Raw genomic sequence first — 56,417 nt, 5'->3', positions numbered from 1 at the left:
CGGCACCACCGTCCCAGAGACCTTCGTGCTCGCCGCCGTGGATCCCGCCAACCCCTACGGCGCGGCGCTGCCCTGGCCGCAGCGCGATGATGCGGGTGGCAAAGCCACCGGCGGGCCGGCCCGCTCTGCCGGGGCACTAGTCGTGTTGTGCGATGGCCTCCCCATAGCCCACCTCACCCGCGGCGGCAAGACCTTGACCACGTTCATCGACGCCCTGCCCGATGGAATTGAGACCACCGACGTCTACGCCCGCCTCCTGTCCGCGCTCGTAGAGCTCATCGCCGCCGGGCACATGTCGCCGCTGGTGATTGAGAAGTGCAATGGCAACCCCATCCACCACACCTCAGCGGCTAATATCCTGCGCTCGCTCGGGGCAGGAATTACCCCAAAGGGCATACGCATTGCCGGGCAGGCTGCGCCGCCGCGCGTTCCGCGCCGCGGGGCGCGGGACGGCTCACCGGACGACTCGCGGGGTAACTCACGTGATGGCTCGAGCGGTGGCCTGCGCGGCGGCGGCCTGCGCGGCGGCAGGCGCGCCTCCGAGGCCATCGAGGAGCTCAGCTTCGACGATCCGCCCCCGCCCCCGCCACCTCGCAATTCCGGTGGCTTCCGCCCGCGCGGCGGGTACCGTCGCTAGCACCAAACGCCCGTAGGTGTATTTTGGTGGAGCCATAGTGTCTGAGGCCCACGGAAGGAGGCCAGCCCCCATGCCCGAAGGCGATTCCGTCCTACAACTTTCGCGCCGCCTGCAGTTTATGACCGGGCGCGAGGTCACCGGCTGTTCCGTGCGCGTGCCGCAGCACGCCACCGTTGACCTCACCGGCACCATCTGTGAGCGCGTGTGGCCGTATGGCAAGCACCTCTTTATGCAATTCGACCAGACCATCGTGCACACCCACCTAAAGATGGAGGGCACCTGGGCCATCCACTACGCCGGCGACCGCTGGCGCAAGCCCGGACATAGCGCGCGCATCGTACTGCAACTGGCCCATTCACCGCGCGATATTGAACTCGTAGGACACTGGTTGGGCTTTGTCGATATCTTCGACGCGGATCAGTATCACAGCCGCATCGCGCACCTTGGCCCGGATATCTTGGACCCCGACTGGGACCGCGAGGAGGCGGTGCGCCGTTTACGCGCGCGACCCGAGCGCAGCATCGGCACGGCGTTATTAGACCAGAAGGTCGTGGCGGGCATTGGTAATGAATACCGCGCCGAAATCTGCTTCCTCGCCGGCGTTCACCCGGCCACCCTGGTGGCAGAGGTGGATGTGGAACAGGTATTGGACATCGGCAAGCGCATCATGTGGGCCAACCGGAACTCGCCCATCCGCGTGACCACCGGCGTGCGCCGGGCCGGGGAGACCACCTATGTCTTTGGGCGCAACCGCAAGCGTTGTCGGCGCTGCGGCACCATCATCCAGAAGGATTCCCTGGGCGGCGTTGACCGCGGTGGGGACGAGGGTGAATTAGAGCGCATCATCTGGTTCTGCCCGCACTGCCAGCCGCTCTAAGACTCCTTTACACTTTTCGCGCTAAGCTGGCGGGCATGCGATCACTACTAAATCTTGTATTTAATATCATCTGGTTACTCTCCGGCGGCATCGTTCTTGCGCTGGGTTACTTCCTCTTCGGCATCATCGCCTGCATCTTCATCGTGACGATTCCAGCGGGCGTGGCCTCGTTCCGCATGGGTCAGTTCGCCCTGTGGCCGTTCGGCCGCTCCGTGGTTGAGCCCCGCAAGGGCACCGGCGGAATGTCTTCCATCTCCAATGTCATCTGGTTCGTCATTGCAGGCCTGTGGCTATCCATTGGCCACGTCGTTACCGCGGTCATCCAGGCGATTACCATCATCGGTATCCCCGTTGCCTGGGCCAACCTCAAGATGATTCCAGTGACCTGCTTCCCCTTTGGCCGCAAGGTTGTTAGCTCGAAGAACATCCCGGCCGGCTGGCAGCCCATGGTGAAGCTGTAAATTCACCTCGCCTGAACGCGCCCGGCCCGAAGCGAAATGTTGCTTCGCGGCTGGGCGCTTTAGTGATCTGTGGTGCTTAGGCACGAACATGTCCAAAACAACCGCATTTGTCTCTTTTTGAGGGCAAATTTTTCAAGAACGCGGTTGTTTTGGACACTTTTACGTGCCCGGGGCGCCTGGGCACGGGCACGGCGCGGGCCGAAACTAACGGTTGGCGCGGTACCAGCCGATGAGCTTATCGGTGGACTGGTCGCCGGAATCTACCTCTTGGCTGCCGGAGACAGCAGGTGCTAAGTCATTGGCCTGCTGCTTGCCCAGCTCCACGCCCCATTGGTCGAAGGAGTTGATATCCCAGATGATGCCCTGGGTAAAGACGATGTGCTCGTAGAGCGCAATGAGCGCGCCCAGGGTGGAGGGGGTAAGCTCCTCGGCCATAATCGTGGTGGTGGGGCGGTTGCCCGGCATCACCTTGTGCGGCACGAGGTCTTCGTCAACGCCCTCGGCGGCGATTTCTTCAGCCGTCTTGCCAAAGGCCAGCACCTTGGTTTGGGCGAAGAAATTGCCCATGAGCAAGTCATGCATCGAGCCGGTGCCGTCCGCGGTGGGGAAATCCTCCTTGGGGCGGGCAAAGCCGATGAAGTCCGCCGGGATGAGGCGGGTGCCCTGGTGCATGAGTTCGTAAAAGGCGTGCTGGCCATTGGTACCCGGCTCGCCCCAGTAAATCTCGCCGGTATTTCCAGTGGTGACCGCGGTGCCATCGCGGCGCACGGACTTGCCGTTAGATTCCATGGTCAGCTGTTGCAGATAGGCCGGGAAGCGGCCGAGATCCTGCGCGTACGGCAGGACGGCGTGGGTTTGGGCGCCAAAGAAATTGGTGTACCAGATGCCCAGCAGGCCCATAAGAACGGGCACATTGCGCTCTAGCGGGGTGGTGCGGAAGTGCTCATCCATGGCGTGGAAGCCTTCCAAAAAGCGCATGAAGTCCATCGGGCCAATGGTGCACATCAAGGACAGGCCGATGGCGGAATCGAGGGAGTAGCGACCGCCCACCCAATCCCAGAACGGGAACATGTTGTCCGTATCGATGCCGAATTTCTCCACCTGCTCCGCATTGGTGGATACGGCCACGAAGTGCTTGGCTACGGCGGATTCATCGCCATCGAATTGATCGATGAGCCAGCGGCGGGCCGCGTGCGCATTGGTCAGGGTTTCTTGCGTAGTAAAGGACTTGGAGGAAACGATAAAAAGGGTGGAGCCGGCATCGAGCCCGTCCAAGGTGGCGGCCATATCGGCAGGGTCCACGTTGGAGACGAACTCCGCGGAAATGCCGGCCACCTCATAGGAGCGCAGAGCTTCTGCGGCCATGGCCGGACCCAGGTCAGAACCGCCGATGCCGATATTGACCACCTTTTTGATGGTGTGGCCGGTATGCCCCAACCAAGAGCCGGAGCGCAGGGCGGTGGCGAAATCACGCATGCGTCCCAGGACTTCGTGGACATCAGCGGCGACATCTTGGCCATCGACGTGCAGATCATCTTCTACCGGCAGGCGCAGGGCGGTGTGCAGCACGGCGCGATCCTCGGTGTTATTGAGATGCTCGCCTGCAAACATGGCATCGCGGCGGCCTTCCACATCGGCGGCGCGGGCTACCTCGACCAAGTGCTGGAGGACGTCTTCATCGATGAGGTTTTTGGATAAATCCACGTGCAGGCCGGCGGCGTCGAAGGTGTAGTTCTCCGCGCGGTTTGCGTCTGCGGCGAAGAGTTCGCGAAGGCGCATGTCCTGCTTTTCTTCATAAACCTTGACCAGGTCTTTCCACTGGGACGATGCGGTGATATCCATGGCAATTGGCCTTTCTGGCGACGAGCGCATTGGCAATGTGTACCCCTCCCACCGTAGTCGAGAATGAGTGCCAACGGCACCGTGAGAAGTGTGGCGTTTAGAGGATGAGGGCGCCCGCCCAGCCGGCGATGAGAAGTGGGATATTGAAGTGGATAAAGGTGGGGATGACGGAGTCACGGATGTGATCGTGTTGGCCATCGGCGCCGAGGCCGGCGGTGGGGCCGAGGGTGGAATCGGAAGCGGGGGAGCCGGCATCGCCAAGCGCGCCTGCCGTACCGATAAGCGCTACCGTGGCCGCGGGGCTAAAGCCGAGCGAGGCACACAGGGGAACGTAGATAACGGAGATGATGGGCAAGGTGGAAAAGGACGAGCCAATGCCCATGGTGACCACCAGGCCGACTAAAAGCATGGCGCCTGCGGAGAGAAACTTATTGGTGCCAAAGAGGTTGGCGGTGGCATCGACAAGCGGGCCGACTTCCTCCGTCGCCGTCATGACAGAGGCAAAGCCCTGCGCGGTGATCATGATAAAGCCGATAAGCGCCATCATTTTCATGCCGTTGGTAAAAACGTCATCGGCGTGCTTCCAATCCACCGCGCCGGAAATGAGCAAGATACCCAGGCCGGTCAGGGCGCCGACGAGCAGGCCATCGGATTCGAAATCGAGCGTCTGCATGATGATTTGCACGGCGAAGGTGGCAATAATCGCCAGGATGGAGACCCAGATTTTATACGTCGAGGGTGTTTCCTGGTGCTCTTCGGCGGCAATAGGCCGGTCCTCGTACTCGCGCGGGGCGCGGTAGCTGATAAAGATGGCGATGAGCAGGCCGGCGAGCATGCCCAGGGCGGGGATGGCCATGACCTGCATAATATTGATATCAGAGGTATCCAGACCCGCCTCTTCAATATTGAAGAGCAAAATATCGTTCAAATAGATGGACCCGAAGCCCACCGGAATGAACATGTAGGTGGTGATAAGGCCGAAGGTCAGGCACGTGGTGATAAGGCGTCGATCCAGCTTGAGCTTATTCATCACCGCCAATAGCGGTGGGACGAGCAGCGGGATGAAGGCAATGTGAACGGGGATGAGGTTCTGGCTCATCACGGCCATGGCGATAAGGCCAATAACGAGCATCCACTTGGTGGTGGCCGCGGCCTTGGGATCTAATTCGCCGGTGCCGCCGAGCTTGGCGATGAGAAAATTGGCCAGGATCTGCGGCAGCCCGGCGGAGGCAACGCCCATCGCGAAGGCGCCCAAGAGGGCATAACTTAAGGCAATCTTGGCGCCGCCGCCGAGCCCGTCCTGGAAAGCGAGCATGGTGGCATCCAAGCCCATGCCGGAGAGGAGGCCGCCGACGATCGCGCCGATGAAAAGCGCCACCACCACGTGCACGCGCAGGAGGGCGAGCGCGAGCATGACGATGACGGCGATGAATACTGCGTTCATGCCCCGAAAGCGTACTGCATAGTATGGGTTAGCCCGTAATTAATCCGAGGGTTGAGTGGTGGCTTTACCCCAGGCGGCCGCGCCCCATGCGCAGTAAGGCAGAGGCGATGGTGGGGCCTTCCTCACCGAGCTCCGCGCGGAACTCATTGAGGATGGCGATCTCGCGGGTGTGTACCAGGCGCGTTCCGCCGGAGCTCATGCGGGTGCGGCCCACCGCGCGGGAGACCTCGGTGCGGCGCTTGACTGCGTCCAAGATGATCTGGTCCAGGCGGTTGATTTCCTCGCGATACTGCTGGATTTCCGCATCAGATAGGGGATCATCCGTGCCGGTGGGCGTGCGGATATCCAAGCCATTGTTAACGATGGATTCATTATCTTCAGCGGTCATGGTCCCTTATTGTGCCACTTCGCCGTGCCAAGGTGCCACTCGGTTAGGTATTTAGAAAACGCTGTGTATGCCGCAAATACGGGCCATGTCCGGTGGGGCTAGTAGGTTGGTAGGCATTATGACGAATAACTCTCCATTTAGCCCTTCTTCCACCCCGCGCGAACCCGCATCTGGCCCTACCTCCCGTGGCGGCTTTGCCGCTAGCCAGAATCCCTTTGGTAGCACGCCCAGGCCCGCGGAATCCGATCCTTTAACCCAAGGTTTGAACCCGCAGCAATTAGAGGCGGTTACCCACACCGGCAGGCCCTTGCTGATTGTCGCCGGTGCGGGCTCCGGCAAGACGGCGGTGCTGACCCGCCGCATCGCGTACCTCATGCGCCATCGCGGGGTAAACCCGTGGGAAATCCTCGCCATTACCTTTACCAATAAGGCCGCCGCTGAAATGAAAGAGCGCGTGGGCTCTCTGGTGGGGCCGGTGGCCGAGCGCATGTGGGTATCTACCTTCCACTCCATCTGCGTGCGTATTTTGCGCCAGAACGCGCAGCTCGTACCGGGGCTTAATACCAACTTCACCATTTATGATGGCGATGATGCCCGCCGGCTTCTATCCATGATTGCCAAGGATATGCAGCTGGATCTGAAGAAATACACCCCGCGCGTGCTGGCGAACCAGATCTCCAACCACAAAAATGAGCTCGTGGGCCCGGCTGAAGCAGCAGAAAAGGCGCAGCAGACAAAGAACCCGTTTGAAACAACCGTGGCGGATGTCTACGCCGAGTACCAGCGCCGCCTGCGCGCGGCCAATGCGGTGGACTTTGATGACCTCATCGGGGAAGTAGTGCGCATTTTCACCGAGCACCGCCAGGTGGTGGAGTTTTATCGCCGGCGGTTTAAGCACGTGCTGATTGATGAGTACCAGGACACCAACCACGCCCAGTACGCGCTGGTAGCAGCGTTGGTGGGCAAGGGCGAGCTGGGCCCCGATGCCCCAGAGCTGTGCGTAGTGGGTGATTCCGATCAGTCCATTTATGCCTTCCGCGGCGCCACTATCCGCAATATCGAGGAATTCGAGCGCGATTACCCGCAGGCACACACCATCTTATTGGAGCAGAACTATCGCTCCACGCAGACCATTTTGAACGCGGCCAATGCCGTGATTGCGAAAAATGAGAACCGCCGGGAGAAAAACCTGTGGACCGCGCATGGTGATGGCGAATCCATCGTGGGGTATGTGGCGGATAATGAGCACGATGAAGCCCGCTTTATCGCCGCGGAGATTGATGCGCTGGCGGATAAGGGCCACAGCTACTCCGATATCGCCGTGATGTACCGGACTAATAATGCCTCCCGCGCGCTGGAGGATATCTTCATTCGCTCCGGCATCCCCTATAAGGTCGTTGGCGGAACACGCTTTTATGAGCGCCGCGAAATCCGCGATATGGTGGCCTACCTGCGCATTATGGATAACCCGGACGATACGGTGAGCCTGCGCCGCATCATCAACGTTCCCAAGCGCGCTATTGGTGATAAAGCCCAGGGCCAGATTGCCCTGCACGCGGAGAACCAGGGGATAAGCTTTGGCAAGGCGCTTGCCGATGTCCCCCGGGGCGACGTCCCCGGCCTCGGCACCCGCGCCGTTAATGCGGTTACCAAATTCAATGACATGATGGATGGCATCCGCGCACAAATCCCAGGCATGCGCGATGAGGTGACCGGCCAGCCCGATTTGGGCGAATTGCTCACCGCCATCCTGGATGCCACCGGCTACAAGGCGGAGCTAGAAAACTCCAATGATCCGCAGGACGGTGCGCGCCTTGATAACCTCAATGAGCTGGTGTCCGTAGCCCGCGAATTTACCTCGGAGGCTGCCAACCAGTTGGCCGCTGCTGGTGCGGATGCCGTCGATCCCAATGAGCTAATAGAAGAAGGCGAAGCCGCGCCGGGCTCGTTGCAAGCCTTTTTGGAGAAGGTCTCGCTGGTCGCGGATGCGGATCAGATTCCGGATTCTGAGACAGGGGTAGTAACGATGATGACCCTGCACACGGCGAAGGGCTTGGAGTTTCCCGTCGTCTTTGTCGCCGGCTGGGAGGACGGCCAATTCCCGCACATGCGCTCGCTGGGTAACCCGAAGGAATTAAGCGAAGAGCGCCGCCTGGCCTACGTGGGCATTACTCGCGCCCGCGAAAAGTTGTACCTCACGCGCGCCATCTTGCGCTCTGCGTGGGGCAATCCGGTAACCAATCCCGCCAGTCGCTTCCTCGCCGAGATCCCAGAGGATCTCATCGACTGGCGGCGAGAGGATTCCGATAGTGATCTCACCGGTTCCTGGGGAGCCGATGACTATCAATATGGCCGGAGCTATCGCCGCGGTTCTAGCGGCGGCTATTCCGGCGGTGGGGGTGCTGGGTTTGGCCAGCGCGCTACGTCTTCCCCTTCGCAACGCACTCGCCAGCCTGCAGCTAATTCCATGCCGAAGAATAAGAACCTCAACCTTGCGGTAGGAGACCGCGTCAATCACGCGAAGTACGGGCTTGGAACCGTGATTGAAACGGCCGGTTCCGGCGCCCGCGCCACGGTGACCGTGGACTTTGGTTCCTCCGGCAAGGTGCGGCTCATGCTCATCGGCGGTGTGCCGATGGAAAAGCTCTAGACCGAAATCCCGCGCTCGTCGAACCAGCCCACTGGGTCAACGGCTGCTCCGCCGCCTGGGTGGATTTCGAAGTGCAGGTGCGGGCCGGTGGAGCGGCCCTCATTGCCGATGTCCGCGATGTGGTCGCCGGCAGAAACGTGGTCTCCCACATTGACGCGCAGCGAGTTGGCGGGCATGTGGCCGTAGACAGAGATGCTGCCATCGACGTGCTGGATGCGAATCCAGTTGCCAAAACCTTGTGCTGGACCGGAGTTAATGACTGTGCCGTCCATGACGGAGTAGATCGGGGTGCCGACTGGGTTAGCGACGTCGATGCCGTTGTGCATCGCGCCCCAGCGCATACCGAAGCCCGAGGTCAAGGTGCCGGAGGTAGGAAAGACCACCGTGTTGCCAGCGGCGTCCTTGCCACGCTCAGGGGTCAGCCCGGAGCGGTCTCCCTCGGGAGCGAAGGCTTCCCGCAGGCCTGGAACGGAAGAGGGGTCCAAGACGATGTTGACTCCGCCAGATTCATTCTGGCTAAATTCCGGGACCGCATCGCCGTTGAGTACACCAACGGCGGTATTTGCGAGGCCGACGGCGGCGTCGATCACGCCTGCGTTATCAACGTTGGTGGCTTGCGGCTCAGAGGAGCCATTCGAAACGTCCACGCTGGCCACTGGATCAGCAGCAAAAGCGGAGGTGCCGGTAGCAAAAACGGTGCCAAGCGTGATGATGCTTAGCGCTACATTCCTGCGTGCGCGGTTCATGCGCTTCATAAGTTTAAGTCCTTTTCATGGCTGTGCATGGTCTCGAGGCGCGCAAACCTTGAAGGTTTCGCGTCTTTCAACTGCCCTGTGCGACACGCCGAGGGAATGGAAATACCCCATTTGGTGGTCGCTTGTGGCAACGAGTTAAAAGTTAGCCTGCCCATGGGTACCGCGCAATCTGGAAAAATGCTGGTAGAAACCACGATTATTCGAAAAGTTTCGAACATGCCAGCTTGTTGCGCGTGTTACGAAAGTGGCCAAAGTTGCGGGTTTGAAGTACTGGTTTAAGCTCTGGGGGTAGCTGGCGGGGGTGCTGGGATGGGCTTGTCGGTGTCGAGCCGGAAAACTGCCATTTACCTGCGACAAGGCCCTGTACTGGACTCGGCTGAAAGCGTCTTGGGGTCCCTGTCGGGCAGGGTCATTCCTAAGGGCGTTAGAAGGGGAGCTGGCTACCAAATTTGTGCAGTTGTTGTTGAATTTGTGGGCCGAAAGCGTTGACCGCACCGATTCCTATACCGATGGCCAGTGCGCCCGCAATGACACCGATGATCCCCCAGAACTGCGGCTTGGAAGAGAGGGAATCAGCAACCGGTAGTTGGTGATCTGCAGCGTCTTCAGCATCCATGAGGTGGGCTTGAGAGTGATCTGAGGTGGAGCCTAAGGGTAAGCAATCGGCGAGCTCCTCGATAGTATAAAACGTTGAGTCAGCGGCAATAGGCTCACAGCCATCGTGGAACGGGATTTCCTTTTCGTTGTAGAGCATCCGCACAAGGGTCTCTCCGCGATCATTTTGGAATGCGTCCCATTGAATATTCGCGCCCATCGGGGAGACGGTATCACCACGCCATGCGGAGTTATCCCAGCTGTATAAATCATCCTCTGGGACACCTTGTTCGGAACCAGGCAGCTTCAGTAGGGCAGCCAGCGGGATGATGGTCTCGGCGTGGCCGAAGCGATAATTGGCCGCCACGTCGCCGCCAGCAGCGCGGTCCTGAACGTTTCTAATCATCTCCTCAAGCAGTGGTTCATAGTTGTCGTAGGCAATCGTCTGGCCCTGGATAGCCGGGCCTTTCTCATAGAAGTCTTCTACGTCAAGCAGGTACGCAAAGGTTGGTCCGCTGGTATCGTCTATGTACTCATCAAAGATCCACCCCTCCGCCGGGGCCTTTTCCTCGTGCTCCAAAGCTGGAGCGATGATGTAGAGGTTGTAGAACTGCAAGGCGGCGTCAACGATGCCCTCAACGGATTTGTCGTCCTTTTCTCGGGCGGAAAAGCGAACGGAGCCATCTGCTAAACCGTTGATAAATTCTGGCGTAAAAATCTTAGCCAGCAAGCTGCGTGCAGCCTGCTGCGACTCTGGCTTGGCGTAGGCCTGTTGTACTTTTTCCTGTAAAGCCTGAGAGTCCTTCCACTCTGTATAGCGCTGATAGGATGCAGCGTTTTTATCCTTGTGTGCGTACATCAGGTCAGGGCGTGCGGCGATATTAACGTGGCCATCTTTCGTGTCATCGTCCAAGTGTGCGGCCAGCGAAGGGGACTGTTCCAGTAGACCTTCCCCGAAGTTCCACCCAGAGTCATTGGCGCGGTCCTCTCCTGAGGAAGTGAAGCTCACCTTGAGGTCCTCGGCGGCAATCGATCCCAGTAGCTCTGCATTGCGCTGTGCATTGCGTTTGCCGATGTCCCTGAGCTCTTCTCGTCCCACTTCCGTCAGGTTTCCATAACCGGCTTCTTGGCCAGGGCCACCGGATAGCTCTTGGTTTACCGTTATCATGGCCTCTACTTGCGGGATGAGCTTTGTACCGAGCTCGGTAAGCTGATCGCGTTGTTGGGCATACTCCAGCATCTGCTGTGCGAGGTCATCGTATTTAAAGCTTGATAGGCCGCGGGATCCGTGGCGATCTACCGTTGAGGTGTAAATCTGGTGAAACCCACTGGGGGCTTCGGCGTAGCTTGATCCCTGTGGCTGGTAACGCTGCTTGGTGGAGTAGTAGGTGGCGCCTTCGGAAGCTAGAGCTGGTGCGGGCGCGAGGGTACAGCTCAGGGCAGTGATGAGGGAGAGAGTGCGTGTACGCATATGAGTATTCCTTGCTGGAGAGCTGGATAAAAAGACAGCTGACAGCTTAAGGGCCGCATCTTGCAATCACATGGCATGTAGGTAAATTGCGGGAATACTTTTCGGCTCTCGGCGGAGTGTGCGACGCATCCGCGAATTGGGATTGAATTCTGCTGCTGCGAGCGAGCGGAGGTGGATGAGACAGTAGGTATAGCAAAAGCGCCGCAGAGGATGTCTGCGGCGCTTTAACAAGAAGGGAAGAAGGCTCTTAGAGCTGGATGCCTCGCTCGGCCAGCCATGCCTGTGGGTCAACGGCGTCACCGGAGTTCGGGTGAACCTCGAAGTGGAGGTGAGAACCGGTGGAGAAGCCCATGGAGCCCATACCGGCGATCTTCTGGCCGGCACGCACGTGCTCGCCCACGGCAACGTCGAGGGTCTGCATGTGGCCATAGACGGTCATGGTGCCGTCATCGTGGAGGATGCGGATCCACTGGCCGTAGCCGGAGGCAGGGCCGGAATCGATAACGGTGCCGTCCATGATGGAGAAGATGGGGGTTCCAATGGCGTTGGCGATGTCAACGCCGGCGTGGAACGAACCCCAGCGCGGCCCGAAGCCGGAGGTGAAGGCGCCTTCAGCGGGGCGGGCAATGGAGGGGGCGCGAGCGGCAAGGTCCTCGGCGGCGCGGTCAGCGGAAGCCTGGATGGACTTGCTCAGCTGGTCCACCAAGTTGGTGACCGGCTTTGCCTCAGCAACGTTGAGGATCTGCGGTGCAGCATCGGAGGAGCCTGCTGGGGCGTTGTTAACCTCGGAAGTATCAGCGGCAAGCTTGTAGTCAACAGACTGCGTCTTGGTGGTGGTAGTTGCAGTGTTGTCGGACTCAACGTTAGCGGCAGCTGCGCCGCCTACGCCGGCGGTGGATACGGCACCGGCTGCAACGGTCATGACAGCGATACGACCCTTGGTGGTCTGCGAGGTGACAATCTTGCGATGGCGGCCGGCGCCACGCTGAACTTTGCTTCGCATTAAATCTTCTTTCGTATCTTTCACAATCTTCAAAAAGAGCGTTACATCGTCTCTGGGGTAGTTACGAGATTGTGACCTTCTTGTTACCAACGAGATGTAACAGTAGCGTCTCAAAAAGATAACAGCAAGCCAAAAGTTAATTTTTTCTCGGGCCGATCTGGAATAAGCCTACATGCAGGCAACTTCTGGAGAATTTTACGCATAGTGCGATATAGATCTCTTAAAGCCAAGCCCCCGCGGTAGCCCCGAGTCTGTAATAGTGCACCTTAGGTGCCGGTTGTGGAAGCGCCCCCGCATGAAATTACTGTGACCAGTGGGGGATAAGGGGGAAAACTTCATTCCTTATATATATGTCTACAGTAGTTACTGAAGAAGTCCACGGTGATTTTGGAGGTGCCTCGTCGCGCCACCCCGCTACCGCGCGGAAAAGGTGGCAAAGTGGACGCCGATGAACAAAAACACCAGCCCCCAATCTCGGTCAACGCCCCGCCCGCGTAGCCAGGCGCGGGGCCGGACAGTGCAGACAGAGCGCGCCCCTCGTGCACCCCACGCCACCGCGACGCAGAAGCCACATAATTCTGCAGAACGCGTCGCCCGCAAAGCCGGGTCGAAGGCGAAGGCCCGTCGCACGCCGGCTCCGCTGACGAAGGCCGGGCGCATTCGCCAATTATTCATGTCGGCGGCGCTGCCGAATATTATTGTCGTCCTTATTATTGTGGCGCTCGCTTTCGGTGCGCTCTTGCTTTTCGGCTCACCGCTCGCGTGGTTGCCCACCATTGTGGCGGAAGCCTGGATGGTCTTTAACCTCGCGCCGGTATCCGCGGCCGGGGTGGACCTGTCGTTCCTCCCAGCCTTGCCCGCCCTCATCCTCGCCACGGTGGTGGCGGTGCGCGTGCGCGCCGCGGTGAAACACAAAGTCAGCGTGAAGGACCTGGCGATACTTGTCGCTTGCGTGGTGGGCGTTCCCGTGGTGTTGACCTGCATTGCTTGGGTGATGTTGTGGGATGCCGGCAAGGTCTTCGATGTGTCCCCGCCCAACCTTGCTGCCGCGCTGGCCCGGGTTATCGTCGTGCACTTGGCCGCGATGGCGGCTGGCATGGGCGCCCGCCTGTGGCGTGCCTTGGCCAAGCGTTATGGCGCCCCGCCGCTGCTTGTCGATGCCGCCCTTATCGCCCTGCGCTACCTTGCCTACCTCGCCATTGGTGCGGCGGTAGTCTTCGTGCTCGTTTTCATCGTCAACTTCTCGCGCCAAGGGGAGATGATGGATGAATATCCGTCCATCTCTGGGCTGGGCATTTTCACCCTTATTTTGTTGAGCCTGCTGTATATCCCCAATGCCATCGTCAGTACCGGGGCAGTGCTGGTGGGCTCGGAGTTTTCGGCAGGGGAGGCACAGGTAAGCCTCTTTAGTACACACCTTGTTCCGCTGCCGCCGCTACCGATTACTGGTGGCATCCCGGCCTCCTCGCCGGGGTGGGCGGTTGTGTTTATGGTGGTTCCCCTCATCGCCGCGACGCTGTCCTTGTATAAGAAGCGCCCATCCTTCCAGAAGGCGCTCGCAGCCACAGTGGCTACCGCGGTCATCATGTTCTTCGCGTGCTACCTCGTCAGCGGCACGCTGGGCTACTACGGCCACGCTGGCCCGCACCTGTGGACCGCTGCCGGCCTCGCCGCGCTGTGGATCGCCCTTGTGGGCTTGGCCGTCGCGGCAGCCTTTGCGCTCATGAACTGGCGCGACGCCCGCGCAGCCGAGGCGGAGTCTTCGGCGGCGGAGTCCGCCGAAGAGGATTCAGAAGACGCTGCAGAGTCTGCAGAAGATACCGCTTCCGAGAACACCGCTGACGCAGAGCAGTCTGATGCAGACAAGGCCGAGGCCGATGATGCTGATGGCGACGATGCTGATGGCGACGATGCTGATGCCGATGTGGGCGAGAGCGACACGGACAAGGACGAGGACGAAGACAATTCGGAATCTGGCGACGGTGAGGGCTCCGAGTCAGCAGCGAATGACGCGGACGACGCAGCCGACGACGATGACGCTGCCGCAGAATCCACGGACACCGCAGACACCGCCGAGGACGAGGTCATCGAAGGGGAGGTCGTCGAAGACGGCGACGACGGCGCTGATGCGGAGGACGCCGCGGGAGATGGTGAGGACGAGGGGGCATCGGCAAGCGGCGAGACCGAAGCGGCAGCCCCGGCCGAGGATGCAGACCCCGAGATCTTGGAGGGCGAACTCGTGGAAGAATCCGAAGAGAGCGACACAGGCGCGGCAGAAGGCGGCGAAGCACCCCAATCGGAAGCGGCAGATTCTACTGAAAGCGGTAGGAGGGACTAGGCTATAGCGCGTGACTTCACCGATGCCACCACGCGCTACTGCTGCCACTGATCGCCTACGAGTTGTCGTGCTTGTCTCTGGGACGGGCTCGCTTTTGCAAGCCATCTTGGATGCCCAGGATGAGCGCTACCGTGTGGTGAAAGTGGTGGCGGATAAACCGTGTCGAGGTATTGAACGGGCCCGAGAACGCGATATCGATACTGAGATCGTGGAAATGGGCGCCGACCGTGCCGAATGGAATACATGTCTGGCTGATGCAGTAGCTGCTGCGCAGCCAGACATTGTTGTTTCTGCAGGCTTTATGAAGATTTTGGGGGAGGGGTTCCTCCGCCGCTTCGAGGGCCGCACCATCAATACCCACCCGGCGTTATTGCCTGCGTTTAAGGGCGCGCACGGGGTGCGCGATGCGTTGGAGTATGGCGTGAAGGTCACAGGCTCTACCGTCCATTTCGTGGACGCGGGCGTGGATACCGGTTCCATCATTGCGCAGCGGCCGGTGGCCGTGCGGGCAGACGATGATGAGGCCAGCCTCCACGAACGCATTAAAAAGGTAGAGCGCGAACTCATCGTCGATGTGCTGCGCGCGGCGCAGCCCCGCGGCGAGGAACTTTTTATTCAACTCGCAGACTAAGACTTTTCGAAAGGCTTAATCCTCCTCATGAGCGAAGACCGCAAGCAGGTAAAGCGCGCACTCATTAGCGTGTACGACAAGACGGGGCTGGAGGATCTGGCCCGCGCACTTGATAAGGCAGGCGTAGAGATTGTCTCTACCGGCTCCACCGCCAAGAAGATTGCAGACCTGGGAATCGAGGTCACCCCGGTTGAAAAGCTCACCCGCTTCCCCGAGTGCTTGGAAGGCCGCGTCAAGACGCTCCACCCGCGCGTGCACGCCGGGATCCTGGCCGATACTCGCAAGGAAGACCACCTGGCGCAGCTCAACGAGCTTGAGGTAGAGCCCTTCCAGCTCGTCGTGGTCAACCTGTACCCCTTCCAGGAAACCGTAGCCTCCGGCGCGGACTTCGATGGCTGCGTGGAGCAGATCGACATCGGTGGACCTTCCATGGTGCGCGCGGCGGCCAAGAATCACCCGTCCGTTGCCGTGGTCGTGGATCCGGCGCGCTATGGCGAGGTAACCCAGGCCGTTGAAGAGGGGGGCTTTAGCCTTGACCAGCGCCGTGGTCTCGCCCGCGATGCCTTCCTTCACACCGCTAATTATGATGCGGTGGTCTCCGCGTGGTTCGTGGACCAGCTCAGCGACGGCGAGGAGACCACCTCGCTGCGCTACGGCGAGAACTCCCACCAGGCCGCCACCGTCACCCGGATTGGCACCAAGGGCCTGGCCAATGCCAAGCAGCTCAACGGCAAGGAGATGAGCTACAACAACTACCAGGACGCCGATGCCGCCTGGCGCGCGGCCTGGGATCACGAGCGCCCCTGCGTCGCGATTATCAAGCACACCAACCCGTGCGGCATCGCCGTATCGGACGAGTCCATCGCTGCGGCCCACCGCGCGGCGCATGCCTGCGACCCGATGTCCGCATTCGGCGGCGTCATCGCCGTCAACCGCGAGGTTAGCGAGGAGATGGCCGAGCAGGTCAAGGGTATTTTTACCGAGGTCATCGTCGCACCCGCCTATGAGGAAAAGGCGCTGGAAATCCTGCAGAGCAAGAAGAACCTGCGCGTGCTTTTGGCCGAGCCAGAAGAACAGGGCGAGGAGCGCAAGTACATCTCCGGCGGCGTGCTGCGCCAGGAACCGGATACCTACCAGGCCGAGGGCGATAAGCCCGAAAACTGGACCCTAGCAGCGGGCGAAGCCCTGAGCGACGAGGACTTGGCTCAGCTCGAATTCGCCTGGCGCACGGTGCGCGCGGTCAAGTCCAATGCGATTCTGCTGGCCAAAGACAATGCGACCGTGGGCGTGGGCATGGGCCAGGTCAACCGCGTGGATTCCGCCAAGCTTGCGGTCGAGCGCGCCAATACGCTTGCCGATGCCACCAACCGCACCCAAGGCTCCTTCGCCGCCTCCGACGCCTTCTTCCCCTTTGCCGATGGTTTGCAGGTGCTTCTCGATGCCGGCGTGAAAGCCGTTGTCCAGCCCGGCGGCTCCATCCGCGATGAAGAAGTTATCGAGGCAGCTAAGGCCGCTGGTGTTACGATGTATCTCACTGGAACGCGCCACTTCGCTCACTAGCGATAGCGCCTGAAAACTAAGGACCCTGGCCATGCTCGCACCAACCCGCACCGCGCCGAGGCGTACTGCACCGAGACGCATGGCGCTCGGCGGCCTACTTGTGGCGGGGGCGCTGTGTCTTAGCGCGTGCGGGCAGGGCGAGCAGGATACGAAATCAGAGCCGGGCATCGCCAAGCAGGCGACGCCGCGCTCTACAGAGAGCGCGACGGATAGGGCGGATAGCCCTCGCGATGCCGCAGCGCAGGATGAGGCTGCGCCGGCTGATGCCCAATCCGATGCCGCGAAAGCTGCCGAAGATGGTGGGCCGGCTGTGGCTGGTGACCTGCAGCGCGAGCTCGACCGCATTGCCGCCAACTACGGGAATGTAGGCATCGCGGTATCGGATGGCACCACTACCGTTGCCGCCGGGCGCACCGCGCCCGAAACCGCCTGGTCCACCTCCAAGGTGCCGGTGCTCATCGCGGCCCATCGCGCAGGGCTCATCGGCCCCGACGTGGTGACGTCAGCGATTACCTATTCCAATAATGAGGCGGCTCAATCCGCCTGGGACGCGCTGGGCGGCGGCGTACAAGCCGCCCAGGCCGCGCAACAAGTGCTTGCCGAGGCCGGCGATACCACCACCCAGGTACAAAGCCAGGTCACCCGCCCGGAATTTAGCGCCTTCGGGCAAACGCAGTGGAGCGTGGGCGATCAGGCCGCGTTCATGGCAAAGCTGCGCTGCGTCAACGGTGCCGAACCTATCCTCACCGCGATGTCTACGCCCGACCCCGCCCAAAGCTATGGCCTGCGCAACCTAGAGGGTGCCGCCCTCAAAGGCGGCTGGGGCCCAGATACCGCGGGCGGCTATGATGTGCGGCAGATGGGTCTTGCCACCATCGGCGGCCGGGAGGGGGCGGTAGCACTCATCGCCTCGGCCCCGGATGGTCAGTACGCCTCCGCCCAACCATTACTTTCGGGCATGGCGCTCGATCTCTCCAAGGCCGACGTTGCTTGGCCCACCCCAGATTGTTAGCACCCACCCCGAGCTTGTGAGAAAGGACTTATCATGCCGCATTTTCATCTAACTCCACGTTTGCGTTGGGGACTGCACCTCGGCGCGGTAGCGACCGCGGGCATTGTTTTAAGCGCCTGCAGCACTGGCTCGGATGGGGATCAACCCGACTTTTCCGGCGATGGCGGCATGACCACCGTCGAAAGCACGACGGATACTGCCGCAGAAGAATCCTCGTCGGCGACAAAGTCTCCGGAAACTCAAGAGAAAGAACCACCCGTGGTGACGGTGACCGAAACCGAACAGGAGCAGGCACAGCCACCAAAAAACAATAATGGCGGCGGAAGTGGCTTCATCGACGGCTTGGGTGAATACGGCTGGACCGATACCAATACTTACGCTAATTGCCACCGTTATGAACGCGTCGTCTTTGCCGGCAAAGGCCCAGACGGCAGGGCCATTATCTGTGAAAATCAGGGAAACGTCCTGACGTACCGCTCGACCATCTTTGGTGGCGAATTTACTGGGTCAATCATTGGCCAAGACGGCGGCAACTACTACGTGGATGCCACACCATCGACCATCGTTGTAACCCCCAGCGGGATTAGCGTGCGCGAGGGCGGCGGATTGGCCGCCACCGCGGACTTCACTCAATCCTGGCAACGCTAACCACTAGTAAGTGGTTAACGGGACTTTTTCTTATTGCGGTCCGCTGCTGCCGCCGCAGCCGCAGAAATCGAGTCATTGCGGTTCTTCAGCAGCTCAAGTGTCATCGCTTCGGCGTCCTCAGGAACGGTGGCGCCGAGGACGGCAAGGGCGGCATCGGCAAGCATGGCGGCAGTCTCCGGAACCGACTGGGCCGCGGCATAGGGAGGCGTGCCATCATTGGGGCGCATCTCGATGACCGACAGCGCGATGTGGAAGGGCAACTCGATGCGCGGATCCGCATCGCCCACAATGGCAGCGGCGGTGGTGCGGAAGTGGTTCTGCAGCCGCTCGCGGGAGCTGTGATACTCCGAAAACTCCGGCGAATTGGCCACCGGCAACTGGTACAACCGGCCGACGTTCCAACCGCTGGTGAGCAACAGGCGCGATTCCGCGGCAACCAACGACCACAGGCGCTGCTCGGGCTCGGCATCAGAATCCACCAGCTCATCGGCTAACTCCAGCGAGGGCTCAATGGTGGAATTTAGCAGCGCGAGGAAAATCTCCGTCTTGGAGGGAAAGTGGTAGTACAGCGATGCCTGCCGGATGCCCACCGCGTCCGCGATCTGGTGGGTCGACGTCGTGGCAAAGCCCTGGGTGGTAAATAACTCTGAGGAGGCGTCCAAAATCTCTTCCCGGGCGCTATTGCCTCTGCGGCGGGGGCTATGTTTACGCGGCCTACCGACGTTTCCTGACATGCGGCGGACGCCTCCTTTCTCTCAGCAGAAAATGCTTTTACTCAACAACTCTACAGCCCTGCAGCCCGCCGGCGCGGACCGCATGCGTAGCCACAAAAACTTTGTGGCGATTCTAATGTGCGCCATCCGCGGTGCGTTGGGAGATGGACTCGAAGGTCGCAGATACCATGCGGCAGGCCGTGCCGTAGGCCGTGCGCTCCAGTGGTGGCAGGTCTTGCAGGACGGATTCACGGCCGTGCACGTTGTCGAACCAGCGGCGCATTTCTACCGAATACCCAGTGCGCCACGCAAGGTCGAGGGTCTCTGCGTCCTCCGCGGTGAGCATCCCGCGTTCTTGGCCAATGGCGAGGCGATCGACCGTGGGACGCGGGCCCGGTGCCGCCCAGCGCGCAATGGCGGCGATGGGGGATAACAGCATGGACTTGATATCTACGGCCGCACTGCGATCGGGCAAACCGCCAACGCGCTGGAGCAGAGGCGGACGCTGGGACAACGCCTCCTCCAGCAAAGCTTGCTCGCCGCCGCGGCCTAAAGGCAGGCCGGCATCGACGCGCGCTGCCATGGAATCGGCCGCTTGATGTACCTCTAGCCCGACATCGCGAAAGACGGACTCCAAGTCGCTGTCTTCTCCCATCCACTCGATGGGCATGCTGGGTAGCTGATCCCCGCGCGCCGCCGCACCGGTTAACCGGATATCCGCATCCACGCCTGGCGCGCGCACGATATCTGTCAGTAGTCGCGAAAACCAGTTGGCTAATTCAATCTCATCGTCCTGGTGCGCTACCGCATTGCGCAAGACATCTTGTGCTTCCGCCAATAAGCCGCGAGCAGTTGCCCGGGACTGGCAATGGGGAGCAAGCTCCGAAAGATCGAGAAGGGATTGATGCAGGCCCATACAGTCACTGCCTTTCACTCATTGCAAAGCGGTGCGCATCTAAAAATTGTGCGGCGCAGGATTGCTATAAATGTAACACTTATGCGATATCGCAGTAGCGCTCGGGGGAGCGTGCGGCGGGTGCCGCCGAGTAAGGGTGCTGTGGGAGTCCGTCGCGGAGCTTTGCTGCTGGTGCTCTCGCGGAGGTATGGCGTGTGTGCGGTGTAGCGCGAATTTAGGCTACTAAAACGACTTTCGCCGCCTCACCTCGAAAGGCGGGGCGGCGAAAGTTTATGGATCTTTTACCGTGTCACACTTGCCAGCGGCAAAAGTGCGCTGTTGATACCCAGCTACTGTTTAGCGGGTGGTGAACGGCAGGAGAGCCATTTCGCGTGCGTTCTTGACTGCGGTAGCAACCTGACGCTGCTGCTGCGGGGTCAAGCCAGTGACGCGACGGGAACGGATCTTGTGGCGATCCGAGATGAATAGACGCAGAGTCTTGGTGTCCTTGTAGTCCACCTTCTCAATGCCCTCAGCCTTCAAAGGGTTCTTCTTCGGGCGACGGCTCTGCTCCATACGGAACTTCTTTTGGTTATTGCGCTTATTAGCCATTGTGCAATTACCCCTTTACCAGCTGGACTTGCGAACGCCCGGCAGCTCACCACGGTGAGCCATGCCGCGCATACGGACACGGGACAGGCCGAACTTGCGGAGGTAACCGCGTGGGCGGCCATCGGCTGCGTCGCGGTTACGAACGCGGGCTGGGGAAGCGTCACGAGGCTGGCGGTTCAGCTCGAACTGAGCCTCCAAACGCTCCTCATCCGGGGTGTTCGGGTTCTTGATGATCTTCTTGAGCTCAGCGCGACGCTCCGCGTAGCGGGCGACGATTTCCTTGCGCTGCTCGTTCTTAGCGATCTTGGACTTCTTAGCCATGAATTATCGCTCCTCGCGGAATTCGACGTGCTTGCGGGCGATCGGATCGAACTTCTTCAGGGAGATGCGATCCGGGTTATTGCGCTTGTTCTTACGGGTCACGTAGGTGTAACCGGTGCCCGCAGTGGACTTCAGCTTGATGATTGGGCGAATATCGTTACGTGCCATACTTAAATCTTCTCCCCACGTGCGCGGATCTTGGCAACAACGGACTCGATGCCGTCGCGGTCAATGATCTTCATACCCTTGGTGGAAACATTCAGAGTAATGGTACGGCCCTCAGAGGGCAGGTAGTAGCGACGACGCTGCACGTTGGGGTTCCAACGGCGCGAAGTGCGGCGGTGCGAGTGCGAGACCTGCTTGCCGAATTCCGGCTTGCGGCCCGTTACCTGGCAAATAGCCGACATGGGTCTTCTTTCTCCTAGCCGCCCACATCGTGGCTATAAACGACTACGTGCCGACTGCCGTGTGAGGGTGGCAGTGCTCAAAAAGTGAGGTGTGAGCAGGTGCGGCATCGTCGTCAAAAACCAGTAGACGGGGCGTAATACGTATATTTTGACAACAGCAAGAGCAAATCTTACAGCCTTACTCGCGATATACCTAATCGCTGCTGCGATGCCCCTACGTATAAAGGTGTCGGCTTTCTGCCGATGATCAAGCGACAGCGCCCAAAGCATTGGGGAGGTACGAGGCCTACTATAATGAATGGGGCGCATATGTGTGCCTGTGGCGACTGTGGTTGCCACAGGCGAGCAATTTCGTATATATGGCCGTGGAATGTAGGATAATTCAGGTTATCGGTCGGCGCGCTTTGTGGCGCCGGGCGAGCTGTAACTGTACATCCCAACTCGGGCACGATCCGTACCGGCATAGCAATCCAGTGTGCGGAACCGACCCGTAGTCCAACCCTGAGGGAATATATATGAAGAAAGACATCCACCCGGATTACCACCCAGTGGTCTTCCGTGATGCTGGTACCGGTCACTCCTTTTTGACCAAGTCCACCGCTACCTCTTCTCGCACCGTTGAGTGGGAAGACGGCAACGAGTACCCGCTCATCGTCGTTGACGTTACTGCTGAGTCCCACCCGTTCTGGACTGGTGCACAGCGCGTTATGGATACCGCTGGCCGCGTCGAGCGCTTCAACCAGCGCTTCGGTGCCATGGCTCGCCGCAAGAAGAAGAACGCGTAAGGAGAAGAAGAGAAAATGGCAACTCCTAAGTTTAAGAAGTCCCGTGCGAATACCCACGCACGTCGTTCCCAGTGGAAGGCTGACAACGTCGCCCTCCAGGAAGTCACCATTGACGGTCAGACCGTGCGCATCCCGCGCCGTCTGGTCAAGGCCGCTAAGCTCGGCCTGGTTGACGTAGAGCAGTTCTAAGCCTGCTTTCATCCTCGCCCCCTCCCGGTTGCTTATTAGTGACTGCGAGGGGGTTGCGATGTTTTAGACCCGCTTAGATTCTAGGGGGCATCAAAAAGCACCTGCAGGCCCGGGGTGGGCGGCAGGTGGTGCGGGGAACGCGCAGCCACAGTGCGTTCTCCTAAGCCGAAGGCCTATGCCTCGAGGGCGGCCTTGCGCTCCTCGGTGAGGCGGACTTCTTCCTTATTAATAAAGAGGAAGATGGCCAAAACGAGGATGGTAAAGAGCAGGAAGACCATGAAGGTGACATTCCAACCGGCGTACTTGACCAGGTAGCCCACACCGGTCGAGGCGAGCGTGGCACCGAGCAGGTAGCCGAAAAGCCCCGTAAAACCGGAAGCGGTACTTGCCACATTGCGCGGGGAGAGGTCGAGGGCCTGTAAACCGATGAGGCCAACCGGACCGTAGATGAAGGCACCGATGAGTGCGATGAAGGTAACCATAACCGCGAACGGGGTGCCCACTGGTGCCAGCCAGTAGCCGGCGATGGACAGGCCCGTAGCCAAGATAAAGATCAAGATGACCTTAGAGCGGTTGCCGTGGAAGAGCTTATCGGACATCCAGCCGCAGAGAATGGTGCCCAGCAGGCCTGCGAGCTCGAAGGCGCCGAAGGCGACCAAGCCGGAATTGATGTTCATGTGGTGGACTTCAGCGAGGTACGTCGTAATCCAGTTGAGCACGCCGTAGCGCAGTGCATAGACAAATACGTTGGCGATGGCCAAGAGGACAATGATGCGGTTGCGCAGGACGTATTTGAAAATGAGATCCTTGGTGGAGATTCCATCGCCTTCTTGCCGCTGGATATCTGCAACCTTGGCGGGATCATTGCGCCATTCATCGACCGTCGGCAGTCCTTCTGAAGGCGGGTTATCGCGGATGAGTAAGAAAGCTAAGGCCGCGATGATCAGGGCCGCGACTGCGGGGAGCCAAAAGGCTACCTGCCATTGATTGCCGGTCATCGCCAAGCCGACGCCTACCAGCAGCGGTAATACGCCTGCACCCACATTGTGCGAGGTATTCCACAGCGAGCCCTTCCAACCGCGCTCGGATGTGGAGAACCATTGCACGATGACGCGGCCGCATGGTGGGTGTCCCATGCCTTGGAACCAGCCATTGAGGAACATGACGGTGGCAAAGACGCCTACGGATGCAGAGACCCACGGGACGAATCCGACAATCAGGTTCATCAGCGCGGACAAGCTCAGCCCGATGGGCAGGAAATAGCGCGCATTGGATTGGTCCGCGAGCATGGCGGAAAAGAATTTGGATAAGCCATAAGAAATCAGCACGGCATTACTAATGATGCCGATTGCAGGCTTGTCGATGCTCCCGTTATCTTCCAGCAGCAGCGGCGCGATCGTGGAGATGTTGTTGCGGATGAGGTAAAAGCCCGCGTAACCCAGGAAGATTCCCATGAAGACCTGGAAACGAAGGCGGGGGAATTTCTTATCAACGTCCTCTTTAGGTAATTGAGGGCGTGGGCGGGGAGATTTGAGCCATGTCAGCACTGCATACTCCTTGGGTTGGAAAGATAAAAAAGATTTAACTTAAGGTTAAAGTAAGGCTAACCTTAAGTTAAATATAAAAGTACGCTAACATAGCTATGGATCGATTTTATTCCTCGGTGATTCTGTTCACAGCGGTGTGCCGCGGGATGGGAGGATGTCTAACGGGGTGATGGTGGAGTCGAGTGCGAACGTAAGGGAGGCGACAGGTGTGGTGAGTTTGGCCAGCGTATTGCCTACAGTAACTTCACAGGAACTTCTAGTAGGTTGGCAGAGTAGTTTAAGTTGTGACTAAGTGAAGCGAGGCATAGTGTTCCTATGAACATGAGGAATGATGACAACCGCGGTAATAATGGTCAGTCGCACGGTGTCCCGCAGGAACCCAACGGCGCGAACAATGGGCAGGCGCCGTATAACCAGCCGCGCGGAGGGCAACAGGATACTGGATCCGCGTATTCCAACGGAACCTATTCCCAAGGCTGGAACCAGCCGCGCATCAACGAGCAGGAGGCACAAGCCTCCGCACACGGTAACGAGGCGCCGCAGCACGGGCAGTACACCCCGCCCAGCAATCGCCTCTTTGGCGGCGCTCAGCCGGGTGCTACCCGCGGGCAGGATGAAACCTCGTCCTTCGCTACCCAGCAAGGCGATTACTCCCAGCAGGGGCCTGCGAATAACCAACCCGGCCAGCTGCCCGTGCCTGGGGTAACGCCATTGCCGCCACAGCCAAAGCAGAAAAAGAAGATCGGGCTGGGTGCCGCGATGGCAATCGCTGCGGTAGCGGCAATCGCTGCAGGCTCCATTACCGGCGTGGTCGTGGGAAAGAATCAATCCAGCAGCGGCACGTCCGTGGTCAATGAGGCGCTCACTAGTAAACCGGCTGCCAATAGCATGGGCAAGGAGCCAGAGGAAGGCTCGGTGGAAGCGGTTTCTGCCAAGGTTTTGCCGGCCGTGGTATCCATTCAGACCGCTACTCGGACCTCGGCTGCGGAAGGTTCCGGTTCCATCATTTCTCCTGATGGTTACGTGCTAACCAACCACCACGTCATCGCCGGTGCAGAGCAAGGCGGCATCATGCAGGTGACCTTGAATGATGGCAGCAAGCACGAAGCCGATCTCGTGGCTTCCGATGCCAATACGGATGTTGCCATCATCAAGATCAAGGACGTGCACGACCTGCCGCACCTGCAATTCGGTGACTCGGATGCGGTAGCGGTTGGTCAGGAAGTAGTCGCCGTCGGCTCGCCGCTCGGCCTCAATGCCACGGTGACCTCCGGCATCGTATCCGCCAAGAATCGGCCGGTGCGCGCATCTCAGCAGGGTGGCGAGTCCTCGCTTATCGATGCCATCCAGACCGACGCCGCCGTCAACCCCGGCAATTCCGGTGGTCCCTTGGTGGATATGGAGGGCAATATCGTTGGTATGAACTCGATGATTGCGTCGTTGTCCGATAAGACCTCGGGTGAGGGCGGATCTATCGGCCTCGGGTTTGCCATTCCTTCCAACTTTGCCAAGCGCATGGCTGATGAGCTCATCAATAAAGGCCACGTAACCCACCCCACCTTGGGGGTTAAGGTCTTGGCGCGCGATGACGGAAATGGCGCGCGCATTGCCGAGGTTGAGCCGGGGAGCCCGGCGGAACAAGCAGGTTTGAAGCAGGGCGATATCGTCACCCGCGTCAATGACCGGCTGATTGAAAACGCCGATGCGCTTATCGCAGCCGCGCGTTCCCAGGACTTCGGTGCGACCGTCACCTTGGAAGTATCCGATGGAAATTCGGATGACACTCGTCAGGTAGAGGTAACCCTGACAGGCGAGTAGATTAAAACGCAGCCCGCGCCGTGTCCGCATTGCGCCCCCCGACGTTTCTTTGAAGGAGAAAAATGGCAGACTCCCAGCAAGACTTGACCGACTCCACCAGTTTGGAGGATTCGGCTTCCACAGACGCTTTGCGGGATGTGGCGGAGCCGGATGATGCCTACCTCTTGGCCAGTGAGAAAGAGGACCGGTTGGCGGCTCCACGCCGCGCACTCGTTGTGATCGTCACGGATCACCCCGGCGAAAATTCAGATAGTACCTCCAAACTGGTTACTGAGCTTTTGGCAGAGGCGGATTTCCGCATCGATGGTTCGGTAGTTGTGCGCTCGAAGAAATCTAAGATCCGGCAGGCCATTGAAACTGGCGTCGTCGGCGGTGTAGATCTCGTACTCACTGTCGGCGGCACCGGAGTGGGCCCGCGCGATAAGACGCCGGAAGCTACCACTGGGGTCATCGACAAGATGGTGCCGGGCGTGGCCCAAGCCTTGCGCTCTTCTGGTCAGGCTTGCGGCGCGGTCGATGCGTGCGCATCCCGCGGAATTTCGGGCGTTTCTGGTTCCACCGTCGTGGTCAACCTTGCGCCGTCGCGCGCTGCCGTGCGCGACGGCATGGCCACGTTGACCCCGCTGGTCCACCACCTCGTGGATCAACTGCAAGAATCCAGCGTGCAATAACGCGAAGGAAAGGGGTGGAGATACTGCCATGACCTCGCAACCACGCCGTCAGCGCAGGCGCGTATTCCGGCGATCAGATGCCCCGGAATATGACCGCAGCGCGGATCGCCCTGTAGAGCAGGAATTAGCTAGTGGAGAAGGTACTGATGCCCAGCGCATCGTCACCCTCGAGGATGCCGCAGCGGAAGGCGATCTCGCCCAAGCCGCCGAGCGCGGCGAAGAATTTTACCGCGAAAACCAGCCGCCGCATCACGGCGGATAGCCCGCGCATACTTGTCCCGAGCCAGGAAATGCTCAAGCAGTCATAACAACAGCCCGTGGCCTCCTTCGTTGCGAAGGTGGACACGGGCTTAACTGCTTCTTAGCAAGAATTAGTCGTCGTGGCGGCTGTGCTTGCTCTCTGAAGCGGTGGAGTTATCGGTACCCTCGGCCGCAGCGGCATCCCCAAGTGCCTTATCTTCGGCGGTGACAGCATCAGCGTTCTGTGCCTGCAAGAGATCGCGGATTTCTGCAAGGAGTTCTTCCGAGGTTGGTGCCGGTGCCTCTGGGTCCACACCCTGGCGGCGCTTGGCGGCTTCAGTGAGCTTGTTCAATGGCATCACAATGAGGAAGTACACCACTGCGGCGATGATCAGGAAGTTAATCGCTGCGGTAATGACGGCGCCAAAGTCTACGAGGGTGGACTTATTATCGGTGATTTGGAAGCCCAAACCATCGACTTCGGCGGAGCCAAAGGAGTTAATGATCGGCTGAATAATGGAATCCGTTACGGAGGTAACAATCGCCGTGAATGCGGAACCGATGATGACTGCGGTGGCAAGCTCGACCACGTTGCCGCGCATAATGAAGTCTTTAAAGCCCTTGAGCATGGGAGACGGAGAACCTTTCTGGGAATAGATAAGGATGGGTGTGAACCATGAGCAAGCGGGAAGTTTAGTTCAAGCTGAAAGTCATCACAACTTGAGAGGATTAGAGGTGGCAAAATTGTCGCTTAGTTAACTACCGCGCAACGGTTGCGATATCGGTTTATAATGTCGGGCTTAAAGTGCGATTTAAAAATTATTGGTTGAAAATAACATTATTCCAATTCGCGGGCGGAAGGGATCCCGTATGAATGAGGCGCTCGGTGTATTTGTCTTGGCGTCACTATAGGGGCAGGCGAACTGTATGGATAACCTAACTTTTGTCGGACTTAAACTAGAGTCTCCTGCAGCAGGCTATCTAGTCGGTACCGAAAGGTTTTGGGTGTTCTTTCCCTTTATTCTGGAAAATAATGCATAAAGAAGCGGCTCTAATATCATTACAAGGATGGCCACAAGTATTAGGGGTTGCCAATATAGTTCACTGAACATTTCGATCCAACTGATATTCCAAATGAACATCATGAGTAAACCTAGGACAAATATGCTAGCAAGTACTAATATCTGCGAAGTGAAAACCACCGAAGCAAGTGTGAGCAATAATGCGAAATGGTATTCGCTGCCCGAAACCCCTAACTTCAGGAATTTATAGAGACTGCGGTTGAGTAATTGGCTAAGTATGAGACTGGCAGAAATAATCGCTAATAGAGTAAAAGCTAGAGGAACTGCCATTAGGATCCAGAAATCCCATTGCGCAATACCGCCTTTTCCCATTGCTCTGGCCTGCATGCCAGATGCACTGAAAAGTAATGCGGGAATACTTGTGACGAGGAAAAGGAATAACGCAATTCCGGAAAGTCGCGACCGGTACTCAGAAGTTACAGATTGGCTCAATACGGGGCTAGGGCGATATGAGGATAATCTTGCGACGATTTTTGTAATGCCGAGTGCAATTTGTGGTCCCAAATGAGGAACGAGGATAGCGCCTACGAGCAATAGCCCTATCGTAAATAAAATGCCACCTTGCTGTCCATTTTGATAAACTATTCCGAATATAATCAACGATGCTCCACCTAAAGCAAAAATACCTCGTGCGAGCCACCGTTTTATCGAATCTAATGCCGCCGAGTTTTTCTTCGCACCTTTCACCAAATTTGTACCCAGGAGTAAAGTTGAGATGGCTAGTGGGAGAAAAAGGTTAATGGCTGCAAGAAGTATGCCGAAAGATGAGGGGATACCAAATCCACCAACCCGGATTAATGGGGCACCACTTTCATCAGGAATCCACTCTAATAATGCAGAAAATGGTAAATAAAGAACGGCCACGAGGAGTAAGGCGCCGACGAGTGGTCTCCACATTTGACTAACCAATACGCGGATGAAGTGTCGCCGACCTAGCCCAAAGCGTATAAGTAGTACAGATTGTTCCCGAAGAAGTAAGGACCCGAGAGCTCCTAACGGAATGTTAGTTGCGATAGCAACAAATGTAGCCCAGAAGAGCATATTTCCACCAATGAATTTGAATTGGTCATCCGGGTACTCGTCGATTAATCGCGACCAGACCGAACCCAAAACAAGAACGAAACTTGTGGTGATTCCGAGGAGTAATGCGAGTGCATAGAAGTATATTTTGACTTCTCCGACGATCGAAGACCCAACTTTTCGGAAATACTTATTCATGGCCCGCGTCGTCCTTTTCCATAACGATTACACCATCAACGAAACTTTCAAAGTCTGGATCGTGGGACACCATGAGAACTGCTGTTCCCTCTTGCACAACGTCGTCCAAGACACTGAATAAACTGTCCCGAGAATCGCTATCTAATGCACTGCTCGGCTCGTCAAGTAGAAGTAATCCAGGTTGGCGTATGAGTCCCCCAGTAATCATGGCTCGCTGTAACTGGCCTTTTGAAAGTTCACTTAATAATTGGTCTAAAGTGTGCTCTATACCTAAAGATCCAAGAATTTCGATGTATGCCCGAGAATTCGATTTTTTATTACAAATTTGTAGATTGAATTCTAAATATTCTTTGACCGTGAGCCCTGGAAAAGGAAATAATTCTTGACCAACGTAGGAAATGTTGCTGCGGAGTAATTTTTGGCGCGTTGACACCGAAATTTTAGATACGTCGAATTCATCAAGTAATGCGACGTTACCTTCGTTAAGGGGATGCAATCCTACTAGCGCGTTCAGGAATGTGGTCTTGCCACATCCAGAAGGTCCCGATAATAACGCTTTTTGTCCGTCATAAAGTGCAAAATCTAGGGGTAATGCTAGGGGGGTGTCTCCGGAGTCGCCTTGACAGTAACTGCTTGGACTTCAAGCACTGGCCTATTGGTGGGCATGGAAATAACCTTGTAATTGAGTACGGAAGAATTGAATTTTGAACTGAAAGACACCGACAACAAATTGTTAATGATCGTGGGAGCTACGAATCTGCAGGCCGGTCAGTGGTTTCGACACTACACTAAGGGACGTCAAACTGGGGCGGATTATAGAAAGAGTGCTCGCTCTTGCCCTCGCTAAGTAGACATCTGAGGAAGTGAGACCCGCTCTGCACGACAGGAATCGAATTTTCCTCAAATTATGGACTCTTAGTAGCGCTACCTCATAGCTAGGCAGCGATTTCTTCTTCCTGCCTGGTTTGGGCGATGTGGCATTCGAAATCGACGAGATTGACCAATCCGAGTGTGGAGGGTTGGCGTCTACGGTTGTAGCCCTTTCAGTCCAGTAGGTCATAGTTTGGTGAAGAGCATCGCGGGTAGGCCGACGCTGACGGTCGTAAAATTCGGCTTTGGGCTTCGAACAAAAGGGCTCGGCCTAGAGGCGGCACCGCATATTGGTCATAATGCCGCATACGAATTTCTTCAGGAATTTGCCCGAGAGGATAGGGAGAACGGGACTTCCCTGGAAGAGCTTTGAATAGCCCACCCGAGGCTCGCGGGTCAGTCGGAAAACTGGATTTTGATTCCTTGACAAAACCCGACCTATGACGTCGGTCAAGCTGTTGAAATCGCGGAATCGGCGCAGGAATAGATCAGGAATAAGTACTGCAAAGACGACCAATACGCAATAGGTTGAGGCGGTCTTTAGGCAGCAGTATCTGCGTCATCAACGGCTTGGGGCTGGGCGCGATCGCCCACGATGACCACGGTCAGCGGTTGGTTTAATGAAGCGGCGGCTACATCGTTGGCGTGCTCATTGGGAAGTGCGAGCAAGACGGTGGCAGAAGAAACTTCGCCCTCCGCGGTGGTGGTAGATACGACTCGGGCGCCGGAGGCGATGACGCGTGCGGTCGCGGGCTGGGAATCGGTGGCATCGCTTGCGGTGACGATATCGACGGTATCGCCGTGGTGCAGGTGAGGGATGATGTCAGGATCGGCAAGTTTTACTGGGATCATGCGGCCGGAGCCTCCTTCCTTAGAATCGGCAGACCCCGAGTTCGCGACGAGGCTAGAGACCAACTCTTGGCCTAGGAGTCTCTGGCTGGTGACCACCTCGCCCTTGCCCGCGGCGGCGGTGATGATGCGGCCGGCGAGATCGGAGGGGGCATCGGCAAGCGCGCTGCTAGGAATGGAAGAAGAAGGCAGGCGCTCGAGGGAGACATCGGCGGCGGAAAGCTCCGCACCGGCGGGCAGATCGTGGCTAAAGACCAGCACCTGCGGCAGTTCCTTCGCCCTGGAAATCGCGGAAACCAGTGCGGCAACGAGCAGGACCAGCGCGATGACGCGCCGCACGAGCACGCCGCGGCGGTGCCCAGGGGTGCGCAGAGTGCGGAAGAACTGTGAGATTCGCGGGGACGGGGAATGAGCCATGCATAATTAGACTGCGCTACCGCCTGCGCGGTTCCCTCGGTTTAGGAAGAAAAGCGGTGGATTCCTGCGGCGGTAACCACGGCCTCGACGCGGCGATCGTGCGACCCGGCTGGGATAGAGTCAAGGAACTCGGTGGGGTAGACCATGGCGAGTACCGCGGGGTGGTTGCGCGGCACCATGGAAAGCGCGCGGTCATAGTACCCGCCGCCTTTGCCCAGGCGGTTTCCGGCGGCATCGATGGCCATGGCTGGGGCCAAAATCAGATCGCAACCGCACAGCACGCGGCTATCAAAACGCGGGCCGGCCGGCTCAGAAATGCCCAACTGGCCGGGCTGCATGCTGTGCGGGCCTTTGTATTCTGCCCAGTTCAAGACGCCGTTGCCGCAGGTGATGGGCAATAATACGCGGTCAACGCGGCGGGAAAGCCACGGGATGAAATCCGCCCCGCCTGGCTCTGAGCCCAACGGCCAATAGGCAGCGACGCTCGATACGCCGGCAAGCTCGGGTTCCAACTGCTCGCGCAAGGCAGTGGTCCATTCCGCGCGCTTATCGTCGGTGAGGCTGCGGCGCGCGCGAAGCAGGCGGGTACGGAGTTGAGCTTTGATATCGCTGGAAGAAGGCATAAATAAATAATAGCGTCCGTGGCGTAGCGCTACACAGGAAAATAGTGCGCCGTTGTACCCTAAGATCCATGGCTAATGAACTCGAAGATTCCGCCACCGGAATCACCACGGTTGTAGTTCCAGCGGCTGGCATGGGCACCCGCTTTCTGCCCGCCACGAAAACCGTCCCCAAAGAATTGCTGCCCGTTGTGGATACTCCCGGCATCGAATTGATTGCTGAGGAGGCAGCCTCTGTGGGCGCGCGCCGCCTTGCGGTCATTACCGCACCCGAAAAGCAAGAAGTAATGCGCCATTTTGCGGAATTTCCGGATCTGGTAGAAACCTTAGATTCCCGCGGCAAGGATGAGCAGGTAGCCAAGGTCAACCGCGCCCACCAGCTCATTGAGCCCATCGCGGTAGAGCAAGAAAAGCCCTTGGGCTTGGGCCATGCCGTGGGGCTGGCGGAAGAAGTCTTGGCAGAAGACGAGGACTCCTTTGCCGTCATGCTGCCGGATGACATCGTATTGCCGGCCACCGTCATGGCGGATATGGCGCGCGTTCGCGCCGAGCTCGGCGGCAGCGTGCTGTGCGCCTTTGCGGTGCCGCAGGAACAGACGTTTAACTACGGCGTATTCGACGTAGAAGATACTGACGCGCCGGGCGTGAAAAAGGTTATCGGCATGGTAGAAAAGCCGGACCCGGAGGACGCACCGTCCAACCTGGTTGCTACGGGGCGCTACCTTTTGGACCGCAAGATCTTTGATGCGCTGCGCCGGATCGAACCGGGCAAGGGCGGGGAATTGCAGCTTACCGATGCCATCGAGCTGCTCATTGAGGAAGGCGAGCCCGTCCACGTAGTGGTCCACGAGGGCAAGCGCCACGATTTGGGCAACCCCGGTGGCTATATCCCAGCCAACGTGGACTTTGGCCTGCGCGATGAAAAATACGGCCCAGCGCTGTATAAAGCTATTAAACAAATCATGTCCGATTTCGAGGCGGAACAAGGCCTTAACTAACTATCTTGCCGCGCGCACGTGCGTTGAGGGAAGCAAGGTAAAAGGGCAAGAAGAAAGGGCGGGCAGAGACCGTATGCGTTCAGTAGATGACCAGTTGGCGCTGGTTACTGATGCGGCGACGACCCCGGAGCCGGTGCGGATGAGCATTTCTAATGCGCTGGGGTTAATGTGCGCCGAGCAGGTGCAGGCCAATCAGCCCTTACCGGGCTTTCCCCAGGCGGCCATCGATGGGTATGCGGTTCGCGCCGTTGATATCGGCGGCGAGCGCGGGCTGAAGGTGCGCCGCCCGAAGAATCAGGACCAGGAAAGCAGCGAAGGGGAGGGATCTGCCGAGCAGGCCGAGGACGCCGCCGCGCAGCCCGCCCCACCCGAGGTCGAGCGCTCCTTGCCCGTCGTGGGCGAGGTTCCGGCCGGTTCGAAGCAGCCGTTGCGCCTGCAGCCCAAGCAGGCCGTACGCGTCTATACGGGCGCGCCCTTGCCCACGCTTGCCGATGCCGTCCTGCCCCTCGAGTGGACCGATCGCGGCCGCAAGCGCATCACGGCGCACCGGACGGTGCGCTCGGGCGACTTCGTCCGCCGCGTGGGCGATGATATTCAGCCCGGCGATGTCGCTGTGTCCTCCGGCACCGTCCTTGGCCCGGCGCAGATTGGCCTGCTGGCCGCCGTGGGGCGCTCCAAGGTGCTGGTTTATCCGCGACCCCGTGTGACCATCGTGTCCTTTGGCCGCGAGCTCGTTGATGTGGACAAGGAACCGGGCCTAGGCCAAGTCTTTGATGTGAACTCTTACTCCTTGGCTGCCGCTGCAAAAGAAGCGGGGGCGGACGTGGTCCGCGTGGGCATTGCCGAAGGCGAGCCCCGTCGCATCCGGGAAGTGCTAGAAACCCATATCACGCGCAGCGAGGCCCTCGTGATTACCGGTGCCGTTGGTGGCGCCGGTGCCGAGCAAATCCGCGAGATTTTGGCGGAAATCGGCGATATCGATACCTCCCGCGTGGCCATGCACCCAGGATCCGTGCAAGGTTTTGGGCTGGTAGGAGATGAACGCATCCCCACCTTCCTCCTTCCCTCGAACCCGGTATCGTCGCTGGTTATTTTCGAAATCTATATTCGCCCCTTGATTCGCCTGGCCTTGGGCAAGCGCAACGCCCACCGCCGGGTGGTGCGTGCCCGCGCGCTCAACCACATTGATTCCCGCCCCGGGCGCCGTGGTTTCATCCGCGCCCGCTTGATGCGCGATGCCGAGACCGCCGATTACCTGGTTGAGGGCCTTGGCGGTGCGACCGGCGCGCCGGCGCACCTACTGGCCGGACTTTCCGAGGCCAACGCCATGATCCGCGTGCCAGAGGAAGTCACCGAGATCCGCCCGGGCGATGTTGTTGACGTCTTATTTCTGACCCAGCGCAGCTAATGCTTGACCCTTTCGGTACCGCCTCAGCCAAGCTGCGCCATCCAGTCACCGGGCCCACTGATGATCTGCATCCCGGTTGGCCGGAAGCGACGCCGACGGTGCAGCTTCCTTCCTCGGGGACACTGCCGTCTGGCGGGCGAATGCGGCTGCGCCCCTTGCTGCGCTCGGATGGTCCCGAGTGGCGGCGCCAGCGCATTGAGGATGAACCATTGCTCCGGCCGGTGGAGCCGACCCAAGCGACCACTTGGACAGAGGCCCACAGCTCGCGGGCCTGGTGGAATTACCTCATTTTTCTGCGCAACTCCGCGCGCGATGCGCAGGTGATCCCCTTGGCCATTGAGCTCGAGGGAAAATTCGTCGGCCAGGTAACGCTCGGCAATATCCAGCACGGCAGCATCCGGGACTGTTGGATTGGCTATTGGGTCTATTCCGCCGTGCAGGGTGCCGGCGTCGCCACCGCGGCCACGGCCTTGGGCGTGGATCACGCCTTTGGGCGGGTAGGCCTGCACCGAGTGACCGCCACCTACTTGGAGCAAAACCCCGCCTCCGGGCGCGTGCTGGGGGCCAACGGCTTTCGCTCCGAGGGGTATTTGCGCCGCAACCTGCATATCGATGGCGCCTGGCGGGATCATCATTTCGTGGCCCTAGTCAAGGAAGACTTCTCATCCACGGCGGTTGAGCGGCTGCGCCAAGCTGGGCGTTTGGTATGAAAAGCATGCTTAATTCCGAGTAATGCTTTCTCAATTTTCACATAAGTAACAACATTGTAATTTGCGGCTTCTGTGGCCCCTAAAGTGCGGTTTTGGCGATTAGAGTGGAGTAATCATCTGCACCCCAAGGGAAGGTCCTTAAGTCGTGTCCACAGCTGTGCCAGTTATTGCAATCATCGTGGTGTGGCTCTTCGTGCTCGCGCCGTGCCTCCTAGGCAGGAGCAATCGCCCGATGAGCCACACCGGAGAGGCCTTTGAGGATACCCGCGTGCTCTTTTCCGGCGATTCCGGCAATGTTGCCGGCCGCCGCCGCCCGCGCTTGCGGGCCGATGATGTGCACCGCAGTGCTGCGGATGAAGACCAAGACTACGAGGTTGTACCCGCTTCCACTGAGGACTCAGACCGCGAGGTAGACGTCGATGACGTGCTGATCGAGGATGAAGCAGAGGGCCGCGCTTCCCGCGCACAGTCGCGGACCATCGCCGGTGCTGCCCGCCGCGCCCGGGCGCAACCCTTCGGCGTTGGTGGCTGCGCATTCCGCTCTGCCACCGACGAGGACAGGGCGGACGCGCACGATGAACACTCCGCCCCAGTTGAAGACGCTGCAGAGACCATTGAGGGTGAAGTCATTGAGGAATCGGTGACTCCGGCTGCGGCTGCTGACACCGCTGATACCACCGATGCCACCACTGCCGCCGATAGCGCGCGTACGTCCAAGGCCTCCGTCGATGCAGATGCGGACCTTGATGATGCCGATGATGTCTTGCTTGATGATGAGCGCGCCGGCGGGGAAGAAGGTGGTGCAAAGCGCAAGCGCCGCCGCAGGAATGTGGCTGCCGATTCCACCGAGTCTTTCACTGCGCCGGTGGCAGCAGACATTGCTGAGGATGCGTACGACTACGACGAGACCTATACCTCCCCGGTAGACCTGATGTACCCAGGTGCGGTCGATCCCGCTCCTGTTATCGATGCCGAAGAAACGGACACCGCAGAGACCGGTTCGGAAGAGGCAGACAACGACGGTGCAGCCGAGGAATCGGCAGAAGCCGATGAGTACGGTGCCCAGGGCTCTGAGGACGCGGCGCTGAATACAGACCTTTCTGAAGACGAGGTAGCTTTTGCTCAGCGCCGCCTTGGCCGCGGAGGCTGGGACCCAGTGGCGGATAAGGAAAAGTCCGCTACGCGCTACCAGCGTCGCCAGCGCACGCTTATCGGCTTAGCCATCGCAGTGGTCCTCACCGTGGCCCTCGGCATTGTGGCTGGCGGATGGACCTGGTGGCTGGCAGGTATCGTCGGCGTTCTGACCGGCATCTATCTGGTGGCGTTGCGCGCACAAGTCCGCCAAGAGCAAGCACTCTTGCGCCGCCGCGTAAAGCACCTGCGCCGGGCGCGGTTGGGCGTTCACAATACCGATGATGAGGCGTTGAAGATCCCCCGCAACCTGCGCCGTCCGGGTGCGGTCGTCGTCGAAATCGACGATGAAAGCCCCGACTTTGAGCACCTTCCCTTAAGCTACAGCGACGATGAAGACGGTGACTTTGATGGCCCACACGCCGGGCCCGATGGGGTAGGTCGCCGCGATGACCTGGCCGCTCGACGCGCGGGATAATTAGTCGGCTGCATTCTCCCTTCCGTGGAGCTTTTCGGTTTCCTCCGGCCATACGCCGGAGGTAGCCCGGCGGTGAGAGCCCAAGAGATGGGTATCGACCATCCCGATAGCCTCCATGAGCGCAAAGCAGGTCACCGGCCCCACGAACTTAAAACCGGCCTTCTTCAATTCCCGCGACATTGCCTGCGACTCGGGGCTCTTTTTCGGGATATCCTCCATAACCTCGGGATAGATATTTTCTGCGGGCTGAAAGCTCCAAATGAAATCCGCTAAGCCGCCGTCCTCGCGTAGTTTAATGGTGGCTTTCGCATTATTGATGGTGGCGCGGATCTTGGGCTCGTTGCGGATAATGGAGGCATCGGCAAGCAAGTGCTCCACCTCGGCCTCACCGAATGCCGCAACCTTGTCCGGATCAAAGTGGCAAAAGGCCTCGCGGAAGGCGGGGCGCTTTTTTAATACCACGGCCCAGGAAAGCCCAGACTGGAAGGACTCCAAGCTCAGGCGCTCAAAAAGACCGGCCTCGTCCCTAATGGGAAGGCCCCATTCGGTATCGTAATAATCCGTTAGAAGTGACGATGTCACGGCCCACGGCGTGCGGGCTACCCCGTGCTCGTCGTAGGCCAGCGGGGTACGTTCTTCGGTGGTGGTTTCAGTGTCCATGGGAGGTTCTCCTGTTGATATGTCGTGCCTATTGTCTTTGTCTTTCCCATTGAAGCAGCGATTGCTGGATGGGCGCAGCGTGAGTCTTGCTAGATGGTGAAATCGCGAGCTAGGCGGGTGGGGCGGTGGCGTCTTCGCGTTGGGGTGGGCATTCGATGTAGTCTATTGACCATGAATAGACCTGCCGTCCGTGATGCCGCATTGCTGCTTTTTCGGTTGGTCCTCGGACTCATTTTTATCGCGCACGGCGTGGACAAGATGTTCATGGACGGAATGGATGAGACTGTGGGGCAGTTTTCTGTCCTCGGCATCCCGCAGCCACAGATTGCCGGATATGCCGCCTCAATCGGGGAAATGGTAGGCGGCGCCTTCCTCGTCATTGGTTTGTTGACCACTTTTGCCGCTGCGGCGCTGGCCGTGGACATGGTGGGCGCGCTGTACTTCGTGCACTGGGGCAATGGCCTCTTTGCTGGCGACGGTGGCATCGAGTACCCCTTGGTTCTGTGCATGTCACTGCTGATGATCGTTATTTTTGGTTCTGGTCGGGCGAGCTTGGATAGGGCGTTAAGCAATGTTGACGCATAGCCAAGTGCAAGCGGCGATTTCCGCCCAGCTGGATGGGGAAGAAGCGGAGCTTTCCGCTGACGTCATCGACGCTCACCTTGAACACTGCGCGGAGTGCCGGGCCTTTCGCGATAAGGCAGCGGCGCTATCGCGTTCCTTAAGCTTCGTGGAACCGGCGGATTCCGGCATGGCGCCGCCGACCGACCTTTCTGAGGTAATCCTCGCAGGGGTAGAACCGGAGTGGAAGCGGGCCTCGAGCGCCAGGCAAGCCAACCTCACGGTGGCGCGCATCGCTTTGGTGGTCATGGGACTTGTCTTTGCGGTGTGGGCCATCGTGCAAGTGGTGCGGGCATCCGGTCTGGTGCCGATGGGCGCAGAAGGTTCGGTTCTGGATCCTGCGGCCGATCCAGAGCGCGCCAACCTGCTGATGGAAGGCGCGGCCGTGCGTTTTGGCATGGCGTGTGGCCTGCTGTGGAGCGCGTGGCGCCCAGCGTCTGTGACCGGGCTGTTCCCGGTATCCGCCACAATGTTTGCGTTTCTTTTTGGCTTTGGCGTGCGCGATATTGCGCTGGGGACCGTCACTATGGAGCAGGTCTATTTGCTTATTGCCACCGCGCTATCAACCGTGAGCCTGGCCTGGGCGTGGGCGGCCGAGAAGGGCTACCTGGTGCGCGCGTGGTGGAAATCCCTCAACGCGCAGCCGCACTAAGGCGCACGGGTTCCTGCTACCTATTTCCAGCTGGGCAGCCACATCATGGACTGGTACCAAGATTCCGGGATGATGAAGCCGTATAAGATGGGCGCGAAGTAGAAGAACATCGCGACCACCAGCGCCAGGTAGCAGGCGGCGGCAAGCGTTCCCCGCCGCATCGTCCCACCAACGATTCGCGTTATCCAGCGCCACCTCATGGGCTTACCGCGTCCGACCATCTGGCCCAGCGTGAGGGCAAGAAGCACAATGACAAACGGGATAAATGCGGTGGCATAAAAGAAGTACATCTGCCGGTCAAAGGCAGCTAGCCACGGGAGGAACCCGGCCGCGAAGCCCACGAGGGGAATGAGGAAGGCGCGGTTGCGGCGGATGATAAGCGACCACAGTCCCCAAAGGACCACGGGGACTACCAGCCACCAGATCGCCGGGGTACCAAAGAGGTAGAGCATCTTGCGGCATTCGCCACCGCCGCTGCACTCTAGGTTCGTACTGGAGTAGTACAAAATGGGCCGAGCCCCAGCCAGCCATGCCCACGGCTTTGAATCCCAAGGGTGGTGGTGACCACCAGAAGAGGTCAAGCTGGCGTGAAAATCCAATACGGATAAGTGGTAATAAAACCAGCCGGCCACCGGCTCCGGTAAGTGCATGAGCCACGAGTCTTCCCCGATGGTTCCATCCACCTTGGCGTGCCGGTAGACCGCGGTCTCTGAGGCAAACCACGCGCGCCAGCTCCACACATAAATGAGCACGGGCACGGCCACCAGAGAAGCGAGGGCCGCGGGAGTATCGCGGATGAGCGTGCCCACGATATAGCGGCGAATGCCATACTTGCGGCGCAGTGAGAGATCACTAAAGACGCAGAGCAACCCGAAAAACATGATGTAGTACAGCCCAGACCACTTCACGGCGAGCGATAGTCCTAGGAAGACGCCGGCGGTAAAGCGCCACCACCGGAAGCCAAAGCGCGGTCCGAATGGGGAGGTGCCCATCCCGTCGTTCAACAGGGCTTGGTGGAGGCGCTCGCGCATTTGTTGATGATCGTGGGCAAGCGCCCACGCAGCGGCGACGATAAAAAAGACCTGGAAGATATCCAGCATGCCGAATTTTGCGGAGACCAAGAGGACGCCATCGCACACGGCTAAAATGCCGGCAAAGGTAGCCACCTGCCAGGAAAAGGACAACCGGCGAGCCAGCGCCATGGTCATCAGGACGGTGCCGACGCCGAAGAGGGCCGTCATCAAGCGCCAGCCCAGCGGGGTATAACCAAAGACCCATTCTGAAAAGGCAATGATCTGCTTTCCCAGCGGCGGGTGAACCACGAGTCCAAAGCCCGGGTTGGTCTCGATGCCGCCGATGACTAAGTTATCCCAGCTTTTGACCATGTCCCAGGCTTGGGGCACATAGTGCTTTTCATCGAAGACGGGTGTGCCCTGGGACACCGGTGCGGTAAGCCCCACGAACCGGGTAATCAGCGCGAGAACGGCGATGATGCCTGTGCTTATCCAATCGGCCTTGCCCCACGTGTAGGTACGCGGTGCCGGTGGCATCACGCGGTTATGTGGGGTGCGCGGTGAGCTAGCGGGGGCAGCGGTAGCAATAGTCACGAAGAAGAGTTTAGGCGACGAGCCTGCGCGCGGGCGCATAGGAGAATGTGGAATGCTAGAGGCATGTCAGCTTTAGGTCTGGAACCACTTCCGCGCGGCGTTATCCTTGCCGCCACGCCCTTGGGAAATGTCGGTGATGCTTCGGCGCGCCTGATGCAGGCATTGGCGCATGCGGATGTCATCGCTGCCGAAGATACCCGCCGCGTGCGCAACCTGGCGCAGGCCCTGGGGATCGAGATGTCCGGATCCGTGGTATCCAACTTCGACCACAATGAACAGGCGCGTGCGCAGCAGCTTATCGATGCCGCCCAGCACGGCACCGTCCTCGTGGTCACCGACGCCGGCATGCCGATCATCTCCGATCCGGGCCTGTCACTGGTGGCCGCGGCCGCCGAAAGAGATATTCCCGTGACGTGTTTCCCGGGCCCCTCAGCGGTGCCCACGGCGCTTGCCTTGTCTGGCCTGGGCGTGGGCCACTTCCTCTTCGATGCATTCCCTCCGCGCAAGCCCGGTCCGCGAAAGGCATGGCTGGAATCGCTGCGCAATGAAAAACGCGCCATCGTGTTTTTTGAATCGCCCCACCGCATCGCCGAGACGCTTGCCGATGCCGCCCAGGTCCTCGGCGGCGATCGACTCGCCGCGGTCTGCCGCGAGCTGACCAAGACGTACGAGGAAGTGCGCCGCGGCTCGTTAGCTGAGCTGGCCGAATGGGCGAGCGAGGGAGTCAAGGGCGAAATTACCGTGGTCATCGAAGGCGGAACCGGCGCTGCCGTGACCGCCGCTGACCTTGTCCCGCAGGCCTTGGAGTTGGCCGCGGCCGGCATGCGCTTGAAGGACGCGTGCAAGCAGGCCGCCAAGGGGACTGGGGTGTCGAATCGGGAGTTATACGATGCCGCGTTGGATGCCCGCTGACGGTCCGCTAATTGAACACTTGTTGAGCTGTCCGCAGGTTATTTCTATGCAGCGTATAAAACGTCACAATTAGGCGTGCTAACAGGTGGTTTCATGCTTTTATATATGTTATCGAATCGTTATATTTCTCGGGCGTGTGACGCCTAAAAGCTGTCTACGTGGGGATATGCAGCCTATGGGCGTGCAGGAAGCCTTAAGGAAATGCCCAAAAATGTGCGTAAGCTGGGGTTTTGTTAACAAAACGGTTTGAAAAATTGGGGTCGCGCCGCCACTGTAGAGAGCATGACTAATACTGAAAATAACGGCACTGGTGTGCCCGAAGAAGGAAAGGGGCCCGGTGAAGCGCCTGCTGGGACCACCTCTACTGCTTCGAGTGATCAGCCGATTGAGGATTATCAAACGGTAGAAGAGGCACTGGACGAGCAGACGGCGACGAGCCAGATCCAGGACATGATCAACTCTGAGGGGTTCCACCCCGAAGAGTATGACGATCCGGAAATCGAAATCGCCGCAGACCGCGATAATATCCCGATTGACTGGACCATCATGGGGATTGCGGGTGTGCTCGTTGCCGCCATCGTTATCTGGGGCCTTGCCGCACCGGATAACTTCGCGGACTTTTCTTCCGCGGCCCTGACGTGGGTCGTCGATAAGTTCGGTTGGGCCTACGTGCTCTTTGGCACCGTCTTCGTGGCCTTCGTTATCTTCATCGCTTCCTCCAAGTTTGGCTCCATCAGGTTGGGCCATATTAATGAGGAACCGGAATTTTCCACGCCTTCGTGGATTGCCATGATGTTCGCTGCCGGTATGGGCATCGGCCTGATGTTCTACGGCGCTTCCGAGCCGCTCGCGAACTACCGCGACGGCACTCCCGGCCGGGGAACGGAAAACGTGGGATCGTCCATGGCCTATGCCATGTTCCACTGGACGCTGCACCCCTGGGCTGTGTACGCCATCGTTGGTTTGGCCATCGCGTACTCCACCTACCGCATCGGCCGCAAGCAGCTGCTGAGCCAGGCCTTCGTCCCGCTCATCGGCGAGCGCCGGGCCAACGGCGGATTGGGCAAATTCATTGACATCCTGTCCATCTTCGCCACCGTCTTCGGCACCGCCTGCTCCCTGGGCCTTGGCGCGCTGCAGATCCAGGCTGGCCTGGAGGCATCCGGCATCATCGATAACCCAACCCAGTCCGTGGTTATCGGTATTGTCTTGGTCCTGACCCTGGCCTTCTTACTGTCCGCACTGTCCGGTGTGGGCAAGGGCATTCAGTACGTGTCCAATGCCAACATGGTCTTGGCTGCGGTGCTGGCCATCTTCGTCTTCATCTTGGGCCCAACGGTGACCATCCTGAACCAGGTTCCAGGATCCATCGGTAACTACTTCAACTACTTCACCGAGATGATCGGCCGTACCGCAGAATCCGAAAACGGCACCGCCGGCGAGTGGCTGTCTGGCTACACCATCTTCTACTGGGCATGGTGGGTCTCCTGGTCCCCGTTCGTGGGCATGTTCTTGGCGCGCATTTCCCGCGGTCGTTCCGTCCGCGAGTTCTGCCTAGGCGTCCTGCTCATCCCAGCCGGCGTTTCCACACTGTGGTTCGCCATCTTCGGCGGCACCGCAATCCACATGGAGCAAAACGGCGAATCCATCACCGGCGAATCCGCCGAGGTAGAGCTGTTTAATCTCCTGCACAACCTGCCTGGTGGCTTCATTGCCGGCGTCGTCGCCGTCATCTTGCTGTCCACCTTCTTCATTACCTCCGCGGACTCCGCTTCCACCGTGATGGGTTCGATGACCCAAAACGGTGCCGCAACCGCGAAGCCGTGGCTCTCCGCCATGTGGGGTGCCCTGACCGCAGCCGTTGGCCTCACCCTGCTTTTGGTCAATGAGGACGCGCTGTCCAACCTGCAGAACGTCACCATCGTGGCGGCGCTGCCGTTCTTGTTTATCGTCATTGGCTTGATGTTCGCCATCTACAAGGACTTGAGCCAGGACATCATTTACCTCGAGTACCGCGAGGCGCAGCAGTTCCAGCGCAAGATGGCCCGCGAGCGCCGCTTGCACCGCGACTACCAGCGCACGCAGGTGCTCAAGAAGCGCCGCAACGAGCGTTTGAAGAACCCGATGAAGCGCAAGTAGATAGACCATCTACCGCCTTCGGTAGCAGCGCCCGCCGCTTTCCCAGAGTTGGGAGGGAGGCGGGCGTTTTTCGGTGGGAGAGGTAATGTGCCCTCAACGTGTGTTCGTGCAGGTGCTTCGATAAACTGGACTCCATGACTGAGTCTTTAGTAGTAAATGTTGCCTGGCCATATGCCAATGGCCCGCGCCACATCGGTCACGTGGCTGGCTTTGGCGTTCCCTCTGACGTATTCGCTCGCTTCCAGCGAATGCGTGGCCGCAACGTACTCATGGTCTCCGGTACGGATGAGCACGGCACCCCGTTGCTGGTCCAAGCTGATAAAGAGGGTGTATCCGTCCGCGAACTCGCGGATCGCTATAACCGTCAGATCGTCAACGATCTGGCTAACCTCGGCTTGTCGTATGACCTTTTTACCCGTACCACCACCCGTAATCACTACTCGGTGGTGCAGGAGCTGTTCAAGGGTCTCAATGAGAACGGCTACATGCTGAAGGAGACTACCAAGGGGGCAATCTCTCCGTCCACCGGCCGCACGCTGCCGGACCGCTATATCGAGGGCACGTGCCCCATTTGCGGCGCGGATGGCGCCCGCGGTGACCAGTGCGATAACTGCGGCAACCAGCTGGACCCAGTAGACCTCATTGACCCGGTATCCAAGATCAACGGCGAAACGCCGCAGTTCGTGGAGACCGAGCACTTCCTGCTGGATTTGCCATCTCTTAAGGACGAGCTGCAAAAGTGGCTTTCCACCCGCGAGGATTGGCGCCCGAACGTGCTGAAATTCTCCCTGAACCTGCTGGAGGATATGCGCCCGCGCACCATGACCCGCGATATTGACTGGGGCATTCCCATTCCGGTGGACGGCTGGCAGGACAATAACGCGAAGAAGCTATACGTGTGGTTCGATGCCGTCGTGGGCTACCTGTCCGCTTCCATCGAGTGGGCGCACCGCACCGGCCAGCCGGAGGCATGGAAGGAATTTTGGCAGGACCCAGAAACCCGCCACTATTACTTCCAGGGCAAGGACAATATCACCTTCCACTCGCAGATCTGGCCGGCGGAATTGCTGGGCTATGCCGGAAAGGGTGCCAAGGGCGGCGAGCTGCACCAGTACGGTGAGTTGGACCTGCCAACGGAAATCGTCTCCTCGGAATACTTGACGATGTCCGGCTCCAAATTCTCCTCGTCCAAGGGCGTGGTGATCTACGTTAAGGACTTCCTTGCGGAGTTCGGGCCGGATCCGCTGCGTTACTTCATTGCCGTGGCTGGCCCGGAAAATAATGACGCGGACTTTACGTGGGATGAATTCGTGCGCCGCGTCAATAATGAGCTGGCCAATGGCTGGGGCAACCTGGTCAACCGCACCGTGTCCATGGCGCACAAGAACTTTGGCGAGGTTCCGGTTCCAGCAGCCCTAGAGGAGCGCGACGAGGCCATTTTGCAGCTGGCGGAGGAGACCTTTACCACCGCCGGTAACCTGCTGGAGCAATCCAAGTTCAAGCAGGCCATCGTCTCCATCATGCACGTGGTGGGCGAGGCGAATGCGTATATCGCCTCCCAGGAGCCGTGGAAGCTGGCCAAGGATGAAACCCAGCGCGAGCGCCTGGCCACCGTTTTGTGGACCGCCCTGCAGGTCGTGTCTGACTGCAACGTCATGCTCACCCCATTCCTGCCGTTTACCGCGCAAAAGGTGCACGAGACCTTGGGTCGCACCGGCGAATGGGCTGCGCAGCCTGAGGTGCGCGAGGTTAAGGACGATATCCCGGTTGAGCTCGTGGGGGCGGGGCTTCCGCCAGAAAACCACGAATATCCGGTGATTATGGGTGACTACACCCAGCAGCAGGCCAAGTGGGAGCGCATCCAGGTGGCACCGGGTACGACCTTGGCAAAGCCGAAGCCGCTGATTTCCAAGCTTGATCCAGAGCTTGGCGAGACCGGCCCGGAATGGGCACCGGTGATGAACTAGCGCGGTAGCTCCCCGCTAGACACACAAAGGCGCGGCGGCCAGTCCCTATGAAAGGGGGAGGTCACCGCGCTTTTGTTATGCCTCAAAGGCTCTGCCTAGTGCGAGAAATCGCGCTGCAAGTGAACCAGACCTAAGCGCACGCCGTCCTTGGTGTGGATATTGGGCATGCGGCCGGTTTCTTTAAACCCAAACTTCTTGTGCAGTGCGATGGAACCGGCATTGGTATCCACGATGTAGGTAATCATGGTCTCTATGTAGGGATCGTCGGCGGCGATGTCCATGAGGGCATCGAGAAGCTCAGAGCCCACGCCCTTGCCCTGGGCTGCGGGGGAGATATATACGGAATCTTCGACGGTGCCGTAATAGATGGCGGGTGTGACGAATTGAAAGTAGGCCGCCCAGCCGATGATTTCATCATCGTCCACGGCAACGAGCACGGGCGAGCCCGCCTTGGCCATGTCTTTTAGCCAATCCTCGCGGTCAGAGACCTCTTCTTGCCAGGTAATGAGGTTATTGGCCGGTTTAGCGGCGGAGGCGGCGTTGTAGATGGCGGAAATGGAGGGGGCATCGGCAAGCTCGGCGGGGCGAATATGCATCAAAAGTCCTTTACACCAGAAGTTCTAAGTGGGTGAGGCTAAGCCAGTGATCGAATTTGTAGGTTACCTCTTTGAGAGTTCCCACGTTTTCAAACCCGAACTTTTCATGCAACTTTAATGATGCCGTATTAGTAGACACGATCAAGGCGAGCAGCGCATGCACCTTGTCATCCGCACGGGCGCGGTCCATCAGTTCGCCCATAAGGGCGGTGCCCACGCCTTGGCCCTGGACATTGGGGGAAAGGTAAATCGTGGTTTCATAGCAGCCCTGCCAGATGCGGGGATCGCGGTAGGGGTGGTAGAGCGCCCAGCCCAAGTATTCGCCTTCGTCGGTTTCGGCAACGAGGAAAGGGCACTCCATGTCCTGGATGTGGCGCAGGTGTTCTTCGCGCTCGGCCACGGTGGCTGGGGTGGAATCAAAGATGACATCAGTATGCTCGATGGCCCAGTTGAGGGTATCGGTCATGGCGGGGACATCGCTCAGGTCCGCTGGTCTGATCAACATAGCTGCCAATATTACAATTGCGGGTATGTCTAAAAAGAAGCCACGTCCTACTCCCATTCCGGCCCCAGGGCTCAGCGGCCTCAGCGATGCGCATACCCACCTTTTCTCGCATAAAGATACCGATGAGGTGCTGGTCAACCGCGCCCGCGCCGCCGGGGTATCCCGCCTGGTGACGGTAGGCGATGACCGCCGCGAGTCCGAAGCAGCTCTTGCCACCGCGCACGCGTTTCCCAATGTGTATGCCGCCTGCGCCATCCACCCGGTGCAGGCGAATGAGCTAGATGCGCCCACCAAAGCCGCGTTGGAGGAAATGGTGGCGGATCCGCAGTGCGTGGCGGTGGGCGAGACCGGCCTGGATGCCTATTGGGTCCACCACGAACCGGAGACCACCGCGAGCTTGGTCCAGCAAGAAGAATCCCTGCGCTGGCATATCGATCTGGCGGTGCGCACCGGCAAGACCCTTATGATCCACAACCGCGAGGCGGACCAAGATCTGCTGCGCATTCTTGCTGATGTCCCCATGCCTGAGACCGTCATGCTACACTGTTTCTCCTCGCCGCTGCGCGTGGCAGAAGAAGCGCTCGAGCGCGGTTACGTCTTGTCCTTTGCCGGCAATATCACCTTCAAGCGCAATGCGGAGTTGCGTCAGGCGGCCGCGCTGGCCCCGGCGGGGCAATTGCTCGTGGAAACAGATGCGCCATTTATGACCCCGGAGCCGTTCCGCGGGCAGCGCAACGAGCCATCCCTCATCGGGCATACCTATGACTGCATCGCCCGGGTGCGCCACCAGACCACTCAGGCATTGGCGGCGGAGGTCAATGAGACATTTGACCGCGTGTATGGGCTCAACACAGGGCAGTAGTGAGGATTGTCACAAAATTAAAGCCGCTGGTCGCTGGTGATATGGGTGCTTGATGTGACAACTGTTTTCGCCAGTTATAGCTGTGGCGCAGCGTTTCTCGACTTTCCTTACTCGTTATCGTATTGTTATTGATTGTTCGTTGAGGCTTTATGCCTCTACCTTCCCACCGTGCTGCTCCACAGTCGGGGCAGTAGCGGGGCACCGCCGCTGGTTTCCTAGCCAGCGGTAACAATTGTGATACTGGATAGACAGCACTACCGGAGATTAACTACACATGGCACCTCACCACATTAAGCGCATCAATAATTCACGTTCCCTGCCGCTGCGCCTGGCAACGGGTGGCGTCTTGAGCACCCTCGCCGTAGGCGGTGTCGTGGCGATTGCTGCGCAGAAAGACCTGGTCGTAGACGTCAACGGCGACAAGGTAGAGCTGGCTACCTTTGCCAAGGACGTGGACGGCGCCCTGCAGGCCGCCGGCGTCCAGGTGGGCGAAGAGGACATCGTATCGCCCGCCCCGTCTGAGTCCGTGACCGATGGCGATGAGATCTCCGTGCGCACCGCCAAGCCGGTTGCCGTATCCATCGATGGTGAACATCAGCAGCTTTCTACTACTGATCTCACCGTGTCTGATCTGCTCAATAACCTACAGGGCGTAAACCCGGGAGCTGCCGTGAAGTCTGGCGAGGATAACGTGGATAAAGATACCCAGCTAAAAGATGGCATGGATCTAGAGGTCGTTTCCCCCAAGATCATCAAGATCAACGATGGGGGCAAGAACACCTACACCAAGATTGCCGCCAAGACCGTGGACGATGTGCTCAAGGAGCGCGGTATCAAGCTCGATGAGGATGACCGCGTTTTCCCAGCCAAGGAAGAAAAGGTCACCGAGGGCATGTCTATCAAGGTTGAGCGGATAGACATTCAGACCGAGGATGTCACTGAGGAATTCGACGCCGAGCCGCATTACGTGGATGACCCTGAGCTGGAAGCTGGCGCTGAAGAGGTGCGCGAGCAAGGCGAAAAGGGCAAGCGCGAAATCACCCGCAAGGTGGTCCTGAAGAACGGCAAGAAGGAGTCCGAAGAAGTCATCAAGGATGAAGTCGTTGTAGGGCCAAAGCCTGCGACCATTGCCCGCGGCACCAAGCAGGCGGAGCCGGAGCCGCAAGGCGGTAACTCGGGCGCGGCTGCCCCCGCCGTGGCTGATGGCTCCGTGTGGGATTCCATCGCGCAGTGCGAATCCACCGGTAACTGGTCCATCAATACCGGCAATGGTTTCTCCGGCGGCCTGCAATTCGCACCGTCCACTTGGGCTGGCTTCGGCGGCACCGAATACGCGCCTGAGGCTTGGCAGGCTACACGCGAGCAGCAGATTGCCGTGGCACAAAAGGTGCAGGCTTCCCAGGGCTGGGGTGCATGGCCTGCATGTACCGCCAAGTTGGGTCTGCGCTAAAAAGCACGCGCAGCACCGCGCATTCTGCGTCGCACCCCGCGTCAACACGGCGCGGGGTGCGACTTTCTGCATTCTTCTACTAGGTTAGAGAACATGACTGATTCCCCGGGCGCCGCGCTTTTAGGCCCAGTAGAAATCCGAGCTTTAGCGGAGAAACTGGATATCACGCCCACCAAGAAATTGGGACAGAATTTCCTCCACGATCCCAATACCATTCGCCGCATCATCGCGGCAGCGGACCTGGATCCCGCAGACCGCGTCGTGGAGGTCGGCCCCGGGTTGGGGTCACTGACCCTAGGGCTGGTGGAGACTGTTGAGGATCTCACCGCGGTGGAAATCGATCCGCGCCTGGCAGCGCAGCTGCCGGATACAGTGGGCGAACGCGCCGCCGACTACGCTGAGCGCCTGCGCGTGGTGGAAAAGGACGCGCTGCAAGTGACCAGTGAGGATGTAGCGGCTCCTACGGCGCTGGTGGCCAACCTGCCCTATAACGTGGCGGTGCCGGTGCTCTTGCACTTTTTGGAGACGTTTCCTTCCATCCGCCGCGTGCTCGTCATGGTGCAGCTGGAGGTGGCACAGCGCCTCGCGGCGGAACCCGGCAGCAAGATCTACGGCGTGCCTTCCGTGAAGGCCGGATTTTATGGCACGGTGAGCCAGGCTGGGACCATTGGCAAGAATGTCTTTTGGCCCGCGCCCAATATCGCCTCCGGCTTGGTGCGCATCGATGTCTTCGATACCCCGCCCTGGCCGGTCGACGATGCCGCGCGCGCTGCGGTTTGGCCGCTTGTCGATGCTGCCTTTGCCCAACGCCGCAAGACCCTCCGCGCCGCACTATCGGGCCACTATGGTTCCGGCTCGGCGGCAGAGGAGGCCCTGCGCGCGGCCGGAATCGATCCGAAGCAGCGCGGGGAGAAGCTCGCTGTTGCAGACTTTGTACGATTGGCAGGACTACAGTGAGCGCACCACACGGAAACGAGCCGATAACCCATACAGCGCATGCGCACGCCAAGGTCAATGTGCACCTTGGCGTGGCCGAACCGCGGGAGGATGGCTTTCACGAGCTGGTCACGGTCTTTCAGTCCCTGAGCCTGCACGATACGGTAACGCTGACTGATTTAGGCAACGCCGAAGTAGATAAACCCCGCGTGCAGTACCTCAAGGTATCCGGTCCGCATGCGGCGGGCGTGCCCGAGGATGACACGAACCTGGCGTGGACCGCGGTGGACCGCATCATGCAGCACCTGTATGTCATCCGCGGGGGAATCAAAATTCCGGAGGTGGGACTTGAGATTCACAAGGCAATTCCCACCGCCGGCGGCATGGCAGGCGGTTCCGCGGATGCTGCGGCGGCGCTGCGCCTTGCCGAGCGCTGTTACGGCCGTTATTACGGAATCGATTCGGTAGGAGAGCACATTCTGGATGCCTTGGGCGCCGCTCTTGGCTCCGACGTACCGTTTACTCTGCTGGGCGGCACGGCGCTTGGTACCGGGCGCGGGGAGCAGTTGACCTCCATGATGACCAGGGGCACCTATCACTGGGCGCTGATCGCCTCCGATCGTGGCCTATCGACACCTAGCGTATTTCGCAAGCTCGATGAATTGCGCGATGCGGGGCGGGTTGCCGCGTCGGCGCTTGATACGACGGAGATTTCCCAGGCGCTTATCTCCGGCGATGCCCACCGCGTGGCAGCACACCTGCACAATGACCTGCAACCCGCCGCGCTATCGCTGCGCCCAGATCTCCGCAAGACCTTGGAGGCGGGCATGGATGCGGGTGCGCTCAACGGCATCGTCTCCGGCAGCGGGCCCACCTGCGCGTTCTTATGTGCCACCCGCGAAGACGCGGAAGAAGTTGCAACACAGGTCAGCATAGAAATACCGGGCACCAAGGGCGTTGTAGCCCAGGGCCCGGCTGCGGGTGCGGAAGTGCTCTAGCTTGGGGCGATGGGGATGGGCATCGCCAAGCACGAGCACTAGAGCGCTAGAAACTTAGAGCACGGCCATTTCGGTGGGCTCGAAGTCCAGCTCGTAGCGGTCCGTTTCCTTACCGCGCAAGAGGTCGATGACGACGAGCTCCTTCTTCTGTGCATCCGTGATGTAGGCATAGCCATTGGCGGCCTTCAGGATTGGGCCCGGCTGCTGCCACTCCTCGTTTTCCTTCCACTTGGAAATCGCGTCGATCTGCTTGGTGATTTCCCCGGAGTCAGGGTCGATGACATTGAGCTTGCCATCGGTGGTCAGCACCAGGGCCTCGCCCATAGGACCGCGTGCTAGAGAGCGGAACCAGTAAGAGCCGTCCAAGTCCACCTTCTTGGCGGAGTAGTCCTCGGTATTGATCAAGGTTACCGAGGTGGGGCGCTCGAAATCGGCGTCCTTCTCGGTCTTGTTATCGGCCAAGATGACATTGGATTCCTCGGATCCCGCGGAGTTTCCGGAGCGCTGGTAGCCATCGGCACCGGCATAGTCGGAGACGTCTACCTTGTGGAACTTGGAGCCGTTAAAGACTACGGGGCCGTCTTCGCAGCCGAAGAAAAGCTTGCCATTTCCTGCGGCTGCTTCGCCGTGGACGCCGGGGCACTCGGTGGTCTCATCCAAGACCTTGCCGTCCTTGTCCAGGTGCTGGATGGTGTGGCGCTCGTCTTCGGTGCCCTTGGTGATGACCACGGAGCCATCCTTAAGCGGGACGGCCACGCCGTGGTGCGCCTCGCCGGTCTTGACGGTGTTGACGGGCTTGGCGTCCTTGGAGCCAATGTCTTCGGTCTTATAAATCTTGGCTACGCCATCGCCATCAGAAAATAGGGCGGTAAAACCATCGTGGTGGACTACGTGGCCAGCGTGGGGTGCCTTAATTTTGTCATCGCCCAGCTCTGGATCCGCGGTGTAGTAGTGGTTGTGGTCGCCGTGAGCCTTGGTGATGCGGCCGGTGTCGTAGGTGAGGAAGTTATCGCCCTTGGTCACCATGACGTGGCGGTCATTGCCAGCGTCATTGAGGCGAAGGAAGGAATTCATCTCCTCTTCATCGAGGTTATCGCCGGATTTGGCATCGTAGGTGGTCAGGCCATCAGCGTGGGAGAAGACGATGCGCGTGGGAAGCTGGGCTACCTCGGTCTGGCCCTCTTCGGCCTCCATGCCGTCGTGGGAGTGACCCTCATGATCGTGGTCATGGTCGTGTTCGTGGCTTTCCGCGGTGGTGGCCTCGTTGGGGTTTTGGGCGTCGGTATCTTCTTCCGGCGCCGAGCAGGAAGCGATGGTGAGCGCTGAGGCAGAGAGGATAGTGCAGAGGGTAAGTGTGTGCTTCTTCATACACACGCAGAGTATTGCAAGTGAAATTCGGTAGCAACATGTTTGGGAATGCGGGGGTGGCGGTAGGGAGGTATTAAGATGAGTCCCTGTTATGGCAAACCTGATTAACCTCGAGCAAGTCACCAAGTCCTATGGCTTAAAAACTCTCCTTGATGGGGTATCCCTCGGCGTACAAACCGGGGATCGCATCGGCATCGTGGGCGTCAACGGCGGCGGCAAGACCACCCTGCTGGAAGTGCTCACCGGTATTGAGCCGCCGGATTCCGGCCGCGTATCCCACACCTCGGATCTGCGCATGGCCGTGGTGACGCAGCGCTTTGACCTGCCCGAAGAGCTCACCATCGCGCAGGCGATCATTGAACCCCTCGAGCTCGAGACCTACGAATGGGCCTCCAATGCCAAGGTGCGCGACGTGCTCGGCGGCCTTGGTATCGTGGACCTGGGGCTGGATACTCCCGTGAGCTCCCTGTCCGGTGGTGAACGCCGCCGCGTCAACCTTGCCGCCGCGCTGGTGCAGGATCTAGACCTCGTGGTGCTCGATGAGCCCACGAACCACCTGGACGTGGAAGGCGTGCAGTGGCTGGCTGACCACCTGCTCAAGCGCAACCTCGCCGTCATCGTGGTCACCCACGATCGTTGGTTCCTCGATACCATTGCCACCTGGACATGGGAGGTCCACGACGGCACGGTCGATGCATACGAGGGCGGATACAACGACTGGACGTTCGCCCGCGCCGAACGCGCCCGCCAGGCCGATGCGATGGAGCAACGCCGCAAAAACTTGGCCCGCAAGGAATTGGCGTGGCTGCGCCGCGGGGCACCGGCGCGTACCTCGAAACCGCGCTACCGGATTGAGGCCGCGGAAGCGCTTATTTCTGATGTTCCCGAGCCGCGCAACAAGGTCGAGCTCATGTCCTTTTCCAAACAGCGCCAGGGCCGCGTGGTCATCGAGCTAGAAGATGCCACCGTGAAGTCCCCGGATGGCCGCACCTTGGTCGATCACCTCACCTGGCGCTTGGCCCCGGGCGAGCGCATTGGTCTCGTCGGCGTCAATGGCTCCGGAAAGACCACGCTGCTGCGCACGCTGGCCGGTGAATACGAGCTCGCGGCCGGAAAGCGCATCGAGGGCCAAACCGTGCGCTTGGGCTGGCTGCGCCAGGAACTCGATGACTTGGATCCGCAGCGCCGGCTTCTCGATGCCGTCGAGGATGTTGCCACCTACGTGCAGTTAGGCAAAAAGGAGCTCAGCGCTTCCCAGCTGGCCGAGCGCCTTGGCTTTTCCGCCAAGCGCCAGCGCACCCCGGTCGGTGACCTCTCCGGTGGCGAGCGCCGCCGCCTCCAGCTCACCCGCGTGCTCATGGCAGAACCCAATGTTTTGCTGCTAGACGAGCCCACTAATGACCTGGACATCGATACGCTCCAGGAATTGGAATCTTTACTCGATTCTTGGCCGGGTACTCTGGTGGTTATTTCGCACGATCGCTACCTCATCGAGCGCATTGCGGATAATACGTACGCGCTCTTTGGTGATGGCAACCTGACGAACCTTCCCGGCGGCATCGACGAGTATCTGCGCAAGCGCGAAGAAATCGAGGCCGGCAAGAACGCTGGGGTTATAAACCTGGGAGAAAAGAAGTCGGAGGCGGCGGTACCGAAGCAGGAGAAGAAGCTTTCTTCCCAGCAAGAGCGCGAAATCACCAAGAAGATGAATGCCCTTGAGCGAAAGATGCAGAAGCTGGAAAAATCCGCTGCGCAGATCAATGAGAAATTGGCTGCGGCGGCAGAAGAAGTCGATACCGAAGCGATGACCCGCCTCGATACGGAATTAAAGGACAACCGCAGCGCCTATGAGGATTTGGAGATGGAATGGCTGGAGTTAGGGGAGAAGCTCGAGCAGTAGAAGCTCGCATCGCCGATATTGTCCGCTACTTAGATCCGTGGGGAATTATCGGCGCCGCCATTTTGTCTACCTTGGGCCTTACTCCTTCCATTTTGCCCCGCGATTGGCCCTATCAGGGCCTGATTTCGGGCCTTGCCGCCGGGTTTGGCTACGTGGTGGGCATCGGCGTGAAACTGGTGTGGTACCGCTTCGTCGTTAGCAAATGGTCGGATAAGTATCCCTGGCTTGCTGCCTCTGCGTGGGAACCAAAGCGCTACCGGCTGCTCGCGCGCATCGCCACAGGTGCGTTCATAGCCTGGATGGTCGGTTTCGTCATTATCGCCGTGCGCTGGCAGCACGAGCTCGCGAACGTATATTCCGTGCCCGCGCCGTCCATGACCAGCTACCTGCTGGTGGTGCCCCTGGCGCTGGCGGTATTTACCGTCTTCCTGCTCATCCTGCGCTCCATTATCTTTCTGGTGCGCTGGTTAGCGCGGCGCTTCCCGCAGCGGTTCCGCTCCACATACCGCCGCCTCGGGGCAGTACTCATCGTTGCGGTCATCGCTATCTACACCATTGAAAACATCATTCCCGGTGCCATCGTGGGCTTGGGCGATAGGGTATTTACCGCCCAGAACGCCGACCCTGATCCGGATACCCAGCGCCCCACCCTCAGCGAGCGCTCCGGATCGCCTACTTCCGATGTCGACTGGAACGGCGTAGGCCTGCAAGGCTCCCGGTTCCTAAGCTCCGGGGCGCATAAGGCCGAGCTAGAACAGGTCACCGGTAAACCCGCCAAGGAGCCCATCCGCGCCTACGCCGGTCTGGGCAACCGCGATTCCAATGAGGGGCGGGCGCAATTGCTTATCGATGAACTCGAGCGCACCCACGCCCAAGACCGCAAGGCCCTCTTGTTGACCATGACCACCGGTACCGGCTGGGTATCGTCCTATTCCGCGCAAGCCTTCGAACTGCTCTATGGAGGGGATACCGCCATTGCTGCAGCGCAGTATTCCGCCATGCCGTCCGTTTTCCACTTCCTTGGGGGCGGCGGCCAAGTAGAACGCGCCGGGGAAGAGTTCATCAACCCCGTCGTGGACTGGTGGAATTCGCTGCCCGAAGATGACCGGCCCAAGCTCTACCTCTACGGCGAGTCCTTAGGCACAACCGGCATCGAGGCCGCCTTTTCTGGCGTGCGCGATATCGCTAATTCCGTCGACGGCATCTTATTGACCGGCCCGCCGCACTTTAACCAGTTGCGCTCGCAGTTTGTGGAGCGCCGTGATCCCGGGTCGACAGAAATCTCGCCGGTCTACGCCGGCGGGCTCGTGGTCCGTTTTGCCAACGAGGTGGACCAAGTCCGCCGCTGGGGACGCGTTCCGGAAGCGGAGTGGGGCAGGACCCGCATGCTATATATTCAGCACCCTTCCGATCCTGTGAGCTGGTGGTCGCCCGGATTGGCCTTCAAAGAGCCGGATTGGATGAAAGAAGACAGCCCCTATTCGCGTGAGCGCGTGATGCAGTGGATGCCTATTATTACCTACCTACAAATTGCTGCGGATCTACCCGGAGCCAAGGATGTTCCCGATGGGGTGGGCCATAATTACGGGAACTCTGTCCTCGATGGATTTGCGGCCATCGCCGGGCCCGATCTTGCCCGTTCCATTGATTCGGAGGAGCTGCAGCGGCAATTCAATGAACTCGATGTTGGTATTTATTAGGCTTCCTAGGGCTTCTTAACCCCGCGAGGTAACCCAGAGCACGCAGAGCACCGCTTGTATAACAAAGCCATATCGAAGTGGGGCGGAACCGGCGATATGCTTTCGCCCTCTGAAAAGTTATGACAAGCTGAAAATCATGAAGCCGATTCGAAGCGCCACCGCAGCAGTCCTGACCACCGTACTCGCCCTGTCTGGTACCACGGCAGTGGCTTCTGCGGAGCTTACCGCGGCCCCGCAGGTTCAGCAGGTTTCCACCCTTGCTGAAAAGTACAACGTTACTTTGCCCAGCTTTCTAAAGGCCGCACCTGAAGCTGAACCGGAAGTAGCAGCGGAAGAAGCGCCTACGACTGAAGCCGCTCCGGAGCCACAGGCCTTCGAGGCCCCGCAGGTTGCCGCTGACTTGCAGGTAGCCACCGCCGATCACCTAGCCCAGGCTGGTCACCACCCAGATGAGACCGCAACCGCTATCGCACAGGAATGGGCAAACCAGGGTGCAGGCGGTGAGCTTACGTACTACGGCGACGTGGCAAGCGGCGTGACCCACACCGATGAGGGTCAAGGCAACGTCTACCGTCTGTCTGAAGAACAAGCCCAGGAGCGCCTCAACTGGTTCAACCGGGGCCTCGAGGTAACCCCCGGACCCGAGTACGGTTACGGCGTCGCTACTGCCTTTGATGGCGAGTTCATCTACATCGCGGAATATTTCCTCAACTAGTTCTTATTCCCGCGATACCTGCCCCCGATTCTTCCGAGGCCCGCGCGCATGGCAGAGCAGCCATGACGCAGTGGGAACAATATTGATAGAATCGGGGGCATGATTTTGATTAACGTACAGTTCCACGTAAAGCCTGAATACGCCGATACTTTCCTTGATGAGATCAACTGGTACACCGAGGCTTGCAACGCCGAGCCGGGTTGCATCGACTTCAAGTGGTACCGCGATCCGGAAGATTCTCAGCGCTTCCTGCTGCTCGAGTCCTACGCAGATGGCAAGGACGTAGAGCACGTTCAGGGCGAGCACTTCAAGCGCGCCTGCGACGAATTCCCCAAGTACCTCGTAGAGACCCCAGACATCATCAACGTCCACATCGATGGCCGCACCGGTTGGGACAAGATGGGCGAGTTCGCCGTCGATTAATCTCGCTGCCTAGTACTAAAGCCCGCACTCATGTCAACCTGAACTGCTCCCCATTAGTTGGACTGAGAAATCAGTTACCGACTAGTAGGGAGTAGTTTTCTTTGAGAGCACGAAGT

At 59.2% G+C, this 56,417-nt stretch carries 53 protein-coding genes and 1 pseudogene (1 of these 54 running past the window's edge); 31 read left to right on the top strand and 23 right to left on the bottom strand.

Going from position 1 to position 56,417, the window contains the following annotated elements:
• The 3 genes from ABRP98_RS04855 to ABRP98_RS04845 all read left to right on the top strand — a co-directional run.
• Positions 1-637: the final stretch of an Lhr family ATP-dependent helicase gene (locus ABRP98_RS04855; RefSeq protein ID WP_349857802.1), read on the top strand. 4,304 nt of this gene lie to the left of the window's left edge; 637 of the gene's 4,941 nt are visible here — the last part of the coding sequence; the start codon falls outside the window, past its left edge; the stop codon is at positions 635-637.
• Positions 638-707: 70 nt separating this feature from the next.
• Positions 708-1,514, top strand: coding sequence for a DNA-formamidopyrimidine glycosylase family protein (locus ABRP98_RS04850; RefSeq protein WP_349857800.1), 807 nt, complete (start codon positions 708-710; stop codon positions 1,512-1,514).
• A 35-nt stretch (positions 1,515-1,549) separates the two neighbouring features.
• On the top strand, positions 1,550-1,975 hold the full coding sequence (locus tag ABRP98_RS04845) for a YccF domain-containing protein (RefSeq protein WP_284770599.1): 426 nt from the start codon (positions 1,550-1,552) through the stop codon (positions 1,973-1,975).
• Between the two features lie 204 nt (positions 1,976-2,179).
• Here the strand turns inward: ABRP98_RS04845 and pgi are convergent, their stop codons facing one another.
• The 3 genes from pgi to ABRP98_RS04830 form a co-directional block, all read right to left on the bottom strand.
• Positions 2,180-3,817, bottom strand: coding sequence for a glucose-6-phosphate isomerase (gene pgi, locus ABRP98_RS04840; RefSeq protein ID WP_349857799.1), 1,638 nt, complete (start codon positions 3,815-3,817; stop codon positions 2,180-2,182).
• 97 nt (positions 3,818-3,914) lie between these two features.
• Positions 3,915-5,261 (bottom strand): Na+/H+ antiporter family protein, encoded by a 1,347-nt coding sequence (locus ABRP98_RS04835; RefSeq protein ID WP_349857797.1) that lies wholly within the window; start codon positions 5,259-5,261, stop codon positions 3,915-3,917.
• A gap of 64 nt (positions 5,262-5,325) precedes the next feature.
• Entirely contained in the window at positions 5,326-5,649 is a 324-nt protein-coding gene (locus ABRP98_RS04830) for a chorismate mutase (protein ID WP_349857795.1), read from the bottom strand.
• Positions 5,650-5,767: 118 nt separating this feature from the next.
• Here ABRP98_RS04830 and pcrA point away from each other — a divergent pair, with 118 nt between their 5' ends.
• Positions 5,768-8,299, top strand: a complete 2,532-nt coding sequence (gene pcrA, locus ABRP98_RS04825) for a DNA helicase PcrA (protein WP_349857794.1) — start codon at positions 5,768-5,770, stop codon at positions 8,297-8,299.
• Here pcrA and ABRP98_RS04820 read toward each other — a convergent pair.
• From ABRP98_RS04820 to ABRP98_RS04810, 3 genes are all read right to left on the bottom strand, one after another.
• Positions 8,296-9,054, bottom strand: a complete 759-nt coding sequence (locus ABRP98_RS04820) for a M23 family metallopeptidase (protein ID WP_284783439.1) — start codon at positions 9,052-9,054, stop codon at positions 8,296-8,298. The two genes, pcrA and ABRP98_RS04820, sit on opposite strands and share 4 nt — an antisense overlap.
• A 424-nt stretch (positions 9,055-9,478) precedes the next feature.
• The gene (locus ABRP98_RS04815) at positions 9,479-11,119 is read right to left on the bottom strand and encodes a histidine-type phosphatase (RefSeq protein ID WP_349857793.1); all 1,641 of its coding nucleotides are present in this window, start codon (positions 11,117-11,119) and stop codon (positions 9,479-9,481) included.
• A gap of 247 nt (positions 11,120-11,366) precedes the next feature.
• Positions 11,367-12,122 (bottom strand): M23 family metallopeptidase, encoded by a 756-nt coding sequence (locus ABRP98_RS04810; RefSeq protein WP_284770605.1) that lies wholly within the window; start codon positions 12,120-12,122, stop codon positions 11,367-11,369.
• Between the two features lie 517 nt (positions 12,123-12,639).
• On the opposite strand from ABRP98_RS04810, the gene ABRP98_RS04805 reads away from it, so the two are divergent.
• From ABRP98_RS04805 to ABRP98_RS04785, 5 genes are read left to right on the top strand one after another with little or no spacing between them, the layout of a single operon-like run.
• Positions 12,640-14,460, top strand: coding sequence for a cell division protein PerM (locus ABRP98_RS04805; protein ID WP_349857791.1), 1,821 nt, complete (start codon positions 12,640-12,642; stop codon positions 14,458-14,460).
• Positions 14,461-14,482: 22 nt separating this feature from the next.
• Positions 14,483-15,091 carry a phosphoribosylglycinamide formyltransferase gene (gene purN / locus ABRP98_RS04800; protein WP_349857822.1) on the top strand — a complete coding sequence of 203 codons (609 nt, stop codon included), beginning with the start codon at positions 14,483-14,485 and terminating at the stop codon, positions 15,089-15,091.
• Positions 15,092-15,118: 27 nt separating this feature from the next.
• Complete coding sequence (gene purH, locus ABRP98_RS04795; protein WP_349857789.1) at positions 15,119-16,651, top strand: bifunctional phosphoribosylaminoimidazolecarboxamide formyltransferase/IMP cyclohydrolase; 1,533 nt, start codon at positions 15,119-15,121, stop codon at positions 16,649-16,651.
• A gap of 31 nt (positions 16,652-16,682) precedes the next feature.
• Positions 16,683-17,663: a hypothetical protein gene (locus ABRP98_RS04790; protein ID WP_349857787.1), complete on the top strand. Its 981-nt coding sequence runs from the start codon at positions 16,683-16,685 to the stop codon at positions 17,661-17,663.
• Between the two features lie 33 nt (positions 17,664-17,696).
• Complete coding sequence (locus ABRP98_RS04785) at positions 17,697-18,311, top strand: hypothetical protein (RefSeq protein WP_349857785.1); 615 nt, start codon at positions 17,697-17,699, stop codon at positions 18,309-18,311.
• 14 nt (positions 18,312-18,325) lie between these two features.
• On the opposite strand, the gene ABRP98_RS04780 is transcribed toward ABRP98_RS04785, so the two are convergent.
• The 6 genes from ABRP98_RS04780 to rpmB form a co-directional block, all read right to left on the bottom strand.
• The gene (locus ABRP98_RS04780; protein WP_284770610.1) at positions 18,326-19,045 is read right to left on the bottom strand and encodes a TetR/AcrR family transcriptional regulator; all 720 of its coding nucleotides are present in this window, start codon (positions 19,043-19,045) and stop codon (positions 18,326-18,328) included.
• A 112-nt stretch (positions 19,046-19,157) separates the two neighbouring features.
• Complete coding sequence (locus ABRP98_RS04775) at positions 19,158-19,940, bottom strand: putative nucleotidyltransferase substrate binding domain-containing protein (protein ID WP_284770611.1); 783 nt, start codon at positions 19,938-19,940, stop codon at positions 19,158-19,160.
• A gap of 336 nt (positions 19,941-20,276) precedes the next feature.
• Positions 20,277-20,531, bottom strand: coding sequence for a 30S ribosomal protein S18 (rpsR, locus tag ABRP98_RS04770; RefSeq protein WP_005279904.1), 255 nt, complete (start codon positions 20,529-20,531; stop codon positions 20,277-20,279).
• Positions 20,532-20,546: 15 nt separating this feature from the next.
• Positions 20,547-20,852, bottom strand: a complete 306-nt coding sequence (gene rpsN / locus ABRP98_RS04765) for a 30S ribosomal protein S14 (protein ID WP_005279906.1) — start codon at positions 20,850-20,852, stop codon at positions 20,547-20,549.
• A gap of 3 nt (positions 20,853-20,855) precedes the next feature.
• On the bottom strand, positions 20,856-21,020 hold the full coding sequence (rpmG, locus tag ABRP98_RS04760; protein ID WP_023025964.1) for a 50S ribosomal protein L33: 165 nt from the start codon (positions 21,018-21,020) through the stop codon (positions 20,856-20,858).
• 2 nt (positions 21,021-21,022) lie between these two features.
• On the bottom strand, positions 21,023-21,259 hold the full coding sequence (gene rpmB, locus ABRP98_RS04755; protein WP_005279911.1) for a 50S ribosomal protein L28: 237 nt from the start codon (positions 21,257-21,259) through the stop codon (positions 21,023-21,025).
• A gap of 515 nt (positions 21,260-21,774) precedes the next feature.
• Here rpmB and ABRP98_RS04750 point away from each other — a divergent pair.
• Positions 21,775-22,044: a type B 50S ribosomal protein L31 gene (locus ABRP98_RS04750; protein ID WP_005279912.1), complete on the top strand. Its 270-nt coding sequence runs from the start codon at positions 21,775-21,777 to the stop codon at positions 22,042-22,044.
• A gap of 15 nt (positions 22,045-22,059) precedes the next feature.
• A complete protein-coding gene (gene rpmF, locus ABRP98_RS04745; RefSeq protein ID WP_005279913.1) occupies positions 22,060-22,233 on the top strand; it encodes a 50S ribosomal protein L32 in 174 nt (57 codons plus the stop codon).
• A 173-nt stretch (positions 22,234-22,406) separates the two neighbouring features.
• Here the strand turns inward: rpmF and ABRP98_RS04740 are convergent, their stop codons facing one another.
• Positions 22,407-23,780, bottom strand: coding sequence for an MFS transporter (locus ABRP98_RS04740; RefSeq protein WP_502878784.1), 1,374 nt, complete (start codon positions 23,778-23,780; stop codon positions 22,407-22,409).
• Between the two features lie 315 nt (positions 23,781-24,095).
• Here ABRP98_RS04740 and ABRP98_RS04735 point away from each other — a divergent pair, with 315 nt between their 5' ends.
• From ABRP98_RS04735 to ABRP98_RS04725, 3 genes are all read left to right on the top strand, one after another.
• Positions 24,096-25,598: a S1C family serine protease gene (locus ABRP98_RS04735; protein ID WP_349857783.1), complete on the top strand. Its 1,503-nt coding sequence runs from the start codon at positions 24,096-24,098 to the stop codon at positions 25,596-25,598.
• A 62-nt stretch (positions 25,599-25,660) separates the two neighbouring features.
• Positions 25,661-26,269 carry a MogA/MoaB family molybdenum cofactor biosynthesis protein gene (locus ABRP98_RS04730; protein WP_349857781.1) on the top strand — a complete coding sequence of 203 codons (609 nt, stop codon included), beginning with the start codon at positions 25,661-25,663 and terminating at the stop codon, positions 26,267-26,269.
• A gap of 28 nt (positions 26,270-26,297) precedes the next feature.
• Positions 26,298-26,531 (top strand): hypothetical protein, encoded by a 234-nt coding sequence (locus ABRP98_RS04725; RefSeq protein ID WP_349857779.1) that lies wholly within the window; start codon positions 26,298-26,300, stop codon positions 26,529-26,531.
• 109 nt (positions 26,532-26,640) lie between these two features.
• On the opposite strand, the gene mscL is transcribed toward ABRP98_RS04725, so the two are convergent.
• From mscL to ABRP98_RS04700, 5 genes and pseudogenes are all read right to left on the bottom strand, one after another.
• Positions 26,641-27,138: a large-conductance mechanosensitive channel protein MscL gene (mscL, locus tag ABRP98_RS04720; protein ID WP_349857778.1), complete on the bottom strand. Its 498-nt coding sequence runs from the start codon at positions 27,136-27,138 to the stop codon at positions 26,641-26,643.
• 348 nt (positions 27,139-27,486) lie between these two features.
• Positions 27,487-28,809: a hypothetical protein gene (locus tag ABRP98_RS04715; protein ID WP_349857777.1), complete on the bottom strand. Its 1,323-nt coding sequence runs from the start codon at positions 28,807-28,809 to the stop codon at positions 27,487-27,489.
• A pseudogene (locus ABRP98_RS04710) lies at positions 28,802-29,383 on the bottom strand (ABC transporter ATP-binding protein); the annotation flags it as partial. The gene ABRP98_RS04715 and the pseudogene ABRP98_RS04710, both read right to left, overlap by 8 nt.
• Positions 29,384-30,219: 836 nt before the next feature.
• Positions 30,220-30,945, bottom strand: coding sequence for an SAF domain-containing protein (locus ABRP98_RS04705; protein WP_349857776.1), 726 nt, complete (start codon positions 30,943-30,945; stop codon positions 30,220-30,222).
• Between the two features lie 41 nt (positions 30,946-30,986).
• Complete coding sequence (locus ABRP98_RS04700) at positions 30,987-31,568, bottom strand: 5-formyltetrahydrofolate cyclo-ligase (protein ID WP_349857774.1); 582 nt, start codon at positions 31,566-31,568, stop codon at positions 30,987-30,989.
• 68 nt (positions 31,569-31,636) lie between these two features.
• Between ABRP98_RS04700 and ABRP98_RS04695 the strand changes: the two genes are divergently transcribed.
• The 4 genes from ABRP98_RS04695 to sepX all read left to right on the top strand — a co-directional run bounded on the left by ABRP98_RS04695 (position 31,637) and on the right by sepX (position 36,290).
• Entirely contained in the window at positions 31,637-32,563 is a 927-nt protein-coding gene (locus ABRP98_RS04695) for a UTP--glucose-1-phosphate uridylyltransferase (RefSeq protein WP_284831685.1), read from the top strand.
• 73 nt (positions 32,564-32,636) lie between these two features.
• The gene (gene glp, locus ABRP98_RS04690) at positions 32,637-33,971 is read left to right on the top strand and encodes a molybdotransferase-like divisome protein Glp (protein WP_126318628.1); all 1,335 of its coding nucleotides are present in this window, start codon (positions 32,637-32,639) and stop codon (positions 33,969-33,971) included.
• Positions 33,971-34,681, top strand: a complete 711-nt coding sequence (locus tag ABRP98_RS04685) for a GNAT family N-acetyltransferase (RefSeq protein WP_284623141.1) — start codon at positions 33,971-33,973, stop codon at positions 34,679-34,681. Before glp ends, ABRP98_RS04685 begins: the two co-directional genes overlap by 1 nt.
• A 145-nt stretch (positions 34,682-34,826) precedes the next feature.
• Complete coding sequence (gene sepX / locus ABRP98_RS04680; protein ID WP_349857772.1) at positions 34,827-36,290, top strand: divisome protein SepX/GlpR; 1,464 nt, start codon at positions 34,827-34,829, stop codon at positions 36,288-36,290.
• Here sepX and ABRP98_RS04675 read toward each other — a convergent pair whose 3' ends face one another.
• A complete protein-coding gene (locus ABRP98_RS04675) occupies positions 36,291-36,950 on the bottom strand; it encodes a DNA-3-methyladenine glycosylase I (RefSeq protein ID WP_349857770.1) in 660 nt (219 codons plus the stop codon).
• A gap of 171 nt (positions 36,951-37,121) precedes the next feature.
• Here ABRP98_RS04675 and ABRP98_RS04670 point away from each other — a divergent pair, with 171 nt between their 5' ends.
• Positions 37,122-37,535 (top strand): DoxX family protein, encoded by a 414-nt coding sequence (locus tag ABRP98_RS04670; protein ID WP_349857768.1) that lies wholly within the window; start codon positions 37,122-37,124, stop codon positions 37,533-37,535.
• A complete protein-coding gene (locus ABRP98_RS04665) occupies positions 37,522-38,223 on the top strand; it encodes a zf-HC2 domain-containing protein (RefSeq protein WP_349857766.1) in 702 nt (233 codons plus the stop codon). Before ABRP98_RS04670 ends, ABRP98_RS04665 begins: the two co-directional genes overlap by 14 nt.
• 20 nt (positions 38,224-38,243) lie before the next feature.
• On the opposite strand, the gene pmt is transcribed toward ABRP98_RS04665, so the two are convergent.
• Positions 38,244-39,869 carry a protein O-mannosyltransferase gene (pmt, locus tag ABRP98_RS04660; protein ID WP_502878783.1) on the bottom strand — a complete coding sequence of 542 codons (1,626 nt, stop codon included), beginning with the start codon at positions 39,867-39,869 and terminating at the stop codon, positions 38,244-38,246.
• 24 nt (positions 39,870-39,893) lie between these two features.
• On the opposite strand from pmt, the gene rsmI reads away from it, so the two are divergent.
• The 3 genes from rsmI to metG all read left to right on the top strand — a co-directional run bounded on the left by rsmI (position 39,894) and on the right by metG (position 44,848).
• On the top strand, positions 39,894-40,742 hold the full coding sequence (gene rsmI / locus ABRP98_RS04655; RefSeq protein ID WP_284783467.1) for a 16S rRNA (cytidine(1402)-2'-O)-methyltransferase: 849 nt from the start codon (positions 39,894-39,896) through the stop codon (positions 40,740-40,742).
• Positions 40,743-41,024: 282 nt separating this feature from the next.
• Positions 41,025-42,881 carry a BCCT family transporter gene (locus tag ABRP98_RS04650; protein ID WP_284770625.1) on the top strand — a complete coding sequence of 619 codons (1,857 nt, stop codon included), beginning with the start codon at positions 41,025-41,027 and terminating at the stop codon, positions 42,879-42,881.
• Positions 42,882-43,015: 134 nt separating this feature from the next.
• Positions 43,016-44,848, top strand: coding sequence for a methionine--tRNA ligase (metG, locus tag ABRP98_RS04645; RefSeq protein WP_284853819.1), 1,833 nt, complete (start codon positions 43,016-43,018; stop codon positions 44,846-44,848).
• A 95-nt stretch (positions 44,849-44,943) separates the two neighbouring features.
• Here the strand turns inward: metG and ABRP98_RS04640 are convergent, their stop codons facing one another.
• The gene (locus ABRP98_RS04640; protein WP_349857764.1) at positions 44,944-45,444 is read right to left on the bottom strand and encodes a GNAT family N-acetyltransferase; all 501 of its coding nucleotides are present in this window, start codon (positions 45,442-45,444) and stop codon (positions 44,944-44,946) included.
• A 10-nt stretch (positions 45,445-45,454) separates the two neighbouring features.
• Entirely contained in the window at positions 45,455-45,949 is a 495-nt protein-coding gene (locus tag ABRP98_RS04635; protein WP_349857762.1) for a GNAT family N-acetyltransferase, read from the bottom strand.
• Positions 45,950-45,974: 25 nt separating this feature from the next.
• Between ABRP98_RS04635 and ABRP98_RS04630 the strand changes: the two genes are divergently transcribed.
• The 4 genes from ABRP98_RS04630 (at position 45,975) to ABRP98_RS04615 (ending at position 50,195) form a co-directional block, all read left to right on the top strand.
• Positions 45,975-46,811 (top strand): TatD family hydrolase, encoded by an 837-nt coding sequence (locus ABRP98_RS04630; RefSeq protein ID WP_349857760.1) that lies wholly within the window; start codon positions 45,975-45,977, stop codon positions 46,809-46,811.
• Between the two features lie 274 nt (positions 46,812-47,085).
• Entirely contained in the window at positions 47,086-48,261 is a 1,176-nt protein-coding gene (locus ABRP98_RS04625; RefSeq protein WP_349857758.1) for a resuscitation-promoting factor, read from the top strand.
• Positions 48,262-48,354: 93 nt separating this feature from the next.
• A complete protein-coding gene (gene rsmA / locus ABRP98_RS04620) occupies positions 48,355-49,218 on the top strand; it encodes a 16S rRNA (adenine(1518)-N(6)/adenine(1519)-N(6))-dimethyltransferase RsmA (RefSeq protein WP_349857755.1) in 864 nt (287 codons plus the stop codon).
• Complete coding sequence (locus ABRP98_RS04615; protein ID WP_349857754.1) at positions 49,215-50,195, top strand: 4-(cytidine 5'-diphospho)-2-C-methyl-D-erythritol kinase; 981 nt, start codon at positions 49,215-49,217, stop codon at positions 50,193-50,195. The genes rsmA and ABRP98_RS04615 overlap by 4 nt, the downstream gene beginning before the upstream one ends.
• Positions 50,196-50,249: 54 nt before the next feature.
• On the opposite strand, the gene ABRP98_RS04610 is transcribed toward ABRP98_RS04615, so the two are convergent.
• Positions 50,250-51,563: a hypothetical protein gene (locus tag ABRP98_RS04610; protein ID WP_349857752.1), complete on the bottom strand. Its 1,314-nt coding sequence runs from the start codon at positions 51,561-51,563 to the stop codon at positions 50,250-50,252.
• A gap of 91 nt (positions 51,564-51,654) precedes the next feature.
• Here ABRP98_RS04610 and ABRP98_RS04605 point away from each other — a divergent pair, with 91 nt between their 5' ends.
• The 4 genes from ABRP98_RS04605 (at position 51,655) to ABRP98_RS04590 (ending at position 56,301) form a co-directional block, all read left to right on the top strand.
• Positions 51,655-53,463: an ABC-F family ATP-binding cassette domain-containing protein gene (locus ABRP98_RS04605; RefSeq protein ID WP_349857751.1), complete on the top strand. Its 1,809-nt coding sequence runs from the start codon at positions 51,655-51,657 to the stop codon at positions 53,461-53,463.
• Positions 53,430-55,163 (top strand): alpha/beta-hydrolase family protein, encoded by a 1,734-nt coding sequence (locus ABRP98_RS04600; protein ID WP_349857749.1) that lies wholly within the window; start codon positions 53,430-53,432, stop codon positions 55,161-55,163. The genes ABRP98_RS04605 and ABRP98_RS04600 overlap by 34 nt, the downstream gene beginning before the upstream one ends.
• Before the next feature lie 136 nt (positions 55,164-55,299).
• Positions 55,300-55,878: a hypothetical protein gene (locus ABRP98_RS04595; RefSeq protein ID WP_284770636.1), complete on the top strand. Its 579-nt coding sequence runs from the start codon at positions 55,300-55,302 to the stop codon at positions 55,876-55,878.
• A 99-nt stretch (positions 55,879-55,977) separates the two neighbouring features.
• On the top strand, positions 55,978-56,301 hold the full coding sequence (locus ABRP98_RS04590) for a putative quinol monooxygenase (RefSeq protein WP_005279956.1): 324 nt from the start codon (positions 55,978-55,980) through the stop codon (positions 56,299-56,301).
• Positions 56,302-56,417 lie beyond the last annotated feature (116 nt).

The organism is Corynebacterium sp. KPL2838 (assembly GCF_040225455.1).
GTDB classification, from domain to species: domain Bacteria; phylum Actinomycetota; class Actinomycetes; order Mycobacteriales; family Mycobacteriaceae; genus Corynebacterium; species Corynebacterium rhinophilum.
This window is presented reverse-complemented; position numbering and strand designations above follow the sequence as displayed.

Bases quoted from the DNA above. Each gene is read 5' to 3' on its own strand.
- ABRP98_RS04850 (WP_349857800.1), top strand. From the start codon at position 708: ATGCCCGAAGGCGATTCCGTCCTACAACTTTCGCGCCGCCTGCAGTTT.
- ABRP98_RS04845 (WP_284770599.1), top strand. From the start codon at position 1,550: ATGCGATCACTACTAAATCTTGTATTTAATATCATCTGGTTACTCTCC.
- pgi (WP_349857799.1), bottom strand. From the start codon at position 3,817: ATGGATATCACCGCATCGTCCCAGTGGAAAGACCTGGTCAAGGTTTAT.
- ABRP98_RS04835 (WP_349857797.1), bottom strand. From the start codon at position 5,261: ATGAACGCAGTATTCATCGCCGTCATCGTCATGCTCGCGCTCGCCCTC.
- ABRP98_RS04830 (WP_349857795.1), bottom strand. From the start codon at position 5,649: ATGACCGCTGAAGATAATGAATCCATCGTTAACAATGGCTTGGATATC.
- pcrA (WP_349857794.1), top strand. From the start codon at position 5,768: ATGACGAATAACTCTCCATTTAGCCCTTCTTCCACCCCGCGCGAACCC.
- ABRP98_RS04820 (WP_284783439.1), bottom strand. From the start codon at position 9,054: ATGAAGCGCATGAACCGCGCACGCAGGAATGTAGCGCTAAGCATCATC.
- ABRP98_RS04815 (WP_349857793.1), bottom strand. From the start codon at position 11,119: ATGCGTACACGCACTCTCTCCCTCATCACTGCCCTGAGCTGTACCCTC.
- ABRP98_RS04810 (WP_284770605.1), bottom strand. From the start codon at position 12,122: ATGCGAAGCAAAGTTCAGCGTGGCGCCGGCCGCCATCGCAAGATTGTC.
- purN (WP_349857822.1), top strand. From the start codon at position 14,483: ATGCCACCACGCGCTACTGCTGCCACTGATCGCCTACGAGTTGTCGTG.
- purH (WP_349857789.1), top strand. From the start codon at position 15,119: ATGAGCGAAGACCGCAAGCAGGTAAAGCGCGCACTCATTAGCGTGTAC.
- ABRP98_RS04790 (WP_349857787.1), top strand. From the start codon at position 16,683: ATGCTCGCACCAACCCGCACCGCGCCGAGGCGTACTGCACCGAGACGC.
- ABRP98_RS04785 (WP_349857785.1), top strand. From the start codon at position 17,697: ATGCCGCATTTTCATCTAACTCCACGTTTGCGTTGGGGACTGCACCTC.
- ABRP98_RS04780 (WP_284770610.1), bottom strand. From the start codon at position 19,045: ATGTCAGGAAACGTCGGTAGGCCGCGTAAACATAGCCCCCGCCGCAGA.
- ABRP98_RS04775 (WP_284770611.1), bottom strand. From the start codon at position 19,940: ATGGGCCTGCATCAATCCCTTCTCGATCTTTCGGAGCTTGCTCCCCAT.
- rpsR (WP_005279904.1), bottom strand. From the start codon at position 20,531: ATGGCTAATAAGCGCAATAACCAAAAGAAGTTCCGTATGGAGCAGAGC.
- rpsN (WP_005279906.1), bottom strand. From the start codon at position 20,852: ATGGCTAAGAAGTCCAAGATCGCTAAGAACGAGCAGCGCAAGGAAATC.
- rpmG (WP_023025964.1), bottom strand. From the start codon at position 21,020: ATGGCACGTAACGATATTCGCCCAATCATCAAGCTGAAGTCCACTGCG.
- rpmB (WP_005279911.1), bottom strand. From the start codon at position 21,259: ATGTCGGCTATTTGCCAGGTAACGGGCCGCAAGCCGGAATTCGGCAAG.
- ABRP98_RS04750 (WP_005279912.1), top strand. From the start codon at position 21,775: ATGAAGAAAGACATCCACCCGGATTACCACCCAGTGGTCTTCCGTGAT.
- rpmF (WP_005279913.1), top strand. From the start codon at position 22,060: ATGGCAACTCCTAAGTTTAAGAAGTCCCGTGCGAATACCCACGCACGT.
- ABRP98_RS04735 (WP_349857783.1), top strand. From the start codon at position 24,096: ATGAACATGAGGAATGATGACAACCGCGGTAATAATGGTCAGTCGCAC.
- ABRP98_RS04730 (WP_349857781.1), top strand. From the start codon at position 25,661: ATGGCAGACTCCCAGCAAGACTTGACCGACTCCACCAGTTTGGAGGAT.
- ABRP98_RS04725 (WP_349857779.1), top strand. From the start codon at position 26,298: ATGACCTCGCAACCACGCCGTCAGCGCAGGCGCGTATTCCGGCGATCA.
- mscL (WP_349857778.1), bottom strand. From the start codon at position 27,138: ATGCTCAAGGGCTTTAAAGACTTCATTATGCGCGGCAACGTGGTCGAG.
- ABRP98_RS04715 (WP_349857777.1), bottom strand. From the start codon at position 28,809: ATGAATAAGTATTTCCGAAAAGTTGGGTCTTCGATCGTCGGAGAAGTC.
- ABRP98_RS04705 (WP_349857776.1), bottom strand. From the start codon at position 30,945: ATGGCTCATTCCCCGTCCCCGCGAATCTCACAGTTCTTCCGCACTCTG.
- ABRP98_RS04700 (WP_349857774.1), bottom strand. From the start codon at position 31,568: ATGCCTTCTTCCAGCGATATCAAAGCTCAACTCCGTACCCGCCTGCTT.
- ABRP98_RS04695 (WP_284831685.1), top strand. From the start codon at position 31,637: ATGGCTAATGAACTCGAAGATTCCGCCACCGGAATCACCACGGTTGTA.
- glp (WP_126318628.1), top strand. From the start codon at position 32,637: ATGCGTTCAGTAGATGACCAGTTGGCGCTGGTTACTGATGCGGCGACG.
- ABRP98_RS04685 (WP_284623141.1), top strand. From the start codon at position 33,971: ATGCTTGACCCTTTCGGTACCGCCTCAGCCAAGCTGCGCCATCCAGTC.
- ABRP98_RS04675 (WP_349857770.1), bottom strand. From the start codon at position 36,950: ATGGACACTGAAACCACCACCGAAGAACGTACCCCGCTGGCCTACGAC.
- ABRP98_RS04670 (WP_349857768.1), top strand. From the start codon at position 37,122: ATGAATAGACCTGCCGTCCGTGATGCCGCATTGCTGCTTTTTCGGTTG.
- ABRP98_RS04665 (WP_349857766.1), top strand. From the start codon at position 37,522: ATGTTGACGCATAGCCAAGTGCAAGCGGCGATTTCCGCCCAGCTGGAT.
- pmt (WP_502878783.1), bottom strand. From the start codon at position 39,869: ATGCGCCCGCGCGCAGGCTCGTCGCCTAAACTCTTCTTCGTGACTATT.
- rsmI (WP_284783467.1), top strand. From the start codon at position 39,894: ATGTCAGCTTTAGGTCTGGAACCACTTCCGCGCGGCGTTATCCTTGCC.
- ABRP98_RS04650 (WP_284770625.1), top strand. From the start codon at position 41,025: ATGACTAATACTGAAAATAACGGCACTGGTGTGCCCGAAGAAGGAAAG.
- metG (WP_284853819.1), top strand. From the start codon at position 43,016: ATGACTGAGTCTTTAGTAGTAAATGTTGCCTGGCCATATGCCAATGGC.
- ABRP98_RS04640 (WP_349857764.1), bottom strand. From the start codon at position 45,444: ATGCATATTCGCCCCGCCGAGCTTGCCGATGCCCCCTCCATTTCCGCC.
- ABRP98_RS04635 (WP_349857762.1), bottom strand. From the start codon at position 45,949: ATGTTGATCAGACCAGCGGACCTGAGCGATGTCCCCGCCATGACCGAT.
- ABRP98_RS04630 (WP_349857760.1), top strand. From the start codon at position 45,975: ATGTCTAAAAAGAAGCCACGTCCTACTCCCATTCCGGCCCCAGGGCTC.
- ABRP98_RS04625 (WP_349857758.1), top strand. From the start codon at position 47,086: ATGGCACCTCACCACATTAAGCGCATCAATAATTCACGTTCCCTGCCG.
- rsmA (WP_349857755.1), top strand. From the start codon at position 48,355: ATGACTGATTCCCCGGGCGCCGCGCTTTTAGGCCCAGTAGAAATCCGA.
- ABRP98_RS04610 (WP_349857752.1), bottom strand. From the start codon at position 51,563: ATGAAGAAGCACACACTTACCCTCTGCACTATCCTCTCTGCCTCAGCG.
- ABRP98_RS04605 (WP_349857751.1), top strand. From the start codon at position 51,655: ATGGCAAACCTGATTAACCTCGAGCAAGTCACCAAGTCCTATGGCTTA.
- ABRP98_RS04600 (WP_349857749.1), top strand. From the start codon at position 53,430: ATGGCTGGAGTTAGGGGAGAAGCTCGAGCAGTAGAAGCTCGCATCGCC.
- ABRP98_RS04595 (WP_284770636.1), top strand. From the start codon at position 55,300: ATGAAGCCGATTCGAAGCGCCACCGCAGCAGTCCTGACCACCGTACTC.
- ABRP98_RS04590 (WP_005279956.1), top strand. From the start codon at position 55,978: ATGATTTTGATTAACGTACAGTTCCACGTAAAGCCTGAATACGCCGAT.